The sequence below is a fragment of the Rhodohalobacter sulfatireducens genome, from assembly GCF_022012475.1.
Classification (GTDB): Bacteria; Bacteroidota; Rhodothermia; order Balneolales; family Balneolaceae; genus Rhodohalobacter; species Rhodohalobacter sulfatireducens.
This window is the reverse complement of record NZ_JAKLWS010000008.1, coordinates 1-57671: the sequence shown is the minus strand read 5'-3', so window position 1 is coordinate 57671 and position 57671 is coordinate 1. Positions and strand designations below refer to the sequence as shown.

The window sequence follows — 57671 nt, the reverse complement described above, 5'->3', positions numbered from 1 at the left end:
AGACGGGTAACTTTTCAAAAAGAATAAAGAATAAAATGAAACAATACTTTCACATAAATATTGAACACAAATCCAGGGAGCGTAGAATTCTGAATGCTTTGTTGGCGCTGGTAACCGGCATTTTAACGCTCACCTATCCAAACTTTCTTTACCTGATAGCAGGCGGATATCTCATCGCTCTTGGACTTGTTTTCATGTACGCCAGAACACCCGCCATCATTGCAGCTTTTCCAATGATAACGGGAGTACTCATTTTCGTTTTTCCAGAGGTGATTCCTATCACCTTTGCTGTTTTTCTTGGCTTTTTTGGTGTGATACTCTTGATGGCATTCCAGTTTTCCATCATGGGATTCCTAACTCTGATTATTGCCGTATTAATCATCATGAATCCCGATTCTGTGGCATACTTTATCGCTGCATTTCTTTTGCTTTACGGTGCTACAAACGTGATTAAATATTTTCAGAATCCGAGGGATCGGTCTGGGTTGGTTCAATAAAATTCTTACAGGTAGTCGTTTGGTTCAACCAGCTTCATCTGCAGGTCTGATTTAACAAAATATCGTAGAAGCGGAGCGTGTCCGGAGCCGAAGATTACGATAATGCGATCGCCCGGTTTTGCAATTTGGCTCAGGCTTGAAAAAATTTTGATATTTCGCTCATGCCATTTGCTAACTAAACCTGCACCAACGAAAGTTGTATCATTTCCAACGGATGCTGTTTCTGCATAGAAATGTCTCTGGACTTCAAGATATTCGAGACTGTTTTTCTTTCTAAGAATTTCAGGGATGGTATTGCTGCTGACTAACTCCTGGTTTCTGTTTTCTACATATTTGCTAAGCTTTTCGATCTGTTCAACAAATTCCGGTTGATGTTCTTTAGCGAAATCAAGAACTGACTGGAATGGAAATTCTCCATCATGATCAATTGAGTAAACCTGATCATGATTCATTTTGCCTGCCAATTTAAAACCCAGTTGTTGCCTTTCGTTTCTCGAGAGAGAATGTTCCCCGGTTATGTAAGCATTATACATGCTGTCTACTTTAGCTTTATAATCGGGCCGGGCTTCGAGGGCAATTTTTGTAGGTTGAAACTCAGAAAGATCCTCTATTACTTTGTCGATCTGACTTTGGTATTTGGGCTGAAGTACATCCGGAAATTCAATATTAATCACATCCTGACCTGGATTTCCAAAATGAGTAGTGCCAAGAATCATCACTTCAATTTCTTCCTGGCGATCAACAGGAACTTGAGCATTCATCTGTTGAGGAGGGATCAGGGGAGTAATAATGAGAATTGCAGTGAATAAGAAAATACCTTCATAGAAATCAAAAATTAAGCGGTGTAGATTCATTTGATTTGTGTATTGTCTTGAAATTAAAGTGTATAAAACAATACGAACATCAGGAGAAGATGTTAAAAGAGAAGGGATTGAAAAAAAGTTCTTTTAAGAAAGGAATATTACTGGTTTGTAGATATAAAGTTTTCGTATGACCCATTAGGGTTAGTATCTGACGCAATATAACTCATTATGGATTCGAAAGTATTCACCTCGGTAAAACCTGATTTGTGAAATAGATAATCACCATTTGGCGCAAGAAAGACAAGAGCCGGCACATTTTGAACATTCAGCTTTTGTGCCAGTCGAAGCGGAGAGAATGGTTGATTACTGAATTGAATTGTCGAGTTGTTATCGTCCCGGTTCAACCGAGTCCAAACAAACCGGGTTGAAAGATTCTCTGACACATTCGGATACACTTGCTTCTCCATTTTTTTACACCAGCCACACCACGGTGCCCATACATCCACAATTATAACCTGTTGTTTTTTCTCAGCTATCTGAAGAGCTTCTTCGAAAGGACGCCAATATATAGATTTATCTTGAGCGATGGCCGGTTTGAGAAAAAGGGATCCTATCAGCATGAATGCAACTATCAAGAAGGCGGTATTTGATGATTGAGTTCGATTCACGGTTTAAATGATTTTGAGTGAATATTCTCTCCACCAGCTGGCAGAAGTTCATCATTTAAAGGCAAGGGTGTACATCCCCCGAGTTCCCACGACATTCGTCGTGATAACATTTCGCTTTCGCGTTCAATAAATGAGCCCCTTCGAAGGGGGAATTTCGTTACCTGAGATTTAATCTTGCACCCAGCGAGAATGTTCGTCCCACAATGGGTCCCCATGTATAAATTGTATCGAAGTCAGGACCAAAGGGATTCCTGGCATCCACAAGAGGGCTGCCCTGGGTATAATCAAAAATATTTTCTGCCGAGACATACACTTCAAAACCAATTCCGTTAGAGCTGTTCACATTGCTGAACTCTTTAGTGACTTTTAGATCGTGAGTTGAATACGCAGGTGACCACTGGTCTCGCTCAAAATCTTCAACATAACTTTTTGGCATTCGTTTACTTCCGACCAGGTTTCCATTGTATCCTAATGAAAGATCCAAAGAACGAATATCGTAAGTAGCTCCAAATGTGCCTGTATACTCCGGTGCGTAGGTCAAAGCTTGCTTCTGTCCATTCTCATCGGTGTACACGTCCATAATGGTGATGCTTGCATTATAACTGAATGGAATACCGGTAAAATTTTGATCCAGGTCAACCGAGAAGCCGCGCGTAACAGAAAATCCATTGAGGTTTTCATAAATGATTAGTTTTGGGTCCTGATCATAATCGGGAATGATCTTATTTGAAAAATGAGTATAAAACCCATCCAGGCCGACTGTCATTGGGTTTGTTCCAAAAGGAATAATTTGCTCCAAACTCGCCGTGATACTCCTTGATTTTTCGGGATTGAGATCTTCATTGAAGACAACATCACGCGATCCGGTCAGTGCAGCATGATCTTCTGTAAACACATTTACAACCCGAAATCCTGTTCCTGCGCTTGCGCGAAAAGTGGTCAAATCTGTTGGGCTGAATTTTGTGGATAAGCGCGGTGCGGTTACGTAACCGTGTTCGGAATGGTGATCGACTCGGAATCCGCCGAGAAGTGTAAAATCACCAACAGTCAGTTCGCCCTGAGAGAATATTCCCGGGATCCAGCGTCGATCGATGCCATCAGAGGTAGCAGGAGTATTGTCGTCATAAGTTTCGTATCGTAAAGTTGTTCCTGACAGCAGTTTAAAATGATCACCAATGGTCTGATCCCACGTAGCCTGGCCAAATATGATACCCTGCTGAGCATCGTACCAATCAGTGCCATAATAGCTGTCCTGGTCATGGTATGTCACAGCTCCGCTAAATCTAAGTTGCTCATTTAATCCACCAGGGCGGAGATCTGTCATCAATTCAAAGCGATTTGTGTAGATCGATTCACCGTATATCTGGTCAGATCCCCGAAGGTCATCCGTAAACTCCCGGAGGCCTCCTGTTCGATTCTCACTGTAAAACTTTGTGGCTACATTTAGTCGCTGCTCCATATTTTTACCGAGCAATGTGCCCTTCCCGAAAAGAGAGACTCGGGACTGTTTTACGAGGTCATTAAAGCTGTCTTCATTTTTGTCAAAATAGTTTTCAAGGCGGACAATATTTCCGCTGACAAATCCTTCAAATCGATCAAATTTTGGAGAGTAGGCAATATTTAAGTTTCCCTCCTCAGTGCTCTTTCCATAAAGGTCTGCTGAAAATGTGGGTGTAGTAGCCGGATTCTTTGTGATAATATTAACCACGCCTCCTAACGCTTGTGTACCGTATAATGTAGATTGTGGGCCTTTGATCACTTCCACCTGGTCGATAATAGATGGACTGATTCCATTCAACCCATAAACCGAAGCCAAAGCCCCCATAATCGGCATTCCGTCGATTAGTACGGCTGTGTTGGGGCCTTCCACTCCGTTGATTCGAATTGCATTGGTCCCGCAAACTCCACAGTTTAGTTGCGTGGAAAGTCCATTCACACTGCTGATCAAATCCATGATATTGGCACTGATCTTCCCCTGCTGGAGCTGTTCAGATTTTACCACACTGACTTTGACGGGAGAATCTTTTACATAGGTTTTCCGCATAGTTCCGGTCACAACAACCTGCTCGAGTTCGAGAGTAGATGCTTCCAGTTGAATATTCAGTTCCAGAGTTTCACCTGCAGGAACTTCAATACGTTCAGAATATTTTTTAAACCCAACTGATGATACTTCAAGTGTGTATGTGCCGGGTGTAATATTTTTTATTTGATAAAATCCTTCCAGATCAGTAGCTACTCCTTTTTGGCTTTCGGCAAAGCCAACATTGGCACTTATCACGGGTTCACCATCCGATGTAATAATGCCATGAATTTCTCCAACCTGATTCTGGGCAGTTCCCACAAAGGGAAGTAATAGAAAGAAAACGAGTGGAAAAAGATGTGACTTTCTCATATTAAAACTATTAATTTAGCCATAGCTAAAAATTAGTTTATCTAATACATTAAGTCAAGCAGGGAATTTTAAAAAATAGATAAGTGATTAGGGATATATCGAATGAGTGGATGCAGCCAGATCTTTTTTTAAAAAGCATTCTCATCCTATGATGGAGAAAAGGCTAATCAAAATCCATTCTCTGAATACGAACGGCATTTAGAACCGCAAGAAGAGCCACACCCACGTCTGCAAATACAGCCTCCCAAAGTGTAGCAATTCCGATGGCTCCCATGAAAAGTACGATGCCTTTACTGGTTCCAAAGGTCTCCTTTGGAACCTACGCCTGAAGCTCTGCTTCTACTAAAGTAGAAACCCTCTACCGTAACTGAAGCGGAGCTTCCAAAGGGGCGTTGCGAAGGAGGACCTTCGCAACGAGTTTAAACGTTAAGAATGGCAACGCTTATTTTCAGTGACTGCATGGATGTTTAATCAAAATCCATTCTCTGAATACGAACGGCATTTAGAACCGCAAGAAGAGCCACACCCACGTCTGCAAATACAGCCTCCCAAAGTGTGGCAATTCCGATGGCTCCCATGAAAAGTACGATGCCTTTAACACCCATCGCAAGGCCAATATTTTGCCATACAATATTGCGGGTTTTTTTTGCGATTTTTATTGCAGTGGCAATTTTTGATGGTTGATCCGTTTGAATCACAACGTCCGCCGTTTCGATGGCAGCGTCACTTCCCATCGCACCCATGGCGATACCAATGTCACTTAAAGCCAGAACCGGCGCATCATTAATTCCATCGCCCACGAAAGCAGTGGTTCCCTGGTATTGTATTTTGATCTCTTCGAATTTTTCTGCTTTATCTTCAGGAAGTAGTTCGCCAAACACCTGGTCGATGTTCAAAAGATTTCCGATTCTATCCGCTTCTGATTTAAGATCGCCACTAAGCATAAATGTACGCTCAACTCCAAGATTACGAATTTTTTGAATAGCGTTGGCCGAGTCCTCCTTTACTTTGTCAGAAATGGTTAACAATCCGGCGTGTTTTCCATCAACTGCTAAATGAATCAATGTCTCATTAGAACCATTTGAGTATCCATTGAGGTCGATGTTTTTAAGATCCATCAACTTTTTATTTCCGATCAGGATCTTCGAATCATCCACATTTGCTTGTATTCCGTGGCCCGGTATTTCTGATTGTTCAGATACCTTTAAAGATGATCCGTTATTATGCTTCGTAAAATCTGTGATTGCTTTAGCAATGGGATGTGTTGAGTTCTTCTCCGCGGCATGTAAATAGGAATAGAGTTGATCTTTATCATGACCGAAACTCTGAAACTCCTGAACAGCGAAGACACCTTTAGTGAGTGTACCGGTTTTATCAAATACGACAGTTTTTACAGATTTGAGGGCATCGAGATAGTTTGAACCTTTTACAAGGATTCCATTTCGAGAAGCAGCTCCAATTCCTCCGAAGTAACCAAGCGGAATAGAGATTACGAGCGCACAAGGGCATGAAATTACAAGAAAAACCAATCCTCGATAAAACCACTCTTCAAACAGGTAATTATCAACAAAAAACCATGGAGTCAGAACCAGAAGTGTTGCCAACAATACAACAATAGGAGTGTAGACTCGAGCAAAAGAACGGATAAACTGTTCAGTTTTTGATTTTCTGGAAGCAGCTTCCTGAACCATTTTCAGGATTTGGGTGATGGAGTTATTTTCGTAAGTGCTGATAACCTCAATCTCAATCAGCTGGTCCTGGTTAATAAATCCCGAAAGTACTTTTTCATCTTTCTGAAATTGTCTCGGTTTACTTTCCCCGGTGATGGCGGATGTATCAAACGAAGTACTTTCAGTTAATAAAATACCATCCAAAGGAATGCGTTCGCCGGGCCTCACCTGGATGATATCACCAATCTGAACATCTTTGGGATGTACGATTTCGAATGCATCGTCACGTTTCAAAAGAGCCGTTTTTGGTCGGATATCCAGTAGTGCTTTGATATTACCACGTGCTTTTTGAACCGCTCTGAGCTGAAACGCTTCACCTACAGAATAGAAAAGCATCACTGCTACCCCTTCGGGATACTCACCAATCAAAAAAGCGCCAATAGTGGCAATTCCCATCAAAAAGAATTCTGTAAACAGGTCACCTTTTTTAAGTTGATTGTATCCCTGTTTCAAAACAGGCAGCCCTACAGGAAGATAAGCGAGACCATACCACCCGATTCGAACCGGCTCAGAAAACCAAGAGGGCTGAATGAACGCATCCAATATCAGGCCAATTACAAGCATCAAAAAACTAACAAGCGGCTGCCAATGATCTTTTATATAGGATGAGCTATCATCGGTAGTTTTATGATCAGCATCATGTAATGAGCCTGAGCAACAACAGCCTTGACTTGCATTCTGAGGCTGCGGAGTGCAGCAGCTATCACTGGTATCTATACTTTTATTCATCAAACAAATCTTTACTTCCATCAATACATCAACCGAAAATTAGGAAGTAAAGAGATGCAACAATATTGCAAAGATTGATACAAGCAGATCTTTGCTCTACCGGGACATTTGGAGGGTAAAAAAGTGCTTGATTTGGGAGGGCGTCCCTTTAGGGTACGCTTGGTGAAAAAAGGGCTAAAGATTTTGAAAAATGATGGACTCTCTTAACAGCCATTACCACTCGTTCAGATTGGGTCGGAAACAGATGGGACCTGAATATTGGTTACCAACCAATTCTTTCTGATGAATGAAAAATCCGTGAAAGCCACTGTTAATTTCTACAAGTCGGACAAACACCGTTAATTACAAAATCTCCGGAGACGGGGTGGTAATCATCAGGGAGGGAGATGCTTGGAACGGACCGATCAGGGAAACAATACGTTTTTTTGCAGGAGTTGCAGTAGAAATGGACATGTACATCTTCAGGGTAGGCACAACTACAATCATCTGCGCAGAGAGCATATTTGGCACTGCCACTCAAATCATGAATTTCGTGAACGAGCCCTTTATCCTCAAACGTTTTCAGAGTTCGGTAAAGAGTTGTTCGATCTGAATTTTTGAAATGCTGTTCAACATCGGACAGGTTCACTGCCTCATCTTTTTGCACCAGATATTCCAAAACCAGCAACCGCATCGCCGTGGGTTTGATGCTGCGGCTTTCCAACTTCTCAACGAGAGCGTTATTTCTAGTAGCTGATTCCATGTGAGTGTAAAGATATAACACTTTTGAGATAAAAAAATTATCTGTCGCTAAGGTTTGCCACGGAGGTACAGAGAACCATAGAGAGTAAACGTGGAGATCGTTGTGGATTCTTTGAGTCGTTGAGGTTCATGAGCCATAATTTATGGTAAATTTTGTCAATGATAGGAATGTGGAGTAAGGTATGCGGTGAGTGGGTTTATTCACACCGCACTCCCCACTCCTCATGGCATCGTATACAAGGTTGAGATTAAAATCATTGGCAATTCAGTAGATTAGTCCATTACTTATTTGCAAATTTAAAATCAGAATTAATTCCTTCATCATGCTTCGTAAGCGTCTGTTTGTCCTAGTTTTACTGTTTTCAATCCCGACTCTTCTATTCGCTCAAAATCAACCATTTTCGCGAATGGATATCTTTGATCTTCAATGGATTCAGGATCCCCAAATTTCACCGGATGGCAACCAAATTATCTATGTCCGTCGCGGGATGGATATCATGAAAGACAGTCGAACGGCAAGTTTGTGGATGATCAATGCTGATGGAACGGGACATCACAAATTAACCAACCGATCAGAAAGTGAATCCAGCCCGGTATGGTCGCCCAGCGGTGACCGGATTGCGTTCACCAGTTCCGAGGAAGATCATGGATCTGAGCTGTTTATCTACTGGGTTGATTCCGGCAAGACAGCTCGCATTTCTCAATTGGAGCGTTCGCCCGGCGGACTCTCATGGTCGCCTGATGGCAGTCAGATAGCATTTTCAATGAAGGTACCGGAGTCAAATCCCACGCTTGTCACTCCTCCATCCAAACCGGACGGTGCTGAATGGGCCGATGCCCCGAGAGTTACAACTCGCCTGAATTATGAGCAGGATGGAAGTGGATATATCGAACCGGGTTTTAGACAGTTGTTTGTGGTGAATGCAGATGGTGGTGCGGTTCGGCAACTTACGGATGATGATTATCACAACGGTGGTCAGCCAACCTGGACTCCGGATGGCAAACATCTGCTGTTCTCAGCCAATCGGCGTCCGGACTGGGAACGAAATTATCGAAACTCTGAGATCTATTCATTGGATATAAGCAGCGGTGAAATCAAGGAATTGACCGACCGAAATGGCCCTGATTATTCACCAACGGTTTCGCCGGATGGAGAGACAATCGCGTATCTTGGGTATATGGATATGGTTCAAACTTACCAGGTAACCAAACTTTGGCTGATGGATCGCGACGGATCAAACCGAAGGGAGATTGAAACCGGTTTGGATCGGTCTCTTTCTGATATCTCCTGGAGTAGCGATGGTACCGGAATCTATTTTATGTATGATGATGAAGGTATAACAAAAATCGGTTTTACCGATCTGGATGGAGATACTGAACTTGTCGCTGAAAATATTGGTGGAACAACTATTGGTCGTCCGTATGGTGGAGGGTCCTATTCCAAGTCGGAGGATGATCAGATATCTTTTACGTTGGCATCACCGTATCATCCTGCAGAGTTGGCATTGGTTGGGATGGGAGAAGAAGCCCAGAAAATCACAAGCTTGAACGAGCCGCTTTTCAGCAACAGAAATTTAGGTGAAGTAGAAGAGATTTGGTACCAATCGTCTGTGGATGGAATAGATATTCAAGGTTGGATTGTGACGCCTCCAAATTACGATCCGGATCGATCCTATCCTCTATTGGTTGAAAATCACGGCGGACCGATTTCTAATTACGGCGAAAGGTTTTCGGCGGAAGTTCAGCTTTATGCCTCGGCCGGTTATGTTATTTTTTATCCCAATCCAAGGGGAAGTACGGGATATGGCGAGGAGTTCGGGAATCTGCTCTATCATGATTATCCGGGAGATGATTACCAGGACGTGATGGATGGCGTAGATCTATTGATTGAGCGAGGAATCACTACAGAAGACAGCCTCTATGTAACGGGCGGAAGTGCCGGAGGAATTATGACAGCGTGGATGGTCGGCAAGAACGATCGGTTTGAAGCGGCGGCTGTGGTAAAACCGGTCATGAACTGGATCAGCAAAACCCTGTCAGCTGATAATTATTACGGATATGCGAATTATCGGTATCCGGGGCAACCCTGGGAAAATTTTGAGGAGTATTGGAGCTACTCACCGATCTCGCTGGTCGGGAATGTGGAGACACCGACATTGGTAATGGTTGGAACGGATGACCTACGAACACCGCCTTCAGAAGCCAAACAACTCTACAGCGCTTTGAAAATCAGGGATATTGAAACGGCGTACGTTGAGATCCCGGGTGCAAGCCATTCGATTGTGAGTCGACCCAGTCAACTGATTACAAAAGTAGATCACGTACTGGCATGGTTTGAGAAGTATCGGTAAGTGATATGAAGATTTATAAAAATGTTATCTAACGCGTTTACCGGTTAGCCAATGTGTAGTTGAAGCACTCCCGAAGGTTCAAGACGGAGGTCCTTCCGTCTATTAACCGGTAAATGCGCTGTTCAAATATATTTAAAGGTTTACTGCTATAAGTGACCTACAGCCAGCCTATATCTTTTCGCCGTTTGCTTAATATGTTTTTATAAGCTTTTTTCATGTCATCACTTAGAAAACAGATTTCTATTAATTGATTCCATCTTGGAAAGGCAGATTGAATATCTTGTTTTATATTCGTTAATACTTTTTGATTTAAACCCAGCCTTTCACCTCCGAAATAGTCGAAAAATATTTCTTCATTAAAGTTTGTTTTTTTCCCCTGAAGCGGCAGTGCCATCTCCTCTGTTGCATCAGCAAGCACGATGGTCGTATTCAATAAATCGTAGACCGGAGACAGTTCTATCTTACCATCCTGGTGAATCAAAGAAAAATTCTTGAGGTGCATATCTTCATTGCCACAAAGCCAGGAAAACAGAACCCTGCGAAATAACTTCATTTTTTCAACCATGGGAAAGGTACAATAATCCTCGATGAGTGTAACTACTTTTTCCATGGAGTAATTATACTTTGTACTGCGGCTTTTGCCAGCAACCTGAGCAAAATCTTCCACATGCCTCTTGCCGGTTCGTCCAACCCGGTCAAATCGACGAATAAAATAGAGTATGGAGCCATCTTTGGCATAAATAAGTCCATGGAAGGGTACATCAATACCACAAGCGACAGCCATACGCATTGTTACATCTTCATTTTCCGGAACTTCTTCATAATCCGACAACGGTGGTTTTAAGATGTAGCTTCCGTACTTATCAACTACTTTAAAAATACCCTCCTTTACACTGAGTTGTGCACTCAGCTTGGGCTGCACACCAGCGATCGACATTTTTGTCATCCGTTTTTGTGCTTCCCTGACCTGTTCCCGGCGTGTAAACGGAAAGGGACCCAGTTCTTTTAAAGTTGGATTTAATCTGTTCAATCCCGTTTTGCTGTAGGTTCCTGAAGTCACCTCCTGATATGTAATTGGACAACGGGTCATTCGCATACCTCCCGAATTGTCACCGCACCAACGGTGTCTTCTCCAACGGCAATCAATTGAGCAAAAGAATCATTACGGTCAATCTTATTGGTCCGTAGCAGCATCTCCAGGTTTACTCCTTCAGGTAACAGGCCCTCGAAAAAGGGAGGAAAGTGGTTGTACTCGAATATCTTTTTTTTCACCGGCATTGTAACCGAGATAGGCGGTCCATCATAATCACTGCTATAGCTAAACCGATATCGTTTATTTTTTTTCTGCTCGATGAGGATACCGGCTTTTTCGCCATGCATAAAAACTTCAGCCTTTTTCATAAACCTCTTCCTCACAGTTCTTCATAATGGGACTTTCTAACATTATTGTGATATTCAGAGCATTGCATACCTTTTTCAGTGAGTCGAACTGAATGGTTTCCTTACCATGTTCGATATCAAAGACTACGGTTTTCCCCACACCCGCTAAATCAGCTAATTGTTTTTGCGTTAGCCTACTCTTTTTGCGATGGCAGCAGATGAGATCTCCGAATCGTTCCATAAGCATATATATTACTGTTTAAGCATAATTTTTAATTATTATAATAAATAAATTTTAGAAATTCATTCTGTAATAATATTAATTACTGTTAAAGCAGTAATATTATCAATAAAACAATGGATAGATGAGGAAGAGTAGTAAAAAAAGTAAATTTTACTGGTAAGACAGTAAAATGTTGGGGTTGAAACGTCTGTGTTCAATCAAACTGTCTTCGAATATGCAGCTTTAAGTCGGGATTGTTTCAAATACTCATCAAATACCATCGCGATATTTCTCAAAAAGAGTCGGCCGGTTTCGGTGATGTGGAATCCGTTTGGAGTTTGAATGAGAAGTCCGTCTCTTTCAAATTCTGGTAACAGATCAAGCTCTGCTGGATATTTTTTCGGTATATCGACTCCCGTTTCTTCAAGGAACTGTGAATAGTTGATTGCTCCTTTGCACATGATCTGCATGATGATCTTTTTCCGGAGTTTATCTTCATCCGTCAATGAATACCCTTTTTTGACCGGAAGTTGTCCTTCTTCGAGAAGGCGGTAATACTCATCGAGATCCTTGGTGTTTTGATAAAAAAGCCTGCTGCTCTGGGAGATGCCGGACATTCCAAGCGCAATCATGTCCAGCTCGGCATGCGTGCTGTATCCCTGGAAATTTCTGTGCAGCGTACCTTCATGGAGCGCCTTGCTGAGCTCATCAGTCTCTTTGGCAAAGTGATCCATCCCGATATATTCATACCCATTTTCTTGCAGGTATTCGATAGCCGTTAAAAGCATAGAAAGCTTCTCTTGAGTCGATGGAAAATCTTCCTCCTTCAGCAACTTTTGAGCGGGCATCATCGAGGGAATATGTGCGTAGCTGTAAATGGCATAACGATTCGGGTTCAGGCTTAAAGTATCATCAAGAGTTTTCTGAAATGAAGCCGGTTTTTGCTTTGGCAGCCCATATATCAAATCAATATTGACATGATGAATACCGTGATTCCTAAGAAATTCGGTTACTTTCTGTGACTGTTCGAATGGCTGAATACGGTGGATTGCTTTTTGTACCTCAGGGTTTGTGTCCTGAACACCAAGTGAAGCACGGTTGCAGCCAATTTCAGCAAGAGCTGCGATATGCTCCTCCGAAACCCTCCTTGGATCGATCTCAACGCTATATTCAGGATTTGGATGTACTTTGAAGTACGTCTGAATCATTTCTCCAAGTCGGCGAAGTTGTCCGGGATCGAGGAAGGTGGGAGTGCCGCCGCCAAAATGAATCTGTTTGAGACTTGAATCCTCGTGCATCTGCTCTGAAACGAGCTGCATCTCCTTCTCGAGAAAATCAAGATACAGCGTACCCCGATCCTGAACTTTGGTAATTATTTTTGTACATCCACAATACCAGCATAACGAAAAACAGAATGGAATGTGGATATAGAGCGAGTAGTCTCGCGGATAATTTTGCCGGTTTTTGAGTTCATCCTGCAGGTATTTTGGATCGAAGTTTGGTTCAAATTGAACGGCAGTAGGGTACGAGGTGTACCTCGGGCCTGCTACATTATATTTTTCGATCAGTGCAGGGAGACTTGAACTCTCTAAATCACTTTGGTTCATCCTCATGGTCATTAAAAAGAATATCGAAACCACCGTCTGTTGTCAGGCGAAGGTTTTCCTCCATACCCTTTTCAGCAAGTTCTGTCAAAGTAGTTTCTTCTAGCATTTCCCGGATTCCGTCGCGTGTTTCTGCCCATTTATCATGAAGAGGGCATGGGTTTTTCGTTCCGCAACCGGGTAATCCCAGCGCACACTCTGTAAGCAGTTGTGATCCGTCAATCGCCAGGACAATATCCATAAGTGGAACTTCTGCTCCATTGCGATTCAAACGAATTCCGCCATTAGGCCCCTTAAAAGATTCCATAATTCCTTCAGCCGTAAGCTGTTGTAGAATTTTTGTTAAAAAGTGGAAGGAAATTTCAAGTTTGTCACTCATTTTTCGAATGGGTACATACTCTCCGTTGTCTCTGGTTGCGAGGAATAGTGAAGCCCGCAAGCCGTATACACACGATTTTGATAATAGCATATTCTCTATTTTAGGTTATTGAGACTCTTTTGTCTTAAAATATGTTTTTTTCCGTTCATATGCCATTTAAATCTACAAAAAACTACCCTTTCGACACTTTTCTGAGAAGTATCCAGGCGGCAGGAAATACCGGCAGAAATGCAATATACATCACAATTTGGTAAGGTTGATCAGGGGTCAGCCGGTTAGGACTGTATCCGCTGATCAGGAATAAAGACCCTATGACCAACACTACCGACACAGTAAATATTTGTACAACTATTGAATGATCCCGAAATGAAAAAATTTTGAACATACTGATGGAAACAATACCCAGCAGAATTAGGTGGAGGTAGAGAATCCGCAAGCCGTGTTCAGCCGGCCAAAGATCAATTGGAAGTGCAGCAACAGCCTGGAATAAAATTTTCAATCCAATCAAAACAAGGATTGTTTTCCATACAAAACCTGTGAACTTCTTTGATTTGAGAAATATATAAAGATGAAGCACGAAGGACAGAATGATCAGCCCCAAACCAACTTTAGCTGAAAGAAGCATAATTGGTGTGACCAGCGATTGAGTGAGGCTAAAGGGAAAGATTAAAATCGATCCAATTAAAAGAGGCTGCCATAACCATCCGGTTTGAATTGATCGTGGCTGCAGATTCATGTAATTCCAAATAATGCCCATTACTCCGAGGAGTGCCCACCCCTCTGTAAAAACAGCAAGGAAAAAATGTGTGAGTGCTGATGAAAAAAGCGGGTTATGGATTCCGCTGAACTGAAACACGGAAACTCCCCAGGCCCCGAGTGAACTGATCAGAAGCGCCGTTAATGCTCCGTCGAACAAGTTCAAAGAAAAGTCTGAAATTTTTCTCTTTCGATGTTGATAATAGAGCCAGGCAAACCAGTACCATGTAATCATGATAAGTCCTGAAATGATTGCAGCGATAGGCAGATTAGCCTGACCAAGTGAAACGGACCGGTATCCATACAACAAGAAAAAGGGATAGGAGAGAAAACCCAACCCCATCATGGTATAGAGACATGATTTGAATGCTTTGTGATTGAGATCACGCTTTTGGCCGGCTAGTACAGAGGCCATCCACACCATGATGGGGGGAGAGATCCAATTAAAAAACATCAGGTGGGAATGGGCGTGACGAATATTTACCAAATCCATTGAACCGGGCAATGGATAGAGCATCCCAACTCGATAGATGAAACCGGTAAAAGCTGCAATCAGAAAGCTAAGTATAGAAAGCTTCCAAATCCGGTTGTATTGGTTGTTAATTGATTTCATGGGAACCCAAAGAATCGGTTTGATTCAGGGTTTTCAGGAATGCAACAATAAAACCAAAAAGTACAAGAGCCATCGCCTGGTGAAGAACTCCGAGCCAGATTGGAACGTGAAAGACCAGGGTAAAGACACCGATAAGATATTGTGCTAACACAATTGCCAGGAGTGAAAGACTCCATTTTTTTGTGAAGAATGTAGTATCCAGTATGAAGGAGCGAATCCAGATGGCAATTGCTATCAGGCCAATCAACGTCCCAAAAACCCGATGGATCCACTGCACGGTAACGATATTATCAAAAAAATTGAGAATTATGGGTTCAATAACCCAAAGTTCCGGAGGCGCCCAGTGCTCATACATCTTTGGGAAGGTATTATAGACATGCCCTGCCTGCATATTGGCAACAAAAGCACCGTAGATAATCTGGATAACCAACAGTCCCATCAGTCCATAGAGCCACCAACGCAACTCTTTGCCGGTTTCTTCGCGCGGATTTGCTGACGGGGTTAAATCCAGGGCGTACCAGATGCAGAATCCCACAATAGTGAAAGCCAGTAAAAGGTGAGCGGCAAGTCGATAGTGGCTTACTTCAGGAATATCCACCAGTCCGCTCATCACCATAAACCAACCCAAAAAACCCTGGCTTAAACCCAAAGTAAATAGAATGATTCCCCTTTTGATGTTCTTCGAATCAATTTTCTTTTTGATGACAAACCACGCAAATGGTACTATGAAAACTAATCCAAGAATACGCCCGATCAGTCTGTGAATATACTCCCAAAAAAAGATGGTCTTAAACTCCGGAAGTTCCATATTGTAGTTTATTTGCTGATACTCCGGAAACTGCTTGTATTGTTCAAATGTCTCTTCCCATTGTGCATCAGAAAGAGGAGGAATAGCACCCATAATGGGGTTCCAGTCTACCATTGAGAGGCCGGAACCGGTCAGGCGGGTGATTCCACCTACAACCACCATTACAAAAATCAGAATTGCACCGCTCCAGTACCAACGTCGAACGTGTTTTTTATCATCAGAAGTCATACTTCAATAATAATGAGTTAAAGTCTTAGTGTTTAGGATGCTAAAGATAATGGTGAGAAAGTATGATTTTTATAAGGTAATCCCTGATTAGATTTTACCCATCTGACCGCTCCAGGCGGTCTGACGGGTGTTCGTACCTTAAAGCATCTATTAACAAAAAAATCTCTAAAAATCCTTTTTCCTGAAGAGTCTCAGTCCAAGCCACATGGGTAAAATGAGCCACAGAACCAGCATGAAAGAGGCTGTGAGCATCCCTTTTAATGAGCCGAGAAATTGACTAAAAACGGCCCCGGTATACCCCATCAGTGCGGAAATATCAAACTCAAGCAGTATCAGGATTCGACCGAGGTCTATTGGGTTTAGCATGGTTAATCCTACTACACCTGTTTCGATTGGATAGTCTCCTAAGAGAAAAATCAGAAGGAGGATTAAACCGTCATAGATAACAGCCATGAAAAGCCAGATCATCAATGAATAGCCAAATCCTTTAATTTTCTCCTCATAATAGGCCAGGCCCATCACAAAACCGAGACCGGTAAAGATGAAAGTTAAAATGGCACCGATTCCCAAAACCAGAACAGTTTGCATGGCCGGTTCACCTGAAAAATTACCGTGCCAGATGAGTGGCAGCGTAGTACCGGCAAGGAAAGCTGAGGTTAGGGGTCCCGAAATGCCTGTAAACAATCCCCAGTAAAGGGTTTCACGGTTTACAGGTTGTGTAAGTAAAAGCTCAAGGTAATCTCTTGACTGATAGATGAAGAGGATACCATAAAGCATGCTAATGAGTGGAATAAATAGCAGAATTACATTGCTCAGGCTAACTAAAACTTCCGCTCCACCGCCCGTAAATCGGAAAAGGGTATCTGTAAGAAGAAGGAAAATAAGACCATAACCAATCAGCCATCGTGCCCGCAAAAGCGTCTGGAATTCATTTCGTACGATTTGATAATAAACAGCTATCATAATTCGACCCCCTCCATCATTTGTGCAATCGCACCCTCTAGGTGATCCTGACGGTTATCTTTCAGCAGATCCCCAATAGTACCGTAATATTGGATTTTGCCTTCGAGGATAAAGACCACATGTTCAACGAGCTGTTCGAGTTCACTCATAATATGCGAGGTGATCAGAATCGTTTTTCCGGCCCTTTTCTCATTCCGAATACGCTCTTTAAAGATGTAGCTTGAGCGTGGGTCAAGGCCTGCGGTTGGTTCATCAAGAAAAAGGATGGATGGGTTGAACATCATGGCGAGAACAGCCCCTACTTTCTGCCGATTTCCACCTGACAAAACACGCAGTGGTTTTTCTACCTCAGAGTAGAGGTTAAACTCCTCAATGAGTTGATTTCTAAACTCTCCCGGTTGGTCCCGTAGGTTCTCCATAAAATCAAATAGTTCAGTAGCATACATATTTTCAGGATAACGGGCCTGTTGTGGCATATAACCGATATCCCGGCGATAGATGTGATTTCCGTTTAATACCGTGTTGTTGATAGTAATGGTACCGGAATCGGGTTTTACTAAGCCAAGCATTGTTTTAATGAGTGTGGTTTTGCCTGATCCGTTCGGCCCCACGATTCCGATAGATTGACCGGTGGGAATCTCCAGGTCTATATTCCTGAGAACATGATGATCCCCGAATGATTTTTGTAGTTGTTGGATCGTAATCATTGGTTTGGTTGCATTAAAGGTTTTGGGTCAACGAGGTTTTTTGGAGTCAACACCGGGAAAACACGCTCTGCTGTATCTAAAACACCGGCCATTATACTTCGCAGCATAATAAGTGAAAGTGGTTCTTTCTCTGCAAGAAGTGAAAATAGCCGTACCGGGCGGTATTCCACATCTCCGATTCCATCGCCATTCAGGTCGTAACCTTCGTACTGGCTCCAGTAGTTGCCCTCGTAGTGATTGGGATTTTGGCGGCTGTTGGTTGTAACTTCAAATACATTACTGATGAAGTTGTTTTGCTCAATTCGATTATCTAATCCATTGGCCATCATTCGCAGAGCTGTGCCGTTGTTTCGAAATTCATTCTGTTCAATGAGAACCCGGTTTGAAGCTTCGCTGTAGATTCCCACTGAGTTCGACTCGAACAGGTTATATTTCACAACGCTGTCGTTAATCTCTTTAAGAAGCAGGCCGTATCGATTCGCTCCCCAGTTATTGATAAAATGATTGTGCAGCATCTCCACATTTTTGGTATACATCACAGCCACTCCGGAAGTATTATCCTCAAAAGTATTACCGATATAGCTGCATGAATTGGAATACATAAAATGCAGGCCATAGCGGATGTTACTGAAAACATTGTTTCCGCTCATTTTGCTCTCTTCTACAAATTCAAGATAGATGCCATCGCGGTGCCCGGTAATTGTATTATTGTGAGCTTCCACATTTTTACTGTACCACAAATGGATGCCATTACCCGATGTGGTTTGCCTCTTTGCATTGGAAAAAATGTTGTTGTTTGATACTAGAATACGTTCACTTTTGGCGATGAAGATGCCAAAGAAATTATTGGTTAGAGTCAGGTCTTCAACATGAATATCTCTGCTGTTTTCGATTAGAATGGCAGCGAAGTCTTCCATAAAACCGGACCCGGAGTTTCGGATTTCAAAATTTTTGAGGGTGATGTTTGTCCCCTTCAAAATCAAACCGTATCCCCGCTCTTCAATGTCAAGGATGGATCCCTCTTGCCCTTGTAGAGTAATGGATTTGCTAATCTGGAGGTCATGAATGGCATAAACTCCGGGCTCAAGAAGAACTGTATCCCCGGAATCGGCACGTTGTATTGCGTTTTCAATAGATGAATTCAAAATTCCGGGCTCAGATTTTACACGGATCGTGTTGGTCTGGGCGGTCAGTGATTCGAACATAACAAACAGAATCAGCAGAAGTTGACTTAAAAAAAGATGTCGTGTCCGAAATGTTTTTAAAAAAATCGCAGATTTCATTACCTGATCTCCCAACTGCTAGTTACATACTGAACGATTTGCTGCCATGTTTGCAGTTCAGCATCATCAATCATCTCAGGAACATTTGAATCACTTCTGAGAGCAAACAATGATAATCCCATAGGACTCTGGATATCGTCGGATTTGTAAATGTCTGATTCTTCAACAAGCAACCAATGTCGGGGTTCGGTGAAGCTGGTTACGTACAGTTTTGCACCTTCTGCAACGCCGGGGTTGGTATGCTCATAGGCAGCCATGCATTCAATGCTGTCGAACGGGTATGACTTTCCTTTATCGGATACAAGCTGTGCTGTATAGCGCCCATCAGAAATGACCATCTTACAATAGGTACACTCATCCGTATGGATCTGAACCTCTGAAGGTTCCTGGCTCAGGCATCCGCTCAATAAGAATAATACGGGTAGTAATAAGAGAATTATGTTTTTCACGGTTCTGCTCTTTTTGCTTTTTGTTTATTTAGTGTCGGGCTTGCTTCTCCAGTAGACATATGTTGCCAGGCCCATGCTTAGAAGAGAAACATAAAATCCAAAGCCGGGAAGAGATGTCGCATTGATATTCAGCAACTGTTTAGACCCGATGAGCGGTGGCTGGTAGGTCATACCCGGAATTTTAATAGCTGCATTGGGATCAAGATTGTGTCCGTAGTCATATCCCCAGAGATAAAAGTCTACAAGGCCGGCAATTGCCAGGAGTATAAACAGAATGATCCAGAATAAGAGTGCTGTTCGATTGCCCCAAACTGCAATTCCAAGGCCGGAAACTATTAAGAATCCGAAGATCCATGGCATAATTTTTAACTCAGGAATAGATTCGGGGGTAATCGGTTTCATACCGATATAGTGATTCAGCCCGTTTATGTTTTGTAAATCCTGCTTTGACTTCCCTTCAATCTTGTTGATGGATATCTCCATTCCGATTCCCTCCGGGTATTGCGGGGCTTCCATATCAATCGTCCAAATAGGAGTGATGAAAACAAATCCGAGCAGGAGGGCAGCTATCGCCATGATATATTTTCCAGTCTTTTTCATGAGAATCCTCTCTCTTATTAACATTCGGTGAATAGAGAGGGGTCGATCAAAACCCCTCTCAAAGTTGATAATTTACTCATGCGGTTTAGTCGCCAGTTCCATAGGAAATTGGCACATCAGATCCGCTTGGGGATACCCGTACATAACCCTGCATCTCTTGGTGAAGAGCTGAGCAAAAGTCTGTACAGTAGAACGGGAATACCCCCACTTTTTTCGGTTCCCAGGTTAAGGTTCTGGTCTCACCCGGCATAACTAATAACTCGGCATTTTGAGCACCCAGCATGGCAAAACCATGAGGTACATCCCAGTCCTGCTCGAGATTGGTTACGTGGAAGTACACTTTATCTCCCACTTGTATGCCTTCAATATTATCCGGTGCAAAGTGGCTTCGGATAGTCGTCATATAAACATGTACTTCATTACCTTCGCGCACGACTCGTGTATCCGCTTCACTTTTCACAGCGTCGGGGTGATTGTTCTCTTCAAGAGGGTAGAACCTTACCTGCCGTTCTTTCACAATATCGGCAGCAATTCCCTGGGCGTAATGAGGTTCACCGTCTGTAGGAAAGTCGAGCAACAGTTCCATTTTATCTCCCGAAATGTCGATCAGTTGAGCCGAGTGGAACAGCTCAGGTCCTGTTGGCAGGTAGCGGTCTTTGGTAATTTTGTTTAATGCTACCAGGTATTTTCCTGCGGGCTGACGACTATCTCCGCCGGGAATCATCAGGTGACCCGGTGAGTAGTAAGTATCGATCCGATCGACAACCTCAAACGTTTCCAGGCTCCATTTTACAATTTCGGAGGAGATAAAAGCAGTTGTATAAGCATAACCGTTTCCGTCGAACTCGGTGTGAAGTGTACCGATACCGGCATTTTCAACCTCAGCCTGAATAACAGAATCGTAATTCAGAACCGGAATTCCATCAACTTCGCCTTCAAAGTCTTCGTTTTCAATGGCCTGGATCATCTTTTCAAATGAATGAACCGGTAGAACAGAAGACAGCTTTCCGCCGCCTACAATGTATCGTCCGGAAGGATCTACATCCACACCATGTGGTGATTTCGGCGTAGGCAGATAGTAGATGATGCCCGGGTTTTCTGTGGGATCAAGAACAGTAACGGTTTCAATCAGCTCAGATTTTGCCCTGTGTTCATCATGATCTATGTAATTGCGGTAGTGCTCAGCCGGAATTTCACGTCCCTCGCCGTTGGCAACCAACTCTGCCGCTCTTCGCCAGTTTACGGCGGCAATAAAGTCTTTGTCGTTCCTGGAAGCATTCACTTCAAGCAGGGTATGGGCTTCTTCTGTGTTATAGCTGGTAAAAAACGCCCAATCTTCAGACGGGCCTTTGCCGGCATGAGACAGATCGTAGTTGAATCCCGGTACCAAAATCTGGAAGTCGATACTCATTTCACCCTCTTCACCGATTTTGATGAAAGAAAGGGTTCCTTTGAAGTTTTCGGCATAGGAGGAGATCGCTACATCCTCATTTTCAAGAGTATTTTCATCCATAGGTACACTGAATCGTGTAGCTGCTGATATGTATTCGGTATTTACCGTTACGAATGGGGAGGCATGGTTTCCGGCGGCATTCGGAATTTCGATAATTTCAGCCGTTTGAAAATTACCGAGATCTATACGAGCCACACGTGGAGTGTTATTCGCATTGATAAATACCCAGCGTCCGTCGGGAACACCATCTGTTTGTGAAAGTTCCGGGTGGTGGGCATCATCCCAGGGAATAAACCCGTGGGTTGTTTGAAGCATCGGTTTGGTCTCTTCGGAGTATCCATATCCGCTTACCGGTGCCTGAGAAAATACAGGTATGGTATAGAGGTGTCGTCCGGAGGGGAGACCATAGGTCGTTAACTGACCGCTATAACCACCTGAGAACAGCCCGTAAAACTCGTCGTGCTCTCCGGGAGCTACATATACTTTTTGAGCGGCGTCACTGGAACCTGCTAAATTTTGCTGTGAAGGGCATCCATAGAGTGTAATTCCCAGCACAGCTATCAACGGTATGGACCACCACAAAAGTCGTTTGTTTTGTTTTTTTGTTTGCATGGTATTAGTTGTTTAGTGAATGAGTAAGGTTAAGGTTGTTTTTCTTGTTCGTTTTCATCCTCGAGTGTTCTGAAGTATTCAACAATGGCTCTTGCTTGCTCAACTGTCACATTTTGATAGGGCATTGGAGCCATATATTCTTGCATCATTTTTATACCTTCGGGGTGTTTCTTGGTCATCTCGTCTGGATTCATGATCATATTCATGATATACGTTGGTGATCGACGATCGAGAATATTTTTCGATGCAGGACCGATATATCGTTCATTAGGTTTATGGCAAGCAGTACATTTTGCTTCAAAGACTTCCTTGCCTTGTGCTGCGAGATCGGGATCGAGTTCTCCCAGCTCTACAACCTCGTTAACCGGCCCAATTCCGTGTTCAAGCTCAAATTCAGTCAGTCCCTGTTCATTATCAGCTGATTCTTGTTCTGATGATCCTCCTCCACAGGCAGTAAAAACCGACACTGCAAGAGCCAGTAGGATGATTTGAATTTTTCTGTAATTCATAGTATTCATGTTTAAGAGTATTTTATCTGTTACTAATAAAAATTTTTTTATCTCTCTCTGCCAATTCATGAAGGGTGAGAGTATCAACTGCTTTCTCAATTTTTCCTTTTAATTCTCGCCAATCTTCATGAAAAGGGCAGGCCTCATGATTCTGAAAAATCGGAAGGCCAAGTGCACATTCAGGAATTGTAAAATTTTCCTCAAGGCAATCAATAATCTCCCGGATCGTAATATTCGAAGCATCTTTTGCAAGTTTAACTCCTCCATTCGGCCCCTTGTAAGATTCCAGGATATCTGAGTTTGTGAGTCTCTGCAATACTTTTGTCAAAAAATGGAATGATATTTCAAGTTCATTGCTGATTTCCCGAATGGTTACAAACCCATCTTCCTGCCTGCCGGCAAGCAGAACTGAAGCGCGAAGACCATATATGCATGAGTATGAAAGTGACATAAGAAGATTAAAGACTACTTTATCTTAATATATGATAGTTTTGCTGAGTAAGTCAAAATTATTTTTGGATACGTTTGTCTTAAATTTTAAAGTTGTGAGATAATTCCTGCCTGTTTTTTAAGCAACATTAGCTAGGAAATTCTCCGCTTTTCTAAACAGAATATTGTTCTCCAGGTGAACGTGTTTGTGCAGATCTTCTTCAAATCCCGCAAGGTTTTGGTAGAGAATTCGGTAAGTTGCACAAGCATCTTCCGGAGTTTGAAAATCGTTACTCAGTGTACGAATTCCGGCCATTATATTGCCGGCCTCTTCACGATCTTCGACCATATTCTCAATTTCAAGTCTCAGGGATTCCAAGTCTCCTTGGGATGGATTGGTCCCGTTATTAATATCCTGTTCAATTTGTTTAATCAGTGGAAAAACTCTCTTCTCTTCGGCCTCAAGATGCTCAATTAGTTCATGACTTAATTCCACAAACATTTTATAAATAGAAACGTTTTCGGGATAATGTTCACCATGAACACCGGCAACTTTTTTTGCATATGCACTAATCTCATCAGTTTTCTTCCGAACAAATTTGTGGTGAGTACTAATGATATAGTCAATTAAAAAGGCAGGCGACCAATCACTGTAGTTGAGTTCGTGTTGTTTAGATTTTCTAAAAAGTGGTTTCAGCTGCTCAGTCACAGTGTGTATCCGGATCCCTTTCTTGTCACATGCATCGGCCAATCGGTCCCCTCCGCCACAGCAAAAGTCAATTCCAAATTCTCTGAATACGCCTGCAGTGTGATAATTTTTTGCAACTATATCTCCAATTCGTTTCTCTTTTAATGATTCAATTTGATTCATAATGTTTTTATAAAATTTGATGGTTATACGATTCGATTCAATAAGTATGATGGGGGAAGAAGTTAGAAAGATTTATATTAAGACAAAAGTGTCTTTTATATTTCTTTATGCATCGCAGTAAATGTGAACAAGCAAGTAATTGAATGGAATAGCGGATTTGATATTTCTCTTAACTTTTTTATTACCTAATTTAAATGATAGATAGAGAAAATAAGATGAGAGAGGTGATTATGAGTAAGAGATTAGATCGAAGAACTTTTCTAAAGAACAGTTTGATTGCCGCAACCGGAATCGGACTCGCAAGTACAGCAAATAAAGATCTGTTTGCCAAATCTGCCGCATGGCTCTCGGATCCTGAAAACAACCCAATGCCAAAACAGCCGTTGGGAAATACTGGGTATGATGTAGGCATTTACAGTCTCGGTGGCCAGGGCGCTCTTGAGGTTCCGGGTACCTTTGATAAATCCGTTGCGATCATCAACCGGGCTCTTGACCTGGGTGTCAACTATATCGATACAGCAGCGTATTACGGATCCGGTTCCAGTGAGATGTACATTGGTGAGGTTATGAAGACGCGGCGTGATGAAGTCTTCCTGGCAACGAAAAGCCACGATTACACCTATGACGGCACGATGAGATTAATAGAGGAGAGCCTTCGCCGCCTGAATACAGATCACCTGGATCTCTACCAGCATCACTACATGTTCCAGGAACGATATGACAGGCTTCTTAAAAAAGACAGTGCACGACATGCATTTGAAGAGCTGAAGGAAGAGGGTGTGATTCGAAATATCGGTGTAACCGGGCACTCGGCACGGATATTATCAGATGCGATTGAAAATTATGACTATGATTGTGTTTTGATCCCGTTGAATGCGGCCGGGTCCATTTTACAGGATGATGGAAACCTCGATCGATTTTTCGGGCTTACTTCCGAGAAAAATATGGGAGTTATCGCAATGAAGGTGTTTGGAGGCGGCGGACTCATCGGCCGCGGATTGACGCCTAAACAGCTTCTCTATTACACAATGAGTCAGCCGGTGTCAACGACCATCGTGGGTATCTCGCAGATGGAACATCTTGAAGAGAATGTGCGCAATGCCAAACAATTCAAGCCATTGACCGATGAGGATATCATGGAATTAAAGGCAGTTGTTCAGTGAACAATTTGACAGTCAAGAGATAATAATTACTCTAACTCGTACCGAAGGTCTCCTTCGGTACGTCCTGAGAATTCGGAAAGATCCGCTTCTTCTACTCGTTCGAATGTGATTTTCGTCTCGAGCGGAGCGTTGGAACGAGTAAGTTTGGATAAGAAAATCACCCCTCAACACGGATCACATCCACGGGACAAACATCTGCGGCTTTTTCGTTTTGGTCTCGTTCATGTTCGCCAAAATCAGCCCTGTAAACCTGTCCCTTTTTCTTGCCGCCGACCAACACGCACTTACCGTCACGTTTAGACATTTGCCAGCGCTCGGGCCAAACCTCAACACAGTAATTGCAGCCGATACATTTATTCCTGTAAAAAATAATTCGCATCATGCCCTGTCTTTCCAGAGGTAAACATTGTCTCCGTCCCGGACAGGTTCATCCATTTTAATCGTGCACTCTTCACCCTTTACAGCTTTTTGAGCGGGTTTATCATCCACCCAAAGCGATTGAATTACCTGTTCTACCACACCGGTACGGTCTCCAATCACAAGAAGTGTATCTCCCTTTGAAATCTCCCTTGCTTTCATCTGTATATGCGAAACTTTCGCCTTCGGATAATAATGAATCACCTTTCCGACGAACGTTTTCTCCTTTTTGGCGGCTGACCCATAAACGGGGCTCCATTCACCCACTTTTCTGCCGAGATAGTAACCGTCCCAAAATCCCCTGTTATAAACCTGTTCCAGCTCATTTTTCCATTGCAATGCCTTTTCAGGCGTGTAGGTGCCGTTAGCAACGGAAAGGGCAGCTTCTTTATAACAGCGTGTTGCCGTTTGCACGTATTCCGGCGAGCGGCCGCGACCTTCAATTTTTAAAACGGTAGCTCCCGAATCCAGGACCTGGTCAAGAAAATCGATCGTGCAGAGATCTTTTGGAGACATGATATATTCGTTGTCAATCTCAAGCTCAATGCCTTCATCATTATCCACTTTATAAGCGTGTCGGCAGTTCTGCTTGCAGGCTCCGCGATTGGCTGATGAATTATAGGTATGTAAGCTCAAATAACATTTACCGGATACAGCCATGCACAATGCACCGTGAGCAAAAACTTCAATCTGAACTAATTCTCCGGAGGGGCCGGTAATATTTCGCTCTTTAATTCCCTCCACAATCTTTTTGACCTGTCCTAAACTGAGCTCACGGGCCAGCACCATCACATCCGCAAAATGGCTGTAGAACTCAACCATTTCAATATTGGAGATATTTGCCTGGGTCGAAATATGTACATCAACTCCCTGTTTAAAAGCATAAGAGATTGCGGCCTGGTCGGATGCGATAATCGCGGTGATTCCATGCTCTTTGACTGCATCAATGATTTTTCTCATCAAAGGCAGGTCGTGATCATACAATACGGTATTGAGAGTAAGATAGGTTTTTACGCCATGATCTTGCGCCAAAGCGGAAATCTCGGGAAGATCCTCCATGGCAAAGTTATTGGAAGCCCGTGCTCTCATGTTCAGTTGCTCAATTCCGAAGTAGATGGAATCGGCACCACCTTGCAACGCAGCATGAAATGAAGCCCGGCTGCCTGCGGGAGCCATAATTTCAGCATGTCGAGTTTTGAATTCCTGTTCCGGCTGATTATTTGAAGCAAATGATCTCATAAATGTTCAGGTGAAAAGAGAATTTTCAATGGGCGTAAAATAACAGTTTTAAGACAATTTTGTATGCTATTTTATTCTGATGAATGACCTTTTATAGTATCAGGTCGTGGCAGATAGCAAATAACCCGTCAGACCGCTTCATAAGGTCAGACAGGTTCTAAAACGGTTGTCTAATAAGTTTGGGACTTCTTCTCCATTTTTTAAATCTATCAGGACCTCTCTTCGATCAGATTGTGACAGGTTTTAATGATACCAACTTGTTTTGTGGTTAACATTCATCCAACAAGTGTCCCCCTTCTCCCATCGGGATCCCTGCGGGGGAAAGGGCAATGGGGGATGATTAGAAATGTTTTTTGTACAACCTTCAATATATTCGACTAAATCAATGTTCACCAAGTCATCCCCCTGCACTCCCGAACGCTTTCGGAATCGCTTTCCCCCATTCAAAGGGCGGAAAATTTAATCGATTTTAACTCAACAGCACAACATGCGTTAATACAAATCAAGCAAATGCTTCTACAGCTATCTGGTAGGCATGTAACGGATTTTCCGTGTTATCTTCCATTTTGCTGTTGAACTCATTCACATCATCCAGAATCTTTTTTACGGTGGCTTCATCCTGGAACGAAAAGAAGAGTGTGGAATAGATGCCTTTGTCCGGCTGAGAAAACCAGCTCCGGATATCGGGCTGATGATCCGCTGTTCTGAATCCATACATTTCGGTTTCGCTGTAGATCGGCACGTTGTTTTTTGTCATCATGGCACGAACTTTGTCTTCATATTCGCCCACACTGAGGATAATTAGTAACTTCATAACAGGTTGATTTGAAAGTTTAAGTCAATATTCATGCAGGCATTTCTTCAATTTCAGAATGCCTGCATGAACTAATTTTGTGGTTTTAATTCGTGATAATATCTGATGTTGATTTATTTTTCTTAACCATGAAGTAGATCAATGGTACGGTGATGAGGGTCAGAGCCGTGGAGGCGATCGCACCTCCCATCAAAGAGATGGCCAGGCCCTGGAAGATAGGGTCAAAGAGAATCACGATAGCACCGATCACCACAGTTCCCGCCGTTAAAAGAATCGGCATGGTACGAACAGCTCCCGCCTCAATAACGGCATCCTGAAGATTATTTCCCTCCTTCAGGCTGATCTTGATGAAGTCGATCAGCAGCACGGAGTTTCTTACCATAATTCCCGCCAATGCAATCATTCCAATCATGGATGTGGCTGTAAAGAACGCACCTGTCAGCCAGTGACCAATCAGGATGCCGATCAATGAAAGCGGTATCGCGATCATCATGATGAAAGGCACTCCGAAATCCTGGAACCAGCCGACGATCAAGATGTAGATGATCAGTAAAACAACAGCAAATGCAATTCCCAAATCCCGGAAAACTTCCAGGGTAATTTGCCATTCTCCGTCCCATTTCACCGTAACGTCTTCACTTGTAAACGGCTGGCCGGCATATTGCTGTTCAAGTGTATAATTTGATGGTAAATTAATGCCATCAATTTGATCCTGTGCATCCAGGATTGCATAAACAGGGCTTTCAATTTCGCCGGCTACTTCTGCAGTTACATACACAACTCGACGCTGGTTCTTCCGATGGATACTTTTTTCCAGTGTTCTCTCTTCCTCAGTTACCAGGTCGGTAACAGGTACCATCGATCCCATTTGAGACTGAACATGTAGTCCTCCTAAACGTTGAACTCCGGCGCGGGATGCCTCAGGCAGTTTCATTTGAATGGGGACCAGGCTGGCCTCATTCTCATCATACAGGGAGCTTACGGGGTGCTGCCCCAAAATCATGCCTAATGATTCTGTTACTTGTTGAGGCATCACACCTGTCAGGGCAGCTTTTTCTCTCTGAACGGCAAAGCGATATTCTGTTTGATCTGCTTCCACCATCCAGTCTGTGTCTACAATGCCGGGCGTTTCTGAAAAGATGGTTTTAATATCTTCTCCTACAGAGCGCTGCATATCCAGGTTCGGGCCGTAAACTTCGGCCACTAATGTAGAAAGAACAGGTGGACCCGGAGGAACTTCTACAACTTTGACATTCGCGCCGTACTTCTCACCCACTTTTTGAACCAGCGGACGCATTCGTTTGGCAATGTCGTGGCTTTGATCCGATCTCAGGCTTTTATCTACAAGATTCACCTGTATATCGGCAACATTGGACATTTGTCTCATATCGTAGCTGCGAACCAAACCGTTAAAGTTGATGGGCGCATTTGTTCCCGAATAGACTTGATAATCATACACTTCAGGAATGTCGAGCAGAACCAGGCCCACTTCACGTGCCACGGCGTCTGTTCGCTCAAGCGTTGTTCCCTCCGGCATGTCGATAATCAGCTGTACCTCATTCTTATTGTCAAAGGGCAGCATTTTCACTTCAACTGCACGTGTGTAGAACAGAACAAGTGATGCGAGCAGAATTACGGTTGTCCCGATTAAGAATGTCCATCGCTTCCAGGTACTTTCCATCAACGGGCGCATCGTTTTTTCATACAACTTGAAAATCATGGTGTCTTCAAGTTTATAGCGTTTTCCGGAACTGCCGCCGGAATGAACTCTGACCGCACTCAGCAACCGGTATCCCAGCCACGGAGTGACGATGAGGGAAATAATCAGCGATAAAAGCATGGCTACGGTAGCTCCAATGGCGATCGGGCTCATATAGGGCCCCATCAACCCGGAAACAAAAGCCATCGGGATCACTGCAGCGATAACCGTAAATGTAGCCAGGATCGCGGGGTTCCCCACTTCGTTAATCGCGTAGATCGCGGCCTGCTTCAGCGGGAGATTTCTCATCTTAAAATGGCGGTGCATATTTTCTGCCACAATAATGGAATTATCTACCACAATACCGGTCACAAATACCAGTGCAAAGAGTGTAATCCGGTTCAGTGTATAATCATACATGAAGTAGAAAAACAGCGTAAGGGCAAATGTAATGGGAACAGAGATAAATACAACCAATGCTCCTCTCCATCCCATGGCAAGGAACACAACAAACGAGACTGATAACACAGCGACTATAAGGTGTATCAAAAGAGTATTCACTTTTTCGGTAGCTGTTTCTCCATAGTTACGTGTGGTTTCAACATGAATATTCTCCGAAATAACAGATCCATTCAATTTCTCAACCATCTTGTCAATATCCGTGGCAATAGTCATGGCATCGGCACCCTGTCGTTTGGCAACAGAAATGGTTACCGCAGAATAGGAATTTCCGGGCTGAAGGCCGCTCTGTTCTGCAGATACCGGCCCCGGAGAATAGGATACATAATTAACGGGTTCGCCCGGTCCGTCCTGAATGTCAGCAACATCCCTGAGCAGAATGGAATCACCTCCGCGGACGTCTAAAACAAGACTGCCGACATCTTCAGCACTCTTCAGAAAGCTTCCGGTTTGAACCAGGTACTCTTCGTCGTTGACGGTAAAAGAACCTGATTTAAATTCCCGGTTTGCGGCTTGAATGGTTTGTGCTACACGCAGCGGATCGATAGATAATGAAGCCATTTTCTCTTTATCGAGTACCACCTGGAGTGTGCGCGATCGTCCGCCGTGGATTTTGGTTTCGGCAACGTCTGTAATCGATTTGATCTCATTATCAAGTTCCTGTGCGATACGGCGAATTTCGTAATCGTCGTGAAAGTCGCTCCACAGTGTTAACGTTACGATGGGTACATCATTTATGGATCGCGTTTTAATGAGCGGCATGGTTACCGGCTCGGGTTTGGTGTCCATAAATTTCATGATCTCGTTGTACAGCCTAACAAGGCTCTCTTCCACATCCTGTCCAACATAAAACCTTGCGGAGACCATCGCCATTTCCGGCATGGATGTTGAGTAGACATACTCCACGCCAGAAATGTTCGACAGTATTTTTTCCAAAGGAATGGAGATCCTGTTTTCCACCTCCTGGGGTGATGCACCCGGATATCCTACAAAGATATCAGCCATCGGCACATCAATTTGAGGTTCCTCTTCACTGGGTGTAAGCCATACACCATATATTCCAATTGCTAAAAAAGCGACCATCAAAAGCAGCGTTAGCTTAGAATCGATAAACGCTTGTGCAATTTTTCCTGCAAATCCGGTTTTCATTACTTCTTATTTACTTTCAAATTCTTGTTTAATTCTATCAATCAACTGAGTCATTCAGAGTCTTTATCGAATAGTGAGTAATTGTCCCTGCCTGAGAGGTTGATCGGCAGATACCACATATTGTTCTCCCTCTGATAATCCGGTCAGGATTTCGATATTATCACCTGAAACTTCACCGGTTCGAACCCATCTTAGAACTGCTTTATTATCGTCCGTGAGCGTATATACACCGGTCAATTGCCCCCGATGAATAATAGCAGACTGCGGTATAATCAGCGCATCCCTACCGGCCAGGTTCATACTTACCTGTGCAAACATCCCGGGTTTAAGGCTTTCTGCAGCAGGAGGGTCCATAAGTTTAGCTTCAACTGCGTATTGCCGGCTAGCCGGATCGCCTGCTTCGCTGACAGCGTAGAGCTGCGCAGGTGCATTCCGGATTCCAGCTGATTCAACCGATACACTGATTGTATCACCTTCGGCAACTTTGCCAATCCATTTTTCAGGGATATTGGCTGTAATTTTGATGGATCCAGGATTTGAAACAGTAACCAGCGGATGACCGGGAGCTGCCATATCACCGGCTGAAACAAACTTGCTGCTTACAACGCCGTCAAATGGGGCACGGATAGCAGTGTATTGCAGCATTTCGTTGACCTCATTCATCCGGGCCTCCAGTGCTTCCATATTTGCTTTGGCAATCTCATACATGGTTGAGATATCATCCAGCTCTTTGGATGTTGCACTTTTTTCGGCATAGAGGTTTTTAATCCGGTTGTAATTTTTTTCGGTGTTCTCAAGATTGGCTTTTGCCTGAACCATATTGGCTTCCAGCTGACTTTTTTGGGCCAGGATTTGGTCGTCTTTAATTTGTACAAGCAGATCACCTTCACGGACATTGTCCCCCACATTAACGGGTACACGGGTCACTGTCCCCATAACAATCGTGCTCAGGTTTGCCTGATCTTCACTTTCCACCCGGCCGGGAAAATGTTGGGCTGTTGCAGAGATGGAAGATTGAGCAGCTTGAACCTCAACTTCTATTGCATTTTCCTCACTGCTTGTTTGTTCTTCTGAGCTGCAACTTGCAGCAAATATCAGTACTGTAAATAGGGATAAGATTCCCAATTGTGGTTTGAACCAAGAGATCATTTTGTTGTTCATTGTTTGATCTGTTTAATCGTTAATTATTAAAATCTTCTTCGAGTAGCATTTCCAGTGCGGCGATGCTCATGTTGTATTTATAAAGAGCCATCACGTTTTTGAGCTTGGCTTCAGCTAATTTTGTCTCGGCCTCCAGCAGGTCGGTGGTTCTCTCCATTCCTTCCTCGTACCGGTTGCTCCGGATCTCCACATTTTGAGTGGACTGATTGATCGATTCCTCTGTTAATTCAATCTCTTTTGTGGCGTGATTCAGTGACCGGACAGCCTCTCTGACACGATTTTCCTGTTCAAGGAGGTGTTGTTCCTGCATACTTTTGGCTTTCCTGTAATCTGCTCTGGCCTCCATCACTTTGCCGGCTTTGCTGAATCCCGAAAAAATATTCCATCGGAGGTTGGCGCCGATCATGTAAGATGAGGCATCAAAGTTGGCAAATTCGTTATCGTTGAATTCATAACTTCCAAAAAGATTTACCGAGGGCAGGAAACTGAAGCCGGCCGATTTCACCATTTTTTGAGCGGCACTTACCTGGTAATCGAAAGCCCGGGTTTGAGCGTTGTTGAGTTCAAAATCAGAAAGGTCAACAGGAATTTGAGGAGCGGGGACGAATTCAAGATCTTCTGTCGGCCGGATGGCAACAGAGCCTTCCAATCCAAGCATGAGTGCCAGCTGCTCCTGAACTTTTTCAATATCATTTTCTGTCTGCAGTACACGGCTCTCCATGTCCAGTTCATATACTTTTGCAGCTAAATAATCTTCTCTGCTGATCATGCCCTGGTCAAAATAATTTTCCGCTTGCCGACGGTGTTCTCCCGCAGTTTCAAGAGCTGTTTCCAGGACTTCCAACTGTCCCAGGTGTAAGACCAGGTTGAAATACTGCTGTCGAACCTGGAACCGGATATAGTTCCTCGTTCCGTCGAGCTGCTCGTTTGCAGAATTCAGTTTACTTTTTACTGCGCTCCGCTGCATAATCATGTCGGGATTAAATAGAGGTTGACGTACCTCAAACTTAGCGCTGTAATTTTCGTAAGCATCCGGGTAGTTAAGCAATGCCGGATTAAAATCCTGTTGAGAAACAACCTCCTGTTTCAGTTTAAATCCGAATACATTCAATGGATCATCCGTTGAAATAGCATTGTATTCAAATGAAAGCTGAGGCAGGAAAACCGCGTTTGTCTGCCGGTACTGGGCATGGGTTTTATCGACGTCAAAACCGGCCTGTTCAAGATTAAAATTCTGATCCAGAGCCATGTTCATTGCTTCAGACAATGACAGGTTCATCGTATCGGCATCGGAAAGGTCCGATTGTGCAGTTACCTGAAACGGGATTAGAAATATCATGAATACCAGATATAACTTCGGTACATGAGATTTAAAATGATTCATTTTATCTTATTATTTTTTAGTTACTTATGTGATTACATTCTTCAGGGAAAGGATCTAACCCCTTTTGAAACCAAGGTTGTATTTCTTGATGATAATTTCAGCAAGGCACCATCGTGTGAAAGCGGACTGTGTCATGTTGACCCCCACGAAAAGCGTAAGCAAAAACCAATAAGGGGATATAAAATATCCTAAAAGGATGCTTATAGTGATCAAGGTGCCTGCAAAAAGCCTGATTGTTCGTTCTGTTTTATTCATTCAATCCTGAGTTTATTTTTCAATTTGGTAATTTCTATTTTGCTGATTCTTCAACAGGAAGTTCTCTTGCTGCCCAGTCGGGATATCCATTTTCGAGCCGCGCGGCTTTGTATCCCTTCTGCTTCAGCATTTCAACGGCTTCATCCGCTAGCATACAGAAAGGGCCCCTGCAGTAAGCTACGATCTGTTTGTTCTTTTCGAGGTTCTTCATGTTATCATCGAGCATATCTTTTGGAAAACAGATGGCGTTGCGAATATGGCCTTTTTTGTATTCCTCCTCCGGTCGCACGTCAATAATCATAATATCTTCGGTTTCCATTTTTTTGATAAGGTCATCCGAAGAGATGGTTTGTATGCCCTCCTGGTTTCTTCGAAAATCATCGATTAAATGAGAGATTTCCGCATTTTGAGATAGCGCCAATCTTCGAAGAGAACACCAAGAATTAAACACATGACTGTTTGCCAGTTGGTAGTAACTGTATTTTCCTTTTCTTTCTGTGGCAACCAGTTTTGCATTTTTCAGTACTTGCAGATGTTGCGAAGCATTCGCTACAGACAGGTTCGTTTGATCAGCAATATATTCTACCGAACAGCTGCCCTGTGCCAGAAGGTCCAATATTTCAAGGCGGTTTGGATTACCCAGTGCCTTGGTCACATCGGCCATTTCTTTATAGATAGATTTTTTAAAACTCTTTATATCCATTGGTTTTCTTTTTTGATTCACATAATTATAAGGAGGTATTTTAAAACAATCAATAAATCAATTGAATGTTATAATGTTCGATTGAAGGTCTCTCATGTTCATAAAAATCAATAAGTAAGTAATCTTTTGATTTTTCCCGATAGAGTGATTTTCAAGGCATGAAATTGTTTTCGTTCAAACTTTTGAGCGTTTTTGGTGTGATATGGACTAACATTCCGTAAAAAATAGGTAGTAAGAGTATTTTATCTTATTTATTGTTTATATTATCCCTTGACTATATAATTATTCAAGAACCGATTTAAACATGATTCAAAATCAGCACCTCTTTCATATCCCGGTGATGGGAACGGGGCATTCCATCGATACTCCCATTCGAGTTGCTCACCTTGGCATTCATTCAGTGATCTCCATTGTAGATGATATGCTTTGTGAAAAGATTCGGAAACATTACTGCTTATCTAATGACCTTGACTACAAAAATATTTCAAACACAGTGGCTGATGGTCGGGCACTGAGAATTACTGCCTATTTAAATACAGTTGCCGAGCTTGTAAATAAAAAGTTTGAGGAGATTAAGGAGTTGCCCCTTTTCGAGAACACAGAGAAGGATCGATATTTTAGACTATTGCCGGAGAGTAACCCTTTGCGTCAGAAATATGAGGAGATCTCGGCATTGTCCAATAAGTCAATTAAAAGTGCAAAGATTCAAGAGCTTACGAAACAAATTACACCGGGCTCTATCGATGTCAACATAATGGCAAAAGTAGACGCACTGGGTACAGATAAAAATGGTGAGCCGCTGAGTAATGAATACAGTGATGCGAGTGCAGCGCTTCGCGGATACGCTAAGAGTTCTTTGTCTTCTTCATTGGTTTTATCAGCTGGTTTTAATCCACGATTGTACAGTTATCTTTCTGAATTCAAAGACTTTTATCGAGATAAGACGGGTGAGATCAAAAAGAAGATTATTCTGAAAGTCAGTGATTTCAGATCTGCTTTAATACAGGGAAAATTTTTGGCAAAAAAAGGACTTGAAGTTGCAGAATTCAGAATTGAATCCGGTTTGAATTGCGGAGGTCATGCATTTGCTTCAGATGGATACTTATTACCCGTACTGCTGAAAGAATTCCGAGAGAAAAAAAATCAACTCAAGGAAACATTTCAGCCCATGATTCAAAGCTTTTATGAAACTCAGGGATGGGAGTATCCGGAATTATCAAAAGAAGATACAACTCCGAAGATTACTGTTCAGGGTGGAATTGGAAATTTTGGGGAGATGCGTCGCCTGCTTGAAGATTACGGAATGGATGCAACAGGTTGGGGAAGTCCTTTTCTATTGGTTCCGGAAGCAACCTGTGTGGATGAATCTACACAAAAGATACTCGCGAAAGCTGAAGAAAAGGATCTATATCTAAGCAATGTTTCCCCGCTTGGCGTACCGTTTAATAATGTACGTGGTACTGGTTCTGAAAAGTATACAAAAGAACGGGTAAGAAAAGGAACACCAGGTTCAGAATGCCCGAAAGGATTTTTAGTGACGAATACAGAGTTTACAAAAGAACCGATCTGTACAGCTTCGACTGAATATGAGATGTTAAAGATCAAATCCATTAAAAGCAGTGAACTACCTGACAAGGAGAAGGAGGATCAAATTAACCGGGTAACCGAAAAAACCTGTTTGTGTGTGAATCTGGGCGCCGGTTCAATGATTCGCTTAGGGATTTTGAAACCATCATATGGGCGTCAATCCATTTGCCCGGGTCCCAATATCGCATGGTTCAACAGGGAATATACCCTGGATGAAATGGTCGATCATATAAATGGACGTGGAGAATCACTGGTGCCTAAAGAACGTCCACACATGTTTGCCAAAGAGTTGGTGATGTATGTGGATTATATCAGTGAGCTTTCAATATTGTCTGACCCGGAAGGTCCGGAATGGAAGAAATTGCTTCGTATGAGAAAAAACCTGGAAACAGGAATGGATCTCTGCCTGGAGATAGCCAATGGTAATTCCTACGAAGGGGAAAATCTCGATTCATTGAAATCTACCGTGGAGAACCAGAGAAAAAGGCTGGCAGATATTTTTGACACCGATCTGGTTGAAGCCTGAGATTATTCATCATTCAAATTTTACATTTGTAAAATGTCATAAAATGACATCAAAAATGATGAAGACATCCGAAAACGGGTGCACATATTTTATGGCAAAGTAGAAGAAGATGATCGTTTAGAATACATTTTTAATGATATTGTCGATCTAGACCGGGATGAACATCAACCAAAAAAAGTTGATTCCTGGTCAAACCTTCTTTTCCAAACCAGGCGGTATTAGGGGAAACCGTTTCGGCAGCATTCTCCGCTTCCTATCATAAAGGGTGATTTCTCAAGGTAGTTTGGATTGTTTAAATCAACTGTTAATTAACTTTTCGAAGTTAAACGTGCAGATCACGCCAGTGGGATGGCCGCGTATATCGCCTCTTCATACGGTCATTGATTGAATCGATAATAATATGGGCATGAAAAAGATTCAAAATGCATGAAAAATGAATCTTGACACAAAAGATGTTGAACGCAAGAAGCTGTTTTTAAGTTTTCTTGCAAATGACTGCATCACAACAATATCCCATGAAATTTGTGTTTAGGATTTTACTTTATTTATCAATTGGTATTTCTATTCAATTTCTGATCGGTTTCTCAACCAGTATCCGGGCTCAGTCTACAGGAACACTGACGGGTTATGTTACAGACGCTCGATCCGGTGAACCACTGGTAGGAGCCAATGTAGGGCTTCAAGGAACCAACATGGGATCAAGCACGGATAGTGACGGTTTTTACGAAATTGAAAATATTGAGCCCGGCACATATATCATAGTAGCCACTTATGTTGGTTATGAAAGTCAGCGGCAAAACAACATTAACGTGCGAAGTGCAGGGAACAGGAATATAAATTTTGAACTATCTCCTACATCTGAGCAACTCGAAGAAGTGGTCGTAACAGTATCTGAGCCGTTTATCGCTCCTCCTGAAAATCCGGTTAGCTTCAGGCGACTTTCACCCGAAGCGATCTCAACATATCCTGCCGGAAACAGCGATATAGCCAAGGTTGTACAATCGCTGCCGGGAGTTTCCGGGTCCGTTACAGGGTTCAGAAATGATGTAATTATTCGCGGTGGTGCACCAAATGAAAATGTCTACTACCTGGATGGTATAGAGATTCCGACAATCAACCATTTTTCCACACAAGGCAGTGCAGGCGGACCTGCGGGCCTGCTTAATGTATCGTTTTTTGAAGGGGTGGAACTTAGTACAAGTGCATTTGGTGCTTCGGCAGGGAATGCCCTTTCCGGTGTGCTGCGATTTAACCAAAGGAATGGAAACGACCGTGAATTTCGAACGAATTTTCGAGTGGGAGCAAGTGAGGCTGCACTAACCACTGAAGGGCCGCTTTTTAAGGGGGATGCAACATCTTCCAACACGACCTTTATTGCCTCTGTTCGTCGTTCATATCTTCAGCTTCTGTTTCAACTCATCGATCTCCCATTTCTGCCTGACTACTGGGATTATCAATATAAAGTGGATCATAAATTTGACTCCAAAAATCAGATTTCACTGATAGGTGTAGGATCCATCGACGATTTTCAGATAAACGTTCCCGATGATATCACCCCCGATCAGCAAGCTATTCTTGACCAGGTACCGGTTATTCAGCAGCAAACCAATACTACAGGGATTACATATGAACGCCGACTGAGCAATGGTTTCGGTGTGAGTCGTACATCGCTGAGCCGAAGCAGTTTTTATAACGATTTTTCGCGATATCGTGACAACGAGAACCAGGATGGACGTTTTTCCAGAAACCGTGCTCGTGAGGTTCGTAATACACTGAGGAATGAAACAACCTTTTTCCGTGAGCGATCCACGATATCTGTTGGCGCGTCGACACGGCTGAATATCTTTGAGAATGATTTTTTTGATGACAATACGGGTGTTTCATTTGAATCAGATCTGAACTTCTTGAGTTATGGAGGATTTATTCAGTGGTCATCTGAGGGACTTACAGAAAGGTTAGACCTCACTGCGGGCATTCGATTTGACGGTAACACATTCACCGACAGTGGTAACGAGATTTACCGGACGCTATCCCCAAGGGCTGCACTCACCGTCAAACTAGATGAAGAAGGACAATGGAGAGGTGTACTCTCCGCCGGGCGCTATTTCAAAATACCGCCGCTTACATTGCTGGGCTATAAAGAAGGCAGTAATTTCGTGAATAAAGATGCACAATATATCAGGTCGGATCACATAACCGGTGGAATCAACTATTTTCCGCGATCGAGTACAAAAATCTCTGTTGAGGGTTTCCTGAAGTTGTATGATGATTACCCGGTTTCCATGCGAGAAGAGGTCAGCCTGGCCAATCTCGGCGGCGGATTTGAGGTTCTCGGAAACGATAACGTAAAGTCTGTTGGAAAGGGCAGAACCTACGGCGTTGAATTCCTGGCTCAACAAACACTGATCACAAATTTTTATGCAATTTTCGCTTATACGCTTTTTTGGAGTGAGTTTACCGGTTTTGATCGCGACCTCTATTTACCTTCAGCCTGGGATAGCCGACACCTTCTCACTTTTACTGGTGGTTATCAAATTGGCAACAGCTGGGAATTCAGCCTCAGAACACGACTGATTGGCAAAACACCGTTTGCGCCTATTAATGAGGAACGCAGTATCGAAACCTATCCCGAGTTCGTGTTCAACTATAGCCGTCTCGGCAGTGAGCGCTTAAAGCCGTTTAACGCTACTGATATTCGTATCGACCGGAAGTGGAATTTTCAAAACTTTTCATTTGACCTCTATCTCGAAATTCAGAATGTCTTTGCCCAGGATGCTCCATCGGAGCCGAGTTACCTGCTGGAAAATGGCAATAGCCCGGAACTTGTACGAGTGGATCAGCTTGATGAATCCTCAATATTACCGACCATTGGGTTTATCCTGGATTTTTGAATAAACGAGAATATTGTAAAAAGAGGGCTTTGTAGAACCACGATTAGTTTTCGATTTCATTCGTCGTACCTTCTTATTGCCTTCAAACTGACGTCCAATTAAGCGGAGCGGAACAGCCTGCCCCGAACCTTCCTATCGTGTGGAAATATCTTCTCAAATATTCAAAGTGCAGATATAGTCCTTTATTAAAGAGATCACTCCACACATTCGCTCTGCTCATTTGGTCGGGATTGACAGAGAAGTGGTGGGGTACCGGCGGCGGGCAAATACGAATCATTTTTTTCAAGCAGAGTCTATGATGCCCGCCGCTTCCTCACTTAACCTTGTCAATCTCGATTGGAAGTCCCGGAAATGTCTATCTATAGGAGAAGTCTAAATATGCCCAGTATTCAAAGCCCTCGAGAAGAAGGTCTGCTACATTTATTTTTGGATTCTATATTTCAAGGATCTGCCTGATGTTATCAACCGGATTTGTTTGGTAGGTAGCTGTCATTTACCATATAGAGATGTAGTGAAAGTTTGAGTAAGTTCAAGGATGACGACTGAAGAACATTATCAACTCGCTGAAAAAGTGAAAGAAGCTTGTATTGAAGTTGCGAAAGATGGGTTCAAGGATGCTTCGATCAGTGGTTTATGTACGGATGGGGCGATGGAAGCAGCGGTAAGTTCCATCCAAAAACTGGACCCTCAAAAAATACTGGATGAGAACTCCTGAGTGTTATGGAACAGCCAATCGTTGGATTTCATAAAGATGAATATGACGACTGGGTAGCTGATCTGAAATGCGGCCATACGCAACATGTACGACATGATCCGCCCTGGCAGCTTCGGCCATGGGTTATATCCGAGGAAGGCCGAAAATCAAAAATTGGAATGGAGTTGAATTGCAAGAAGTGTGAAAAGAGTGATAGTATATGAAACTAAATTTAGAAATAGGTATGATTTAGAGAATCATAGTGGAGCGAACTCCTGACAGAGTTTGGCTTTTGGCGCAGCTTGTCCATTTATGCGGCAGTCAACCGAAGAGAGCTATTTGGATCAAAGTTTGTAGAAGAAATGATTGAGATCATCAAAATCCATAAAACTGTGACTTTTGTATATGACTCAAAAGATGAGGAACACAACAGCACAGTATTGTTAAAAGAGTTTCTCGAAGATCTGTTGAATTAAACACCTCAACTATTATTTTAAGCGTATGCCTGGAACAATCCATAAAGATAAGCTGGTAGACCATTTGGATCGGATTGAATCTGACCGAAAAAAACTTTTTGCGGAATTGGATGATTTATCTCAAGAGAAACTTCACTTCAGAAGATCACCTGATAAATGGACTATTTTGCAGATTCTTGACCATTTAATGACTTCTGAGAAGTTGAGCCTAGTCTACATTAAAAGAAAAACAAGTTCAGGCAACAGCATTGAGCGATCAGGATTTTTATCGAGATTTCGAATTTTTACTTTGAAACTCGCCTTCTTTCTTCCCTTTAAGTATAAAGCGCCCAAGATTAGTGACTCTACAGGTAAGAATCCGAACTATAAAGAGTTAAAAATGGAGTGGCAGGGGGTAAGGAGTGAAATGAAGGAACTCATCCGAAAACTGGATGAAAATACTCTAAAGGGTCAAATCTTTAAGCATCCAATTCTGGGAATGCTGAATATGAAACAGACACTGCAATTTTTTGATATCCATTTCAACCATCATAAAAAGCAGATAGAAAATAGAATAGAACTCACTTTGCATGATTTAAAGAATTAGTGCATTGAAGCGCTACTGTTCTGTCTAATCCCGTCTTCATTCCCTATTCAAAAATATACCCGATCATACATTTATGGTCGTTCTTTAAAAGCTAATCTAAAATAGATAAAGAAGAGAGTGGAGATTTTAAAAAAGATATTATCAACAGTTTTTAAAGTACTGAAATGGTTGCTTTTCACAGTACTCCTAATCCTTTGTATTTCAGCGATTTATAATCAGTTCCTGCCGGAAGAATCAGAAGAGGTCGAATATCTGTCGGAAGCTCAAAAAAGTTACATTTTAGAGGCATTTCATTTACAATCAAACCTTGGAGATAAGATATTTCCCAACTGGAGTGATCATTATGTGCCGGTGATTGTCTATAATGAGAAATATGCTTTCCTGGTAGGTATGAAGAATCCTGATGACGGCTGGAGAAAAATGCCCGCTGACATCCTGAGGGGAGAAGAATGGATATTGGTTCAGTCGGATGATTTTTTTAGCGACTCATATTACAGGCAAAGGCTCAGAGACCCGGAGATCACACCTGAAAATTTTACTGTCAAGGTTGGAGATAGGTGGGTTGCAACCTTACAGACACGCGAATATGCTGAAATTGCGTTTTATCATGGTTTTAAAGAGGAGCTGCCGGCAGTAGTGAGTTCAGTTTTTCCGTACAAATTATTTTGGAACTTAATTATGGGGAATTCCGAAAACTATGTTGCGGGTCTGGTCCATGAGTCTTTCCATGCCTTACAAGGAATTCGTGTTCCGGATCGTCTTTCAAGTGCTGAGTACATCAACTCCGTTGAATCTCAGTACCCCTGGGAAAACGAGCAAAACCGACAAGGATGGGCCCAAGAGGCAGATTTATTGATAAAAGCTTATCAGTCATCATCGGAGCTTGAAACTCGTGAATTAATCAACCGGTTCCTGGAGGTCAGAGAAAATCGCAGAATGAATGCTGACCTTTCTGCAGAAGAGGTCAGGTATGAAAAAGAGCGGGAATGGCTGGAAGGAATGGCAAAATATGCGGAATTAAAAATGGGTTTGATAGCAGCGGAGACAACCAACTATACACCGGAACCCAAGCTCCAAGATATTGATTCAGATTTCAACAGCTACCAATCTTTTGAAAGTTATTTCGAGAACCAGGTTGCAGAAACAAAAAGGGCAGTTGCCAGAGAAGGAGAAAGCAGGTTTTATCACACCGGTATGTTGCAGGCTATGTTACTGGATCAAGTTCAAGATGGCTGGAAATCCCGGGTATTTCAAGAGGGAGTTTACCTGGATGACTTACTCAGTAATTTTGCAGGGATGCATACAGATTAAAATAGGATCGGCATTTTCAGGTTTTTAAATTTAAGTTTTTGCAATTATAAACCAGCTATCAGAAAATGTTTGATTTAATCTTTGTATATGGTTCACTTCGAAAAGATTTCTCATCTCCTGCAAGCGAGGTTTTAGACAATCATGCCGAATATGTTGGGGAGGCTATATTCCGGGGAAAACTGTATAAGATTGACTGGTATCCCGGGGTTGTGCCTTCAGATGATCCGGGTGACTGTGTAATCGGAGAAGTTTACAAAATTATTGACAGAGCCGAGGTTTTTTCAAAGTTAGACCGGTATGAAGGGTGCTCACGATCCGATCCCAAACCACATGCATTTGTCCGCATGAAGAAATCCGTGATCTTGTCAAATAGCACTTCAGTAGAGGCATGGATCTATTTATACACCCAGCAGGTAACAGATAAGGAGGAGATCGCCTCCGGTGATTACCTTGAGTTCATGAAATAAAAAATCAACAATCTTTCAGATTTGTTCGGAAATCAGTTTTCAGGTATAATCGCACTCAAACCTGAATAAATTTATTCGACTGATGAATCTTAAAAAACTGGTAAAGGAAACCTCGAGCGGAGCCGGCCGCGTATTCGATATCACCATCCAGGCACTCATCATTTTATCACTGATTACGTTCTCTATCTCAACCATTCCGGATCTGGGCGAAAGGGCACTATTGATTCTTTCAATCCTGGAGATCGTTACCGTTGTTATTTTTTCCCTTGAATATATCCTCAGAATTTATGCAGCAGAAAAGAAACTGGATTATATTCTCAGTTTTTACGGAATTATCGACCTGCTCGCAATCCTCCCGTTTTATTTAAGTACAGCCATCGATTTACGATCCATCAGGGTTTTACGCCTGTTCAGGCTTTTCAGAATATTTAAAATTGTTCGATACAATGCAGCTATCAAAACATTTAAGGAAGCATTTGTCAGTATTAAAGAGGAACTGACAATCTTTTCGATAGCTACTTTTTTCGTGATTTATATTGCCGCAGTTGGTATTTACTATTTCGAGAATGCTGCTCAGCCCGAATCTTTCAAATCTGTTTTTCACAGTTTATGGTGGGCGGTGGCTACGCTTACAACCGTTGGTTACGGAGATGTCTACCCGATTACGTTGGGAGGGCGAATATTTACATTTGTGATTCTGATGGTTGGCCTGAGTATTGTATCTATTCCTGCCGGGCTTTTGGCATCATCACTTCAGGAAGGAGCCAGGAAGAGCAAACAAGAACCTAACAGTAGTGGGGATCCTAAACGCGCTGATTTAAACTAATTCTTTCAGCTTCCTGTTTTATTTATAGATTATTAAGAGCTACAATTAATGATCTAACAATATGCTGGAAGGTCTTTATAATGACAGTTACTCGCTTACCCGGTTTATCATCCAAAGAGGGGTAGGGCTATCTTACCTGATAGCTTTTTTAGTTGCTCTGAACCAGTTTAAACCTCTTGTGGGTGAGAACGGTTTATACCCGGTTCGACGATTTATAAACAGGATACCTTTTAAAAAATCACCCAGTATCTTTTACTGGAAATACTCAGATTCGTTTTCACAATCATCGCCTGGAGCGGCGTTATTCTGTCACTTCTGGCCGTTTTTGGATTTTCTGATATGGGCCCGATCTGGGTTTCGATGCTGATCTGGCTGTTGTTGTGGGGACTCTATCAATCGATTGTAAATGTAGGACAAATATTTTGGGGATATGGCTGGGAGTCGCTACTGTTGGAAGCCGGGTTTTACGTGATCTTTTTGGGTCCATTGCAGTATGAAGCGTCTATTATTGTAATATTCATCTTGCGATGGCTTGTCTTTCGCGTGGAGTTTGGAGCCGGTTTGATTAAAATGCGGGGAGACTCCTGCTGGCGCGAACTCACGTGCATGAATCATCACCACGAAACACAACCGATGCCCAACCCACTAAGCTGGCTATTCCATAATCTGCCACAGGGATATCATAAATTTGAAACATTGGGGAACCACTTTGTACAACTGGTGGCCGTTTGGTTTCTATTTTTTCCGCAGCCATTTGCTTCCATTGCTGCACTCTTGATTATGGGTTCGCAAATCTACCTGATTATTAGCGGGAACTACTCCTGGCTCAACTGGATGACAGTAATTTTGGCTACAAGCGGTTTAAGTGATGGATTCATGCAATCAATACTTTCAATTTCTATACCTGCCACCACGGCATCTCCTCTCTGGTTTTGGATATTGATAGTTGCACTTGCAGTGGCTGTCATCTGGATGAGCAGAGGGCCGGTCATGAATATGATTTCGCCGTCCCAAAAGATGAATTTCAGTTTCAATCCCATTCATCTCGTAAACACATATGGTGCTTTTGGATCAGTTACAAGACAAAGAAACGAGATAGTGATTGAGGGGACGACCGATGAGGAAATCACCCATGAGACAGAATGGGACGCCTACGAATTTAAAGGCAAACCGACTGATCCATCGAGAATGCCTCCACAGATTGCTCCATATCACTGCCGACTCGACTGGCAGATGTGGTTTGCAGCTATGCGTGGTATTCGAAATGCACCGTGGCTTGTAAAACTAATCAAGCGATTTCTGCAGGATGATAAACCAACTTTGAAACTCATCAAAAGCAATCCGTTTGAGGAAGAACCGCCTAGATATATTCGGGTTCGGCTCTTTCGGTATGAATTCACCAGCATTAAAGAGAAGCGTGAAACCGGGAATTGGTGGAAACGAAAGTATCTGTCGCTCTATCTGAACCCGGTTTCATTGAAAGATTTAGAAGATGTTTGACGAGAAATCCCCCTTTGAAGGGGGAATGTGAGCACGACGAATGTCGTGTGAGCTCGGGGGATGACTCGAGCACGAAGGAGAGATTTTAAAGCACAACCCTCGATCGTCCATTCCTTGAACTCTCCATAATGGCATTTACAATTCGAATGTCGTTCAATCCCTGGCTGCCGGGCACAATCGGTGGCCGGCCCTCTTTGATCGCCAGTGCTTCACCATCCATCTGGCGGGCTTGTTGGTGACCGGGATCCGCTGGTAATGCAGTGCCGTCACTCGTCATTCCCTGAACGCCACTGTAGTTGGACATCGGTTTCAGGTAATACCAGCCATTGTCTGTATTCACATTCAGGTAGTTCATCGACTTACCAAAACTGGTTTCTCCCGTGCAGACCATGCCGTTCGAAAATTCCAACTGAAAGTCAGTGATCTCATCTACTTCGGGATAGACCTCCTTCCGAACGGTACTTTGGCGACCGTTTACTGCGATCGGTTCCATCTGAGTTGCATACCGAATGGCATTAATTGGGTAAACGCCCATATCATACAAAGCACCTCCACCAAGTTCCGCATTCTTTCTCCAGTTACCGTCTTCGTGATACCCGTCATACCCGGCGGCAGTACGAACTTCAGTAACCGCTCCATAGGTTTGCTCTCTTGCAAACTGCATAATTTGCTGTGTATTTGGTTCGTGATGCAACCGGTATCCAATCGCAAGACTCACATTGTTTCTGTTTACAGCATCAATAATATTTTGGCACTCTTCAACATTCATAGCCATTGGCTTTTCGCACCAGACATGTTTTCCGGCCTCAGCACCAATAATGGAATATTTGGCATGAAGTCCGGTTGGTAAAACAATGTAGACGATATCGATATCGTCGTTATTGGCTATCTCGTGCATATTCTCATAGTTGTACACATTGCTGTCGGGGATGTTGTACTGTTCCTGCCACTCGGGGATCTTCTCGGGTGATCCGGTTACTATCCCGCGTAGTTCGCAGTGATCCGTCATTTGCAGCCCGGGTGCCAGGCGGCCGGTACTATAACTTCCCAATCCAACTAACGCTACGCCCAGTTTCTCTTTTGATTGCGACAGTAGAATTGAGGGAAATCCAATTGCCGAAACAGCAGCCAAAGCCCCTGTTCTTTTTAAAAATATTTTTCTTGAAATTTTGTCAGCCATGATATCTATGAAGTTAGTTTAAATGTTCAGGTAAGTAACTGAAAATACTCAACAGAAAAAAATTGCCGGTATATAATCAATCAAAAATTGTTATGTATTTATCTAAAAAATTCAAATTAATTTTTGATTTGTATCATTTTTGTAAAAATACTGTAATAATCAGACCAGATATTATTCAACAAATTTGAGAGAAATTTGAAGTGAACTGAATCATATACTTACAATAGGAGATAAAATGGGGAAAATTTTTCAAAGTGATGAGGCCAGGAAAGAACTTGAAGAGTGGTACCAGCTATTCCGGAATAAGATAGTGGCTCCAACAGAATCCGTGACGGTTCAAACAACCCATGGTGAAAATCATATCCTAAAAGTAGGTGATCAGGCGAAGCCACCTCTATTATGCCTGCACTCCATGTTGACAAGTTCGGCACATTTGGCATCTGAATTACAGTTACTCCTGGCGAAGTATCACATCATTGCGCCGGATCTGCCGGGTCAATCTGTACGAGGTATGGAGACTCGATTTTCTTATAAAGACGATTCATTTGCAAACTGGTTGCTTGAGATATTGGATGAATTGAAATTGGAAAAAATTGATCTGCTGGGAATAAGTTTAGGCGGATATGCTGCTCTGCAATTTGCAGATGTCCATTCCGAAAAGGTGAAGAGTTTATTCTTGATTGTACCGGCTGGAATTGTGAAAGGCTCAATATGGGAGGGTGTGAGAAAGATGATGCTCCCAGCAATTCTTTATCGGTTAAATCCCACAGAAGATCGTCTCAAAAAATTTGTGGAACCATTGATGTCAACCTGGGATGATGACTGGGGGACTTACATTGGAAAATCGTTCATGCTATTTAAACCGGACTTTCGAATTCCACCCCTTATTTCTGAAAAAAAACTTGCTGAATGGAGTGTTCCCACAATTGTTTTTGCAGCAGAAGATGATGTATCATTTCCCGGAAAGCCAATGATTAACAAAATAAAATCGAACAACAGAGATATTCAGACAGAGTTGATGATGAATACTAAACACTCGCCTCCAACTACAGCTGAGTTCCGGGAGTGGCTGTCTCAAAAAATTCTTGATTTCAGTCAGGAAGGCCGTCATTTAGAATCTAACAAATAGAGATATTGTAAGTATATTTGATGTCACACTGAAATCTTCTATTAAAAGCGCTTCCGTACTCTGAAATCTCTAAAAGGATGATGATTTTAAGATCAATAATGGGTATCTATAGCTCTTATTAATAAAAAAGAGCTATGATGACCTGGAAAGATACCATACGACATTACGCCGAATCAGCAAATATAAGCGATCCTTTAACTGCCAACCTGATTACCCTGACAGGTTTTTTGGAAAAATATCTCGAGCAGCGGGATCATAAAACCTTGCAAGAACTATCTGCTGAGCTCCCTGAACTCTCCGCTAAAGCCTTTAAGGATTCCGGTGAGAAATTTAATGAACAGCTCATAGAGCGAATCAGTCAGATGGACGTTCATCAGATCCGAGATTTATTGCGTCTGACAACGATCTTTTTTCACCTGGTGAACTCACTGGAACAACACGAGATCATTCGAATCAACCGTGAGCGAGCCAAGAAAATTGATGTAGACCATCCAAGGCCCGAAAGTATTGCCGATGCCCTGAAGTTTTTCAAAAAGAAAGGATTTAGTTACGAAGATGCGTTGGAGCTGTTTGAACAGATGGATATTCAGCCGACGATAACAGCGCATCCGACAGAGGCCCGCCGCCGCAGTGTTTTACATAAGCAGGAGAATATTACCGCTATGATCGGTGATCTGGATGATCCAAGACTAACGCCCCACGAACGGGATGCGCAGCTTAAACAGATCATTAACGAAATTGCTCTTTTGATCTCTACTGACGAAGTACGGTCCGAACGATTAACGGTTGAAGATGAAGTGGAAAACGGGCTCTTCTACTTTACAAATTCCATCTGGAATACAGTTCCCAGGTTGTATGATGATATTCGTTCTGCTTTTGCCCAGCAGTATAACAAAACGCCTGATCTGCCCATTGTACTCAAATATCGCTCTTGGATAGGCAGTGATCGTGATGGAAACCCGAATGTTACGCGGGATGTAACCTGGAAAACACTTATTGAGCATCGTAAAAGTGCATTAAAGCTCTACTTGGATGAGCTCGAAAAGATCCGGCGTTATCTTTCCATATCGCAGAATTTTGTACCGGTATCCGATAAGCTTGCGAAGTCATTGAAAAAGGATGAAAGGGAGGTACCACTTTCAACTCAATTCAAACGACACTATAGAAATGAACCGTATCGAAGGAAGATTACTCACATCATGCATCGCCTTCGAAACATGCTGAATGATTTGAAGGGTACTGAACAAGAGCTATTGGAATCCTCGAAATCGTATAAAACCAGTGATTTTATCGAAGACCTGGATTTGATCGCAGAATCGTTGATTGACAGTGGTCTTGAGGATATCGCCAAATTTGGTGAATTCAATGATCTGCGAATTCGTGCGAATACGTTCGGATTCCATCTTGCAGCACTGGATATACGTCAACATAGCGGTGTGCACGAGAACGCGGTGAAGGACCTTTTTTCAGTAGCAAATGTGCATGAGAACTATTCCAAATTGGAGGAGGAAGAGAAAGTAGAAGCACTGATGCAGGAGCTTCGTAACCCTCGTCCGTTGGCACCGAAACATGCAAGACTGAAACCGGCTACAGTTGAGATTTTAGATGTATTTAAACTGATCAACCAGATTCTTGAGCTGGATGAAAATGCATTTGGCTGCTACATCATCAGTATGACGCATGGAGTGAGCGACATGCTGGAAGTTGCGATCCTGGCGAAGGAAGCCGGATTGTGGTGGATTGAAAATGGAAGCGTGCAGAGCAAGATCGATATTGTACCCCTGCTTGAGACCATTGAAGATTTAGATAAGGGTGCAGAGCTAACGGAAACGATTCTCACAAACGACCTTTACAAGCAACAAGTGGAAGCAAGAAACAACTTCCAGGAGATCATGCTCGGGTACTCAGACAGTAACAAAGACGGCGGATACTGGATGGCCAACTGGGCTCTTCAAAAAGGACAGATGGAGTTGGGCCGGGTATTGAGGAAGCATAATGTTGATTTCCGGCTTTTCCATGGGCGTGGCGGTACTGTAGGACGGGGTGGTGGACGATCAAACAGAGCAATTTTGGCATTACCCTCCGTCAGTAATAACGGACGAATTCGATTTACAGAGCAGGGAGAGATCATCTCCTTCCGATATTCTCTGCCAGATATTACCCGCCGCCACCTCGAACAGGTTGTGAACGCGGTGGCTCGTGTAACCGGGGGTGAGGGTCAGAAAGAGATTAAAACAGGTGATGAAACAGAAGTTATCATGGACAAAATTTCGGAAGGTTCCATGAAGGCCTATCGCGACCTGATAGACGACCCGGAATTTTGGGAGTGGTTCAAAGGAATAACACCGGTTGAACATATTGGGAATCTGCCAATTGCATCACGACCGGTTTCGCGTGGTGGTGACCAGGGATTACAATTCGAAAATCTTCGGGCGATCCCATGGGTATTTGGCTGGACACAGGTTCGATATAATGTTCCCGGCTGGTACGGATTGGGGGCTTCTCTTGGGCCAATGCTAGAGAACGATCCCACTGTGATGGAAACACTGAAAAAATGGTACAAAGAGTGGAGTTTCTTCGGTACTATTGTAGATAATGCACAGAGAGAACTTGCCAGAACCCATGTGTTAACGACGGAAATGTATACCCGTGATGCCGATCAGAGGTTACATAAGACAATTATGGATGATTTTGTAAAGACGCGGGATATGGTTCTGGAAATCACCGGACAGGAAAATATCCTGGACATGAGGAAGGTGATTCAGAACTCCATCGAATTCAGAAATGTGTTTACATATCCTCTGAACTTGGTGCAAGTGGAACTCTTAAACAGGTGGAAAGATGCATTAGAGGACGCAGATGATGAAGAGTTGCGGGATCTCAAGCATGCGCTATTCCTGAGTATTAATGGTGTGGCAGCGGCAATGCAGAGTACGGGTTAGAAACCGGCCTTGCGTCGTGAGTCATGAGATTTGAAAGGCGCAAGCATCTTGCTTGTGCCATTTCTTTTAAGATAACCCTTAATCAACCACAATTCATCGGATAAGTGAAGATGTCAGTTCTTTGAATTGAAGTTCAATTACTTATCCGATAAATCTGGGACTCCTGTCTATCATCTCAAATCTCACATCTAAAGTCTGAATTAAACTCACCAAAAAGGTTCTTCTTCGGGACAAGGCACAGCGAGTGATTCATTTTCATTCTTACAAGAGCGGTAGGGAACCCATTTCGAGTCGATTCCAACTACATACCCCAAGCCATTCACAACGTTCGATGATGTGGAATTTATAAAATATTCAAGATCTCCAGTGGTGGAAATTTCATCGTCCCATTCGGGGCCGGCAGCGGCGATAAAGACCTGGCGGTGTACAACTTCGTAATCTTTGATTCCTACGCTTGCTTCAATATGTCCCGCTTCCTCTTCCAAAGGGGCAAAAATTGTATAACTTCCGCCATAAACTTCAACATGTTCTACTTCAGGTCTGTATGTGAAAGTGTAAACTTTCCTGAGGGGATCAGTTTCAGGGTTTATAATTACATACCACCTTGTTTGAATATCTGCAACGTGTTCAACAACATCATCGATGTAAACAGAATAACCAAACGGCCGGTAGGTATTTACAAGAACAAGAGGAGTGGGTAATTCTGTAGGAGTTGTTACATCTGTATGGCTGGATTTACCATTGGTGCCCTCTACTAAAATCCGATAGGATTGTTCATTTTCGATGCGAGAGGTTGTCCAATAATTCAGAAAATTTTCCGGCGAGAAAAGTGAATCTTGCATTATTACCGTTTCACCGGTTTGCAGATTCTCTAATGTTACGGTTATCCCGGCGGGATCCGGAACATCATCAATGGCTTCCCGGGCTGTTCCCACCCGAACCCATTGAGTGTCGGCAGCGGTGTCCAGGTAACCATAGATTGAAAAGTGATATTGATTATTATCGGCAAGAGGTTCAAAGGTTTGATCACAGCCGACAATTATCAACAAGAGTGATGGAAAAAGGAGGTTATTTCGAATAGTCCTGAATTTCTCCATGATGGTGTCTTGAAATGAATGATTGTCCATTTAATGTAAAAAAAATAAATCGGGAATTTACGGGCTCATAGGCACGATACGTTTATTTTTGGTTCGTCTGATGAGTTAATTTAGTTATAAATGATATGAAACTTGTTTACGATGAGTTTATGTAAAAAAAGGAGAGGAACGCGGCAGCGGCCCGTTCTGGAAATAAAAAAAGCCCGATGATTTTAATCACCGGGCTTATTAGGGTATAATTTCAGTTTAAAGTGGTTAGAGTCCTTCGAATTCTGCTGCAGCTTCGCGTGAAATATCCTCGAGGGTTTTCCCTTTGGTTTCGAGTACATATTTCTTAACAAAGATAAAGGCTACAATTCCGAAGAAGGAATAAATTCCGTATGAAAGTCCCAGGCCAATTCCGGCAAGCAGAATTGGAAAGGTCATGGTGATAGTGAAGTTTGAGACCCATTGTACCAAACCACAAATTGCCAAAGCAGCTCCGCGGAACTGGTTCGGGAACATCTCACCAAGCATAACCCACATTACAGGACCCCATGAGAATGCAAAGAAAGCTACATACGCATTTGCAGAAATAAGGGCGTAAATACCCATATTACCTTCAAGCATCAGGTTTCCTGCTGCATCCACACCGGCAGTTCCGAAAATCAAACCTAAAATTCCAAGCATCACAGCCTGGCCAAGAGCACCGATAGATAACAACGGTTTACGTCCAACCTTATCTACAAGGGCAATGGCTACAAAGGTAAAGAGAATATTTACCGACCCGGTGATTACATTTTGCAGCAAGGCATCGGCTTCTGTGAATCCGGCTGCTTGCCAAAGTGTAGCTCCATAGTAAAACACCACGTTGATCCCGGTAAACTGTTGAAGAGCAGCAAGGCCAATACCTACCCAAACGAGGGGGTGAACCTTTCCGGTATGTTCAAGAATAATATCACGGAGACTCGGCCGGTGATCTTTTCTGAGGGTTGATTTAATGTCTGCAACTTTATTCTCTGCATCCACCGCATCTGAAAGACTGGTTAGTACATCTTTAGCTTCATCCTCACGATTCGCAGCAACAAGATATCTAGGGGATTCTGGAATAAAGAAAAGGGCTAATAAGAAAATTGCAGCGGGCCCAATTTCCATCCAGAACATCCACTGCCAGGTTTGAAAACCCCACCAGTGCAGTTCAGTGGCTCCACCCGACATTCCTGCAAGCCAGTAGTTACTTAGAAAAGCAACAAACAACCCAATCACAATCATCAACTGTTGCAGGGTGGCAAGGCTTCCGCGAATTTTTGCCGGCGCAATTTCACTGATATAAGCCGGTGCAAGAATACTGGCTGCACCTACTGCAAAACCACCAACAATTCGAGCCATTACAAATTGCAGGGAGCCGCCGGCAATACCGGATCCCCATGCACTTATAATGAATGCAATAGCCGTTGCAATCATAACGGGTTTACGTCCAAATTTATCAGCAAGAGTTCCGGCAAAAAAAGCACCAGCCGCACACCCAAGCAACATCGAAGCTACATTAAAACCTGTACCAACGGCATCTGAGTTAAATGCGAGCTGAAGGGAGTCAACCGTTCCGTTGATTACACCACTGTCAAACCCGAACAAAAAGCCTCCAATTGCAGCAACAAGGGAGAGGAAAAGTACCCGTCCGACATTTCCCGTTCCTTCGATTACCGCTTCATCCTGTTTATCCATATCCATCCGGTTAATTAGATTATTATTAGCTGAACAATTATCCCATTTTTTTGGGAAAATTCAAATCTTCATTCCAGACAATTTACAAAGCCTGTTGTCGGAATGCTTGGTTAAATGGGGAAATTACGATTGTGCAGATCAAAACGATTGAAGTCAATCATAATGAAAACATGATAAATAATTTTTATCACGTCCGATCTGTATAGATCCGGCGTCCTTTTTCTCTGTTAAATTTTTTGCGATTATACTCTTCAGTTTTTCCTTTTGGAATAGAGAGACTTTGCCAGTCATCACCGGAATACATTTTGGCGAGATAGACAATTTGTCCACTGTGATAGGCTACGTGAGCAAGGTGCCGCTCGACGGCTTCTATCAACTTGTGCCCGTCATTTCGGATGTAAATGATAGAATCCAGCTCATCATTATCAATGGATTCGAGCGCATCAAACAGTACACCCCAGCCTTTCTCCCAATAACCCTTCAACTCTTCTGCAGATTCAAAATCATCAATGAATTCTGTCTCCCGATCTCTCCATGGTTTTTCGCCATCTTCTTTTCGAAAGTTGGTCCAGCGGGAGATCATATTCCCGGCAAGGTGCTTCATTAAGATGGCAATTGAGTTCTGTCCCGGTTTTGGGGATTTATGAACCTGTTCGTTCGAGATCTGCTCAATTGACTTTTCTGTCAGAGATTTATAGTACTTGAATAGTTGATTGATACCATCCAACCTATTTCCAGATTTGTTCATTTGAATTCTCCCAGTTCAATATTGGTTTTAACTTGTGCAAATTGTTTAATTAGCAGTATGATAAATGTAGTATTTTGAAGTTTGAATATTCTCACCAAAATAAGTTAATATTATCACGAATAAGCCATGATTACACTTCACCGGCATAAAGACGATCAGCAAGCTGCCAAGATTGAAGAAAAACTTCAAGATCTTGTACTGGCCTACCAGGTTGAAGAAATTGAAGGTGAAATATCAGATCTCTTCATTGAAGATGGGGGAGAAAAAATCCAGGGAAAAGAGGAGATTGAAACGTGGTTTCGGAAACTCGAAGGTGAATTGAAGTGGCAGCGTTCAATAAGCGGAGATGGTTGTTATATCAATCCAGAGACCGGTAATGTCTGTTAAATTACTATTTCTAAAGAATAAATTTTTGAAATTGTTGGAATCGGTTATGGCTATTGGTGAACAGATCTTATATATTACCTGCAACATAACACCTTAGTAAAGCCCTTCTCAGGACGAGCGAGTAAACCCAACTCAAGTTTTTTGAATCTTTTCTCGGGTGCGATAACTACTATTTAATTTAATACCTATTACATATTACAATGAGTCAACAAGGAAAAGTAAAATGGTTCGACGTTGAGAAAGGATTTGGATTTATCCAGCCAAACGACGGCGGCAAAGATATTTTTGTACACAGAAATAATGTAGAGAATTTAGGACCTAACCAAGGTCTTGAAGACGGCGAAGAAGTAGAATTCGATGTTGAAGAAACACCGAAAGGACTGAGCGCTGTTGATGTACGTAGCCTTACCTACGAATAATTTTTAGTTTTTAAAAAGGAAAGCCCGCCTCAATCGGAGACGGGCTTTTTTTATTTCCGGAACCCCTGCCGGAACATTTCTTCTCTTTGATTTTTCTCTCTTTTTGTACGTTAGGACATTACTACTCTCTTGTCTAATCCGCTGTTTTTAGCAGTAATACTGTATCTGGTGTGTGGTGCAAATTCAAGGCGTTCCTTTTCAATAGGTTGCCCAGTTGCCCGACAAATCCCATAGGTTCCGTTTTCAATTCTCTCAAGTGCTCTGTTTAGTTGATTGATAAATTTTCGATTTCTCTCGATTAATCTGTTTGTAAGGTCAAGACTCTCTTCTATGCTTCCCATATCGCTCATGTGATGATCAATAGATGATGCATCATCGTCGTCTGATGAACGTTGTTCCTCAAGTGAACTCAACAGGAAGTCGAGCTCTTTCATGGCCTCATCTCTCTTTCGTATTATTAGGGCTTCAAAGTACGCCAGTTCGTTCTCGTTGAGAACAGTTTTAAGTTCGTCTCTTGTTGGGGGTTGTTTTAAAGCTTCCATCATCTTGGTGTTTTGTAGTTGTGTAATTTCTTATACAAACAATACCAAAAAAGACTACGCACCGTAATAAGGGAATCCCTTACTATGACCTGAGTGTAAGTATGACGGACGGATGAGTGGGATAAGCACGTGATTCTGAATTAGATTGCTTTGCCCCAAATTCCTATTAAGATAAGCTAATTCATAAAAAAAACCCCGCCATTAGATACGGGGTTGAACTTCTTTTTTGATGTCCGAATTATGCTGTTGTTCTATCAGCTTTAGCCATATTGTTTTCAATCAAATAGTCGATACTTTCTCCGGCAGCCTGGAAAATATCCATAGCACTTTCGTCCAGTTCAACAACGAACCAGGTATGTGAGTCCCCACAAGCATCAACTATTGCCTCAAAATCCTGGCTTCCCTGCCCTACAGGTACCATTGGGTCGTGAGGCCCTTCACCCAAATCTTCAGACCATTCGGCATCTCCGTCTTTGATATGTAGAAATTCTACGCGATCACCATACTTTCGGATGATTTCAGCAGGATCCTGGCCAGCCGTCTTTACCCAGTAGGTATCAATCTCGAAAAAGATATCATCACTGATGTAATTCACAAGTGTTTCAAACGGATAGCTGCCATTTTCATCTACCCTCATTTCCCACCAGTGATTGTGAAGTCCAAACTGCAATCCGTTAGACTGTAAAAAGTCACTCGCTTCGTTGTAGATTTCTGCAAGTTCTTTAATTCCGTCTTCGGTCTGATATCGTTCATCTTCCGGCCAGCCATGCCAAATCACCTTGTCATTATCAAAAGCTTCAGCTCGGCGCAATGCTCTTTCACCGGTTTCGCCAAGAGGTATTTCGCTGTGCATGGAACTTACGGATAACCCTGCATCCCGGAGCATTTGTCCCACCTCTTCGTAAGACATTTCCTCTGAGAAATCGTAGGTTTCCACAAATTTGTAACCCAAATCTGCGATCCGCTGTAAAGTTCCCGGAATATCTTCATTCAGTTCGTTCCGAAATGTATAGAGCTGCACGGAAGCGGTATGTAGTGGATCGGCCTGCGCACCCATCGTTTCACCGCCCATTTGAGAACTATCACCCTCTTCTGAAGAGCAACCGGTTAATAAAACGGAAGAACCTAAGAATGCAGATACGCTGCCGACTCCAAGAGTTCGCAAGAATTTTTTTCGGGAATATTGATTATTTGAATCCATAAGATTAGAGCTTTATTAATCTGATTATTTACGAACAAATTTATTTGCAGGAACCAAAATTTAATGGCTGTTGAAAGAAAATCAAGCCTCTACATAAAATCATACAGGATGCATTTTTACACTATCCTATCCATACAACAATTTTCTGTATTCGTCCTGTATTGACTTCACAATGGGTCCCGGTTTACCTGTTCCGAGATTCTTTCCATTTACAACAGTAACAGGCTGTATGTCTGTAGTGGTACCTGAGAAAAAGAGTTCATCCAGTTCAAATAACTCTTCTTCGCGAATCGGATTAAAATGTACAGGAATATCCAGTTTCTCGGCAATTTCGAGAACAGCTCCTCTTGTAATGCCGCTTAGAATATAGTTTGATTCGGGGTAGGTGTAGAGTGCACCATCTTTCACACCAAAAATATTGGCATTGGGACTTTCGGTAATCACGCCGTCACGAATCATCAGGGCGCTGTTTACGCCATGTTCAATTGCCTGTTGGCGGGCAAGAGTATTAGGAAGAAGCTGAACTGTTTTGATGTTGCAACGCGTCCATCGTACATCCGCCAGGGTGATCACATCCACACCGGTTTTATGAAGTTCGGTATGTGGTGAAAATTCGCTGACCGAAAGATAGATAGATGGTTTTACTGCAGGATTCGGGAAGGTATGAGTTCGGGGCCAGGCTGTTCCACGGGTAATTTGAAGATAAATGGCCGCTTCGCCATCAAGAAGATTATTCTTTTCGAGGAGTTCCCGACTGATCTCCGGGATGGCATTACGAACAGAATCGTCCAGGTCAATTTTTAACGATTTCAACCCCTGGTCCATCCGCACCAAATGTTCTTTCTCCCGGAAAAGTGAACCATTTACAACTCGTGTGACTTCATAAATTCCATCGCCAAAAATGAATCCCCGGTCGGCAACTGAAACTTTTGCTTCGTTATGATCAACAAATGATCCGTTTAAATATACCTGCATTGTATTTTCTTAATTTGATATTGACTTGCAATGATAAATCTTTTCAGTCAAAATTGATATTTTAATCTGATATAAATCTTAAAAAATCACTGCCGCTTTCACTCAGGAAAGACTGGAATATGTACGCCGGACAGCTTGTCCGGCATAGACATAATTTAGTTCTGGGAAAAATGGGAAGTTGTGTTGTTGAGCGCTGTTGAGCGTCCTGTTTCACGTGTATCGATAGGGTTGAGCTGATGTGTAACGGGCAGGCTGCCCGTTG

At 42.7% G+C, this 57671-nt stretch carries 52 protein-coding genes and 1 pseudogene; 16 read left to right on the top strand and 37 right to left on the bottom strand.

Going from position 1 to position 57671, the window contains the following annotated elements:
* The first annotated feature begins 35 nt into the window (after positions 1 to 35).
* A complete protein-coding gene (locus L6773_RS08310; RefSeq protein ID WP_237853410.1) occupies positions 36 to 497 on the top strand; it encodes a hypothetical protein in 462 nt (153 codons plus the stop codon).
* Positions 498 to 502: 5 nt separating this feature from the next.
* Here the strand turns inward: L6773_RS08310 and L6773_RS08305 are convergent, their stop codons facing one another.
* The 5 genes from L6773_RS08305 to L6773_RS08285 all read right to left on the bottom strand — a co-directional run bounded on the left by L6773_RS08305 (position 503) and on the right by L6773_RS08285 (position 7561).
* Positions 503 to 1351 (bottom strand): DUF5694 domain-containing protein, encoded by an 849-nt coding sequence (locus tag L6773_RS08305; protein ID WP_237853409.1) that lies wholly within the window; start codon positions 1349 to 1351, stop codon positions 503 to 505.
* A gap of 107 nt (positions 1352 to 1458) precedes the next feature.
* Positions 1459 to 1968 carry a thioredoxin family protein gene (locus L6773_RS08300; RefSeq protein WP_237853408.1) on the bottom strand — a complete coding sequence of 170 codons (510 nt, stop codon included), beginning with the start codon at positions 1966 to 1968 and terminating at the stop codon, positions 1459 to 1461.
* 157 nt (positions 1969 to 2125) lie between these two features.
* Positions 2126 to 4360, bottom strand: a complete 2235-nt coding sequence (locus L6773_RS08295; RefSeq protein ID WP_237853407.1) for a TonB-dependent receptor — start codon at positions 4358 to 4360, stop codon at positions 2126 to 2128.
* 467 nt (positions 4361 to 4827) lie between these two features.
* Entirely contained in the window at positions 4828 to 6819 is a 1992-nt protein-coding gene (locus tag L6773_RS08290) for a heavy metal translocating P-type ATPase (RefSeq protein WP_237853406.1), read from the bottom strand.
* 310 nt (positions 6820 to 7129) lie between these two features.
* Positions 7130 to 7561, bottom strand: a complete 432-nt coding sequence (locus tag L6773_RS08285) for a Fur family transcriptional regulator (RefSeq protein ID WP_237853405.1) — start codon at positions 7559 to 7561, stop codon at positions 7130 to 7132.
* Between the two features lie 322 nt (positions 7562 to 7883).
* On the opposite strand from L6773_RS08285, the gene L6773_RS08280 reads away from it, so the two are divergent.
* Complete coding sequence (locus L6773_RS08280) at positions 7884 to 9911, top strand: prolyl oligopeptidase family serine peptidase (protein WP_439653427.1); 2028 nt, start codon at positions 7884 to 7886, stop codon at positions 9909 to 9911.
* A 157-nt stretch (positions 9912 to 10068) separates the two neighbouring features.
* Here L6773_RS08280 and L6773_RS08275 read toward each other — a convergent pair whose 3' ends face one another.
* The 16 genes from L6773_RS08275 to ric all read right to left on the bottom strand — a co-directional run bounded on the left by L6773_RS08275 (position 10069) and on the right by ric (position 23778).
* Entirely contained in the window at positions 10069 to 11001 is a 933-nt protein-coding gene (locus tag L6773_RS08275) for a HipA domain-containing protein (RefSeq protein WP_237853403.1), read from the bottom strand.
* Positions 10998 to 11312 carry a HipA N-terminal domain-containing protein gene (locus L6773_RS08270; RefSeq protein ID WP_237853402.1) on the bottom strand — a complete coding sequence of 105 codons (315 nt, stop codon included), beginning with the start codon at positions 11310 to 11312 and terminating at the stop codon, positions 10998 to 11000. The genes L6773_RS08275 and L6773_RS08270 overlap by 4 nt, the downstream gene beginning before the upstream one ends.
* On the bottom strand, positions 11299 to 11532 hold the full coding sequence (locus L6773_RS08265; protein ID WP_237853401.1) for a helix-turn-helix domain-containing protein: 234 nt from the start codon (positions 11530 to 11532) through the stop codon (positions 11299 to 11301). The genes L6773_RS08270 and L6773_RS08265 overlap by 14 nt, the downstream gene beginning before the upstream one ends.
* Before the next feature lie 200 nt (positions 11533 to 11732).
* Positions 11733 to 13121: an oxygen-independent coproporphyrinogen III oxidase gene (gene hemN, locus L6773_RS08260; RefSeq protein ID WP_237853400.1), complete on the bottom strand. Its 1389-nt coding sequence runs from the start codon at positions 13119 to 13121 to the stop codon at positions 11733 to 11735.
* Positions 13108 to 13587, bottom strand: a complete 480-nt coding sequence (locus L6773_RS08255) for an RrF2 family transcriptional regulator (protein ID WP_237853399.1) — start codon at positions 13585 to 13587, stop codon at positions 13108 to 13110. The genes hemN and L6773_RS08255 overlap by 14 nt, the downstream gene beginning before the upstream one ends.
* Positions 13588 to 13669: 82 nt before the next feature.
* Positions 13670 to 14866, bottom strand: coding sequence for a hypothetical protein (locus L6773_RS08250; protein WP_237853398.1), 1197 nt, complete (start codon positions 14864 to 14866; stop codon positions 13670 to 13672).
* On the bottom strand, positions 14853 to 15902 hold the full coding sequence (locus tag L6773_RS08245; RefSeq protein WP_237853397.1) for a COX15/CtaA family protein: 1050 nt from the start codon (positions 15900 to 15902) through the stop codon (positions 14853 to 14855). Before L6773_RS08245 ends, L6773_RS08250 begins: the two co-directional genes overlap by 14 nt.
* 165 nt (positions 15903 to 16067) lie before the next feature.
* A complete protein-coding gene (locus L6773_RS08240) occupies positions 16068 to 16865 on the bottom strand; it encodes an ABC transporter permease (protein WP_237853396.1) in 798 nt (265 codons plus the stop codon).
* Complete coding sequence (locus L6773_RS08235; protein ID WP_237853395.1) at positions 16862 to 17572, bottom strand: ABC transporter ATP-binding protein; 711 nt, start codon at positions 17570 to 17572, stop codon at positions 16862 to 16864. Before L6773_RS08235 ends, L6773_RS08240 begins: the two co-directional genes overlap by 4 nt.
* A complete protein-coding gene (gene nosD / locus L6773_RS08230) occupies positions 17569 to 18855 on the bottom strand; it encodes a nitrous oxide reductase family maturation protein NosD (protein WP_237853394.1) in 1287 nt (428 codons plus the stop codon). The genes L6773_RS08235 and nosD overlap by 4 nt, the downstream gene beginning before the upstream one ends.
* Positions 18855 to 19304 (bottom strand): hypothetical protein, encoded by a 450-nt coding sequence (locus L6773_RS08225; protein ID WP_237853393.1) that lies wholly within the window; start codon positions 19302 to 19304, stop codon positions 18855 to 18857. Before L6773_RS08225 ends, nosD begins: the two co-directional genes overlap by 1 nt.
* A gap of 24 nt (positions 19305 to 19328) precedes the next feature.
* Complete coding sequence (locus L6773_RS08220; protein WP_237853392.1) at positions 19329 to 19904, bottom strand: hypothetical protein; 576 nt, start codon at positions 19902 to 19904, stop codon at positions 19329 to 19331.
* 85 nt (positions 19905 to 19989) lie between these two features.
* Positions 19990 to 21969, bottom strand: a complete 1980-nt coding sequence (nosZ, locus tag L6773_RS08215; protein ID WP_237853391.1) for a Sec-dependent nitrous-oxide reductase — start codon at positions 21967 to 21969, stop codon at positions 19990 to 19992.
* Between the two features lie 29 nt (positions 21970 to 21998).
* On the bottom strand, positions 21999 to 22478 hold the full coding sequence (locus tag L6773_RS08210; protein ID WP_237853390.1) for a c-type cytochrome: 480 nt from the start codon (positions 22476 to 22478) through the stop codon (positions 21999 to 22001).
* A gap of 22 nt (positions 22479 to 22500) precedes the next feature.
* The gene (locus L6773_RS08205) at positions 22501 to 22929 is read right to left on the bottom strand and encodes an RrF2 family transcriptional regulator (RefSeq protein WP_237853389.1); all 429 of its coding nucleotides are present in this window, start codon (positions 22927 to 22929) and stop codon (positions 22501 to 22503) included.
* Positions 22930 to 23046: 117 nt separating this feature from the next.
* The gene (ric, locus tag L6773_RS08200; RefSeq protein ID WP_237853388.1) at positions 23047 to 23778 is read right to left on the bottom strand and encodes an iron-sulfur cluster repair di-iron protein; all 732 of its coding nucleotides are present in this window, start codon (positions 23776 to 23778) and stop codon (positions 23047 to 23049) included.
* Positions 23779 to 24008: 230 nt separating this feature from the next.
* On the opposite strand from ric, the gene L6773_RS08195 reads away from it, so the two are divergent.
* Positions 24009 to 24941: an aldo/keto reductase gene (locus L6773_RS08195; protein WP_237853387.1), complete on the top strand. Its 933-nt coding sequence runs from the start codon at positions 24009 to 24011 to the stop codon at positions 24939 to 24941.
* Between the two features lie 26 nt (positions 24942 to 24967).
* Here the strand turns inward: L6773_RS08195 and L6773_RS21465 are convergent, their stop codons facing one another.
* The 9 genes from L6773_RS21465 to L6773_RS08160 all read right to left on the bottom strand — a co-directional run bounded on the left by L6773_RS21465 (position 24968) and on the right by L6773_RS08160 (position 34221).
* Positions 24968 to 25102 carry a hypothetical protein gene (locus L6773_RS21465; RefSeq protein ID WP_255727724.1) on the bottom strand — a complete coding sequence of 45 codons (135 nt, stop codon included), beginning with the start codon at positions 25100 to 25102 and terminating at the stop codon, positions 24968 to 24970.
* Entirely contained in the window at positions 25099 to 25323 is a 225-nt protein-coding gene (locus L6773_RS08190) for a ferredoxin (protein ID WP_237853386.1), read from the bottom strand. The genes L6773_RS21465 and L6773_RS08190 overlap by 4 nt, the downstream gene beginning before the upstream one ends.
* Positions 25320 to 26597, bottom strand: a complete 1278-nt coding sequence (locus L6773_RS08185; protein ID WP_237853385.1) for a peptidase U32 family protein — start codon at positions 26595 to 26597, stop codon at positions 25320 to 25322. Before L6773_RS08185 ends, L6773_RS08190 begins: the two co-directional genes overlap by 4 nt.
* A 502-nt stretch (positions 26598 to 27099) precedes the next feature.
* On the bottom strand, positions 27100 to 27411 hold the full coding sequence (locus tag L6773_RS08180; RefSeq protein ID WP_237853384.1) for a hypothetical protein: 312 nt from the start codon (positions 27409 to 27411) through the stop codon (positions 27100 to 27102).
* An 85-nt stretch (positions 27412 to 27496) separates the two neighbouring features.
* The gene (locus tag L6773_RS08175; RefSeq protein ID WP_237853383.1) at positions 27497 to 30718 is read right to left on the bottom strand and encodes an efflux RND transporter permease subunit; all 3222 of its coding nucleotides are present in this window, start codon (positions 30716 to 30718) and stop codon (positions 27497 to 27499) included.
* 63 nt (positions 30719 to 30781) lie between these two features.
* Positions 30782 to 31879 (bottom strand): efflux RND transporter periplasmic adaptor subunit, encoded by a 1098-nt coding sequence (locus L6773_RS08170; RefSeq protein WP_237853382.1) that lies wholly within the window; start codon positions 31877 to 31879, stop codon positions 30782 to 30784.
* A gap of 19 nt (positions 31880 to 31898) precedes the next feature.
* Positions 31899 to 33218, bottom strand: coding sequence for a TolC family protein (locus tag L6773_RS08165; protein WP_237853381.1), 1320 nt, complete (start codon positions 33216 to 33218; stop codon positions 31899 to 31901).
* A gap of 99 nt (positions 33219 to 33317) precedes the next feature.
* Complete coding sequence (locus tag L6773_RS21720; RefSeq protein ID WP_369431548.1) at positions 33318 to 33518, bottom strand: YgaP family membrane protein; 201 nt, start codon at positions 33516 to 33518, stop codon at positions 33318 to 33320.
* A gap of 34 nt (positions 33519 to 33552) precedes the next feature.
* Positions 33553 to 34221 carry a metalloregulator ArsR/SmtB family transcription factor gene (locus L6773_RS08160; protein ID WP_237853380.1) on the bottom strand — a complete coding sequence of 223 codons (669 nt, stop codon included), beginning with the start codon at positions 34219 to 34221 and terminating at the stop codon, positions 33553 to 33555.
* Positions 34222 to 34525: 304 nt separating this feature from the next.
* Here L6773_RS08160 and L6773_RS08155 point away from each other — a divergent pair, with 304 nt between their 5' ends.
* The 9 genes and pseudogenes from L6773_RS08155 (at position 34526) to L6773_RS08115 (ending at position 45085) form a co-directional block, all read left to right on the top strand.
* Positions 34526 to 36334: a hypothetical protein gene (locus L6773_RS08155; RefSeq protein ID WP_237853379.1), complete on the top strand. Its 1809-nt coding sequence runs from the start codon at positions 34526 to 34528 to the stop codon at positions 36332 to 36334.
* 515 nt (positions 36335 to 36849) lie between these two features.
* Entirely contained in the window at positions 36850 to 39225 is a 2376-nt protein-coding gene (locus L6773_RS08150) for a TonB-dependent receptor (protein WP_237853378.1), read from the top strand.
* A gap of 535 nt (positions 39226 to 39760) precedes the next feature.
* On the top strand, positions 39761 to 39940 hold the full coding sequence (locus L6773_RS08145) for an acetyltransferase (protein ID WP_237853377.1): 180 nt from the start codon (positions 39761 to 39763) through the stop codon (positions 39938 to 39940).
* A gap of 5 nt (positions 39941 to 39945) precedes the next feature.
* The gene (locus L6773_RS08140) at positions 39946 to 40143 is read left to right on the top strand and encodes a DUF3565 domain-containing protein (protein ID WP_237853376.1); all 198 of its coding nucleotides are present in this window, start codon (positions 39946 to 39948) and stop codon (positions 40141 to 40143) included.
* 277 nt (positions 40144 to 40420) lie between these two features.
* Positions 40421 to 40981, top strand: coding sequence for a DinB family protein (locus L6773_RS08135; protein WP_237853375.1), 561 nt, complete (start codon positions 40421 to 40423; stop codon positions 40979 to 40981).
* 117 nt (positions 40982 to 41098) lie between these two features.
* The gene (locus L6773_RS08130; protein WP_237853374.1) at positions 41099 to 42292 is read left to right on the top strand and encodes a hypothetical protein; all 1194 of its coding nucleotides are present in this window, start codon (positions 41099 to 41101) and stop codon (positions 42290 to 42292) included.
* A 65-nt stretch (positions 42293 to 42357) separates the two neighbouring features.
* Positions 42358 to 42759 carry a gamma-glutamylcyclotransferase family protein gene (locus L6773_RS08125; protein WP_237853373.1) on the top strand — a complete coding sequence of 134 codons (402 nt, stop codon included), beginning with the start codon at positions 42358 to 42360 and terminating at the stop codon, positions 42757 to 42759.
* Between the two features lie 82 nt (positions 42760 to 42841).
* Positions 42842 to 43585, top strand: a complete 744-nt coding sequence (locus tag L6773_RS08120; RefSeq protein WP_237853372.1) for an ion transporter — start codon at positions 42842 to 42844, stop codon at positions 43583 to 43585.
* 61 nt (positions 43586 to 43646) lie between these two features.
* Positions 43647 to 45085 (top strand): annotated as a pseudogene (locus tag L6773_RS08115) (lipase maturation factor family protein).
* Positions 45086 to 45170: 85 nt separating this feature from the next.
* Here the strand turns inward: L6773_RS08115 and L6773_RS08110 are convergent.
* Positions 45171 to 46265, bottom strand: a complete 1095-nt coding sequence (locus tag L6773_RS08110; protein ID WP_237853370.1) for a Gfo/Idh/MocA family protein — start codon at positions 46263 to 46265, stop codon at positions 45171 to 45173.
* Positions 46266 to 46500: 235 nt separating this feature from the next.
* Between L6773_RS08110 and L6773_RS08105 the strand changes: the two genes are divergently transcribed.
* Positions 46501 to 47394 (top strand): alpha/beta fold hydrolase, encoded by an 894-nt coding sequence (locus L6773_RS08105; protein WP_237853369.1) that lies wholly within the window; start codon positions 46501 to 46503, stop codon positions 47392 to 47394.
* A 134-nt stretch (positions 47395 to 47528) separates the two neighbouring features.
* Positions 47529 to 50336, top strand: a complete 2808-nt coding sequence (gene ppc, locus L6773_RS08100) for a phosphoenolpyruvate carboxylase (RefSeq protein ID WP_237853368.1) — start codon at positions 47529 to 47531, stop codon at positions 50334 to 50336.
* Between the two features lie 206 nt (positions 50337 to 50542).
* Here the strand turns inward: ppc and L6773_RS08095 are convergent, their stop codons facing one another.
* The 3 genes from L6773_RS08095 to L6773_RS08085 form a co-directional block, all read right to left on the bottom strand.
* The gene (locus L6773_RS08095; protein WP_237853367.1) at positions 50543 to 51433 is read right to left on the bottom strand and encodes a hypothetical protein; all 891 of its coding nucleotides are present in this window, start codon (positions 51431 to 51433) and stop codon (positions 50543 to 50545) included.
* A gap of 255 nt (positions 51434 to 51688) precedes the next feature.
* Positions 51689 to 53197, bottom strand: a complete 1509-nt coding sequence (locus tag L6773_RS08090) for a sugar porter family MFS transporter (RefSeq protein WP_369431556.1) — start codon at positions 53195 to 53197, stop codon at positions 51689 to 51691.
* Positions 53198 to 53324: 127 nt separating this feature from the next.
* Complete coding sequence (locus tag L6773_RS08085) at positions 53325 to 53885, bottom strand: DUF1572 family protein (protein WP_237853365.1); 561 nt, start codon at positions 53883 to 53885, stop codon at positions 53325 to 53327.
* Between the two features lie 126 nt (positions 53886 to 54011).
* On the opposite strand from L6773_RS08085, the gene L6773_RS08080 reads away from it, so the two are divergent.
* Together L6773_RS08080 and L6773_RS08075 are read left to right on the top strand one after the other, a co-directional pair.
* Positions 54012 to 54272 carry a hypothetical protein gene (locus tag L6773_RS08080; RefSeq protein WP_237853364.1) on the top strand — a complete coding sequence of 87 codons (261 nt, stop codon included), beginning with the start codon at positions 54012 to 54014 and terminating at the stop codon, positions 54270 to 54272.
* A gap of 200 nt (positions 54273 to 54472) precedes the next feature.
* Complete coding sequence (locus L6773_RS08075) at positions 54473 to 54691, top strand: cold-shock protein (protein WP_237853363.1); 219 nt, start codon at positions 54473 to 54475, stop codon at positions 54689 to 54691.
* Between the two features lie 110 nt (positions 54692 to 54801).
* Here L6773_RS08075 and L6773_RS08070 read toward each other — a convergent pair whose 3' ends face one another.
* The 3 genes from L6773_RS08070 to L6773_RS08060 all read right to left on the bottom strand — a co-directional run bounded on the left by L6773_RS08070 (position 54802) and on the right by L6773_RS08060 (position 57409).
* Entirely contained in the window at positions 54802 to 55236 is a 435-nt protein-coding gene (locus L6773_RS08070) for a TraR/DksA family transcriptional regulator (protein WP_237853362.1), read from the bottom strand.
* A gap of 235 nt (positions 55237 to 55471) precedes the next feature.
* Entirely contained in the window at positions 55472 to 56434 is a 963-nt protein-coding gene (locus L6773_RS08065) for a sugar phosphate isomerase/epimerase family protein (protein ID WP_237853361.1), read from the bottom strand.
* 126 nt (positions 56435 to 56560) lie between these two features.
* Positions 56561 to 57409, bottom strand: coding sequence for an aminotransferase class IV (locus tag L6773_RS08060; RefSeq protein ID WP_237853360.1), 849 nt, complete (start codon positions 57407 to 57409; stop codon positions 56561 to 56563).
* Between the last annotated feature and the right edge of the window lie 262 nt (positions 57410 to 57671).

Coding starts and splice junctions, on each gene's coding strand:
- L6773_RS08310 (WP_237853410.1), top strand. CDS start 36: ATGAAACAATACTTTCACATAAATATTGAACACAAATCCAGGGAGCGT.
- L6773_RS08110 (WP_237853370.1), bottom strand. CDS start 46,265: ATGGCTGACAAAATTTCAAGAAAAATATTTTTAAAAAGAACAGGGGCT.
- L6773_RS08285 (WP_237853405.1), bottom strand. CDS start 7,561: ATGGAATCAGCTACTAGAAATAACGCTCTCGTTGAGAAGTTGGAAAGC.
- L6773_RS08185 (WP_237853385.1), bottom strand. CDS start 26,597: ATGAGATCATTTGCTTCAAATAATCAGCCGGAACAGGAATTCAAAACT.
- L6773_RS08275 (WP_237853403.1), bottom strand. CDS start 11,001: ATGACCCGTTGTCCAATTACATATCAGGAGGTGACTTCAGGAACCTAC.
- L6773_RS08135 (WP_237853375.1), top strand. CDS start 40,421: ATGCCTGGAACAATCCATAAAGATAAGCTGGTAGACCATTTGGATCGG.
- L6773_RS08085 (WP_237853365.1), bottom strand. CDS start 53,885: ATGAACAAATCTGGAAATAGGTTGGATGGTATCAATCAACTATTCAAG.
- L6773_RS08150 (WP_237853378.1), top strand. CDS start 36,850: ATGAAATTTGTGTTTAGGATTTTACTTTATTTATCAATTGGTATTTCT.
- L6773_RS08265 (WP_237853401.1), bottom strand. CDS start 11,532: ATGGAACGATTCGGAGATCTCATCTGCTGCCATCGCAAAAAGAGTAGG.
- L6773_RS08250 (WP_237853398.1), bottom strand. CDS start 14,866: ATGAAATCAATTAACAACCAATACAACCGGATTTGGAAGCTTTCTATA.
- L6773_RS08070 (WP_237853362.1), bottom strand. CDS start 55,236: ATGATGGAAGCTTTAAAACAACCCCCAACAAGAGACGAACTTAAAACT.
- ppc (WP_237853368.1), top strand. CDS start 47,529: ATGATGACCTGGAAAGATACCATACGACATTACGCCGAATCAGCAAAT.
- L6773_RS08190 (WP_237853386.1), bottom strand. CDS start 25,323: ATGATGCGAATTATTTTTTACAGGAATAAATGTATCGGCTGCAATTAC.
- L6773_RS08065 (WP_237853361.1), bottom strand. CDS start 56,434: ATGGATTCAAATAATCAATATTCCCGAAAAAAATTCTTGCGAACTCTT.
- L6773_RS08290 (WP_237853406.1), bottom strand. CDS start 6,819: ATGAATAAAAGTATAGATACCAGTGATAGCTGCTGCACTCCGCAGCCT.
- nosZ (WP_237853391.1), bottom strand. CDS start 21,969: ATGCAAACAAAAAAACAAAACAAACGACTTTTGTGGTGGTCCATACCG.
- hemN (WP_237853400.1), bottom strand. CDS start 13,121: ATGAACCAAAGTGATTTAGAGAGTTCAAGTCTCCCTGCACTGATCGAA.
- L6773_RS08210 (WP_237853390.1), bottom strand. CDS start 22,478: ATGAATTACAGAAAAATTCAAATCATCCTACTGGCTCTTGCAGTGTCG.
- L6773_RS08180 (WP_237853384.1), bottom strand. CDS start 27,411: ATGAAGTTACTAATTATCCTCAGTGTGGGCGAATATGAAGACAAAGTT.
- L6773_RS08220 (WP_237853392.1), bottom strand. CDS start 19,904: ATGAAAAAGACTGGAAAATATATCATGGCGATAGCTGCCCTCCTGCTC.
- L6773_RS08165 (WP_237853381.1), bottom strand. CDS start 33,218: ATGATATTTCTAATCCCGTTTCAGGTAACTGCACAATCGGACCTTTCC.
- L6773_RS21720 (WP_369431548.1), bottom strand. CDS start 33,518: ATGAATAAAACAGAACGAACAATCAGGCTTTTTGCAGGCACCTTGATC.
- L6773_RS08080 (WP_237853364.1), top strand. CDS start 54,012: ATGATTACACTTCACCGGCATAAAGACGATCAGCAAGCTGCCAAGATT.
- L6773_RS08240 (WP_237853396.1), bottom strand. CDS start 16,865: ATGATAGCTGTTTATTATCAAATCGTACGAAATGAATTCCAGACGCTT.
- L6773_RS08175 (WP_237853383.1), bottom strand. CDS start 30,718: ATGAAAACCGGATTTGCAGGAAAAATTGCACAAGCGTTTATCGATTCT.
- L6773_RS08095 (WP_237853367.1), bottom strand. CDS start 51,433: ATGGAGAAATTCAGGACTATTCGAAATAACCTCCTTTTTCCATCACTC.
- L6773_RS08125 (WP_237853373.1), top strand. CDS start 42,358: ATGTTTGATTTAATCTTTGTATATGGTTCACTTCGAAAAGATTTCTCA.
- L6773_RS08235 (WP_237853395.1), bottom strand. CDS start 17,572: ATGATTACGATCCAACAACTACAAAAATCATTCGGGGATCATCATGTT.
- L6773_RS08160 (WP_237853380.1), bottom strand. CDS start 34,221: ATGGATATAAAGAGTTTTAAAAAATCTATCTATAAAGAAATGGCCGAT.
- L6773_RS08075 (WP_237853363.1), top strand. CDS start 54,473: ATGAGTCAACAAGGAAAAGTAAAATGGTTCGACGTTGAGAAAGGATTT.
- L6773_RS08295 (WP_237853407.1), bottom strand. CDS start 4,360: ATGAGAAAGTCACATCTTTTTCCACTCGTTTTCTTTCTATTACTTCCC.
- L6773_RS08145 (WP_237853377.1), top strand. CDS start 39,761: ATGACGACTGAAGAACATTATCAACTCGCTGAAAAAGTGAAAGAAGCT.
- L6773_RS08205 (WP_237853389.1), bottom strand. CDS start 22,929: ATGTCACTTTCATACTCATGCATATATGGTCTTCGCGCTTCAGTTCTG.
- L6773_RS08255 (WP_237853399.1), bottom strand. CDS start 13,587: ATGCTATTATCAAAATCGTGTGTATACGGCTTGCGGGCTTCACTATTC.
- L6773_RS08195 (WP_237853387.1), top strand. CDS start 24,009: ATGAGTAAGAGATTAGATCGAAGAACTTTTCTAAAGAACAGTTTGATT.
- L6773_RS08120 (WP_237853372.1), top strand. CDS start 42,842: ATGAATCTTAAAAAACTGGTAAAGGAAACCTCGAGCGGAGCCGGCCGC.
- L6773_RS08170 (WP_237853382.1), bottom strand. CDS start 31,879: ATGAACAACAAAATGATCTCTTGGTTCAAACCACAATTGGGAATCTTA.
- L6773_RS08155 (WP_237853379.1), top strand. CDS start 34,526: ATGATTCAAAATCAGCACCTCTTTCATATCCCGGTGATGGGAACGGGG.
- L6773_RS08270 (WP_237853402.1), bottom strand. CDS start 11,312: ATGAAAAAGGCTGAAGTTTTTATGCATGGCGAAAAAGCCGGTATCCTC.
- L6773_RS08105 (WP_237853369.1), top strand. CDS start 46,501: ATGGGGAAAATTTTTCAAAGTGATGAGGCCAGGAAAGAACTTGAAGAG.
- L6773_RS08305 (WP_237853409.1), bottom strand. CDS start 1,351: ATGAATCTACACCGCTTAATTTTTGATTTCTATGAAGGTATTTTCTTA.
- L6773_RS08060 (WP_237853360.1), bottom strand. CDS start 57,409: ATGCAGGTATATTTAAACGGATCATTTGTTGATCATAACGAAGCAAAA.
- nosD (WP_237853394.1), bottom strand. CDS start 18,855: ATGAAATCTGCGATTTTTTTAAAAACATTTCGGACACGACATCTTTTT.
- ric (WP_237853388.1), bottom strand. CDS start 23,778: ATGAATCAAATTGAATCATTAAAAGAGAAACGAATTGGAGATATAGTT.
- L6773_RS08280 (WP_439653427.1), top strand. CDS start 7,884: ATGCTTCGTAAGCGTCTGTTTGTCCTAGTTTTACTGTTTTCAATCCCG.
- L6773_RS08140 (WP_237853376.1), top strand. CDS start 39,946: ATGGAACAGCCAATCGTTGGATTTCATAAAGATGAATATGACGACTGG.
- L6773_RS08245 (WP_237853397.1), bottom strand. CDS start 15,902: ATGACTTCTGATGATAAAAAACACGTTCGACGTTGGTACTGGAGCGGT.